At 69.0% G+C, this 55,320-nt stretch carries 55 protein-coding genes (1 of these 55 only partly in view); 28 read left to right on the top strand and 27 right to left on the bottom strand.

The features are described 5' to 3' along the window. The 5 genes from B0W80_RS17035 to B0W80_RS34985 form a co-directional block, all read right to left on the bottom strand. A protein-coding gene (locus tag B0W80_RS17035; RefSeq protein ID WP_077000347.1) for an OsmC family protein crosses the window boundary here: on the bottom strand, window positions 1–7 show its beginning. Its footprint begins 467 nt before the window's first position; 7 of the gene's 474 nt are visible here — the first part of the coding sequence; the start codon lies at window positions 5–7; its stop codon lies beyond the left edge, outside the window. Next, window positions 4–1,392 carry an LLM class flavin-dependent oxidoreductase gene (locus B0W80_RS17030; protein ID WP_083745454.1) on the bottom strand — a complete coding sequence of 463 codons (1,389 nt, stop codon included), beginning with the start codon at window positions 1,390–1,392 and terminating at the stop codon, window positions 4–6. Before B0W80_RS17030 ends, B0W80_RS17035 begins: the two co-directional genes overlap by 4 nt. 3 nt (window positions 1,393–1,395) lie before the next feature. Beyond that, complete coding sequence (locus B0W80_RS17025; protein ID WP_077000346.1) at window positions 1,396–2,523, bottom strand: ABC transporter substrate-binding protein; 1,128 nt, start codon at window positions 2,521–2,523, stop codon at window positions 1,396–1,398. A 61-nt stretch (window positions 2,524–2,584) separates the two neighbouring features. After that, a complete protein-coding gene (locus B0W80_RS17020) occupies window positions 2,585–3,346 on the bottom strand; it encodes an ABC transporter ATP-binding protein (protein WP_077000345.1) in 762 nt (253 codons plus the stop codon). Next, the gene (locus B0W80_RS34985; protein WP_143684662.1) at window positions 3,343–4,251 is read right to left on the bottom strand and encodes an ABC transporter permease subunit; all 909 of its coding nucleotides are present in this window, start codon (window positions 4,249–4,251) and stop codon (window positions 3,343–3,345) included. The genes B0W80_RS17020 and B0W80_RS34985 overlap by 4 nt, the downstream gene beginning before the upstream one ends. 285 nt (window positions 4,252–4,536) lie before the next feature. Between B0W80_RS34985 and B0W80_RS17010 the strand changes: the two genes are divergently transcribed. Next, the gene (locus B0W80_RS17010) at window positions 4,537–5,511 is read left to right on the top strand and encodes a tripartite tricarboxylate transporter substrate binding protein (protein WP_077000344.1); all 975 of its coding nucleotides are present in this window, start codon (window positions 4,537–4,539) and stop codon (window positions 5,509–5,511) included. Between the two features lie 24 nt (window positions 5,512–5,535). Here the strand turns inward: B0W80_RS17010 and B0W80_RS17005 are convergent, their stop codons facing one another. Further along, window positions 5,536–7,248: a tannase/feruloyl esterase family alpha/beta hydrolase gene (locus B0W80_RS17005; RefSeq protein WP_083745453.1), complete on the bottom strand. Its 1,713-nt coding sequence runs from the start codon at window positions 7,246–7,248 to the stop codon at window positions 5,536–5,538. Between the two features lie 166 nt (window positions 7,249–7,414). On the opposite strand from B0W80_RS17005, the gene B0W80_RS17000 reads away from it, so the two are divergent. Beyond that, window positions 7,415–7,621, top strand: a complete 207-nt coding sequence (locus B0W80_RS17000; protein WP_143684661.1) for a hypothetical protein — start codon at window positions 7,415–7,417, stop codon at window positions 7,619–7,621. Window positions 7,622–7,666: 45 nt separating this feature from the next. Here the strand turns inward: B0W80_RS17000 and B0W80_RS16995 are convergent, their stop codons facing one another. Continuing rightward, window positions 7,667–8,629 (bottom strand): ketopantoate reductase family protein, encoded by a 963-nt coding sequence (locus B0W80_RS16995; RefSeq protein ID WP_077000342.1) that lies wholly within the window; start codon window positions 8,627–8,629, stop codon window positions 7,667–7,669. A gap of 252 nt (window positions 8,630–8,881) precedes the next feature. Here B0W80_RS16995 and msuE point away from each other — a divergent pair, with 252 nt between their 5' ends. Continuing rightward, the gene (msuE, locus tag B0W80_RS16990; protein ID WP_077000341.1) at window positions 8,882–9,466 is read left to right on the top strand and encodes an FMN reductase; all 585 of its coding nucleotides are present in this window, start codon (window positions 8,882–8,884) and stop codon (window positions 9,464–9,466) included. A 116-nt stretch (window positions 9,467–9,582) separates the two neighbouring features. Here the strand turns inward: msuE and B0W80_RS16985 are convergent, their stop codons facing one another. From B0W80_RS16985 to B0W80_RS16960, 6 genes are read right to left on the bottom strand one after another with little or no spacing between them, the layout of a single operon-like run. Continuing rightward, the gene (locus B0W80_RS16985) at window positions 9,583–10,947 is read right to left on the bottom strand and encodes an LLM class flavin-dependent oxidoreductase (protein WP_077000340.1); all 1,365 of its coding nucleotides are present in this window, start codon (window positions 10,945–10,947) and stop codon (window positions 9,583–9,585) included. Window positions 10,948–10,978: 31 nt separating this feature from the next. Further along, window positions 10,979–11,836: an ABC transporter ATP-binding protein gene (locus B0W80_RS16980; protein ID WP_077000339.1), complete on the bottom strand. Its 858-nt coding sequence runs from the start codon at window positions 11,834–11,836 to the stop codon at window positions 10,979–10,981. 30 nt (window positions 11,837–11,866) lie between these two features. After that, window positions 11,867–12,682, bottom strand: coding sequence for an ABC transporter permease (locus B0W80_RS16975; protein WP_077000338.1), 816 nt, complete (start codon window positions 12,680–12,682; stop codon window positions 11,867–11,869). Beyond that, on the bottom strand, window positions 12,679–13,509 hold the full coding sequence (locus tag B0W80_RS16970; RefSeq protein WP_077000363.1) for an ABC transporter permease: 831 nt from the start codon (window positions 13,507–13,509) through the stop codon (window positions 12,679–12,681). The genes B0W80_RS16975 and B0W80_RS16970 overlap by 4 nt, the downstream gene beginning before the upstream one ends. A gap of 16 nt (window positions 13,510–13,525) precedes the next feature. Next, the gene (locus tag B0W80_RS16965) at window positions 13,526–14,638 is read right to left on the bottom strand and encodes an ABC transporter substrate-binding protein (RefSeq protein WP_077000337.1); all 1,113 of its coding nucleotides are present in this window, start codon (window positions 14,636–14,638) and stop codon (window positions 13,526–13,528) included. Between the two features lie 45 nt (window positions 14,639–14,683). After that, a complete protein-coding gene (locus B0W80_RS16960; protein WP_077000336.1) occupies window positions 14,684–16,198 on the bottom strand; it encodes an amidohydrolase family protein in 1,515 nt (504 codons plus the stop codon). Window positions 16,199–16,389: 191 nt separating this feature from the next. Between B0W80_RS16960 and B0W80_RS16955 the strand changes: the two genes are divergently transcribed. Further along, a complete protein-coding gene (locus B0W80_RS16955; RefSeq protein WP_077000335.1) occupies window positions 16,390–16,809 on the top strand; it encodes a surface-adhesin E family protein in 420 nt (139 codons plus the stop codon). 48 nt (window positions 16,810–16,857) lie between these two features. Here B0W80_RS16955 and B0W80_RS16950 read toward each other — a convergent pair whose 3' ends face one another. Together B0W80_RS16950 and B0W80_RS16945 are read right to left on the bottom strand one after the other, a co-directional pair. Then, window positions 16,858–17,244 carry a type II toxin-antitoxin system VapC family toxin gene (locus tag B0W80_RS16950; RefSeq protein ID WP_077000334.1) on the bottom strand — a complete coding sequence of 129 codons (387 nt, stop codon included), beginning with the start codon at window positions 17,242–17,244 and terminating at the stop codon, window positions 16,858–16,860. Then, the gene (locus tag B0W80_RS16945; protein ID WP_077000333.1) at window positions 17,241–17,486 is read right to left on the bottom strand and encodes a type II toxin-antitoxin system Phd/YefM family antitoxin; all 246 of its coding nucleotides are present in this window, start codon (window positions 17,484–17,486) and stop codon (window positions 17,241–17,243) included. The genes B0W80_RS16950 and B0W80_RS16945 overlap by 4 nt, the downstream gene beginning before the upstream one ends. Window positions 17,487–17,602: 116 nt before the next feature. Between B0W80_RS16945 and B0W80_RS16940 the strand changes: the two genes are divergently transcribed. From B0W80_RS16940 to B0W80_RS16930, 3 genes are all read left to right on the top strand, one after another. Continuing rightward, on the top strand, window positions 17,603–18,505 hold the full coding sequence (locus B0W80_RS16940; protein WP_077000332.1) for a LysR substrate-binding domain-containing protein: 903 nt from the start codon (window positions 17,603–17,605) through the stop codon (window positions 18,503–18,505). A 131-nt stretch (window positions 18,506–18,636) separates the two neighbouring features. Next, window positions 18,637–20,052 carry a nucleobase:cation symporter-2 family protein gene (locus B0W80_RS16935; protein WP_077000331.1) on the top strand — a complete coding sequence of 472 codons (1,416 nt, stop codon included), beginning with the start codon at window positions 18,637–18,639 and terminating at the stop codon, window positions 20,050–20,052. Between the two features lies 1 nt (window position 20,053). After that, window positions 20,054–21,472 carry an 8-oxoguanine deaminase gene (locus B0W80_RS16930; protein ID WP_077000330.1) on the top strand — a complete coding sequence of 473 codons (1,419 nt, stop codon included), beginning with the start codon at window positions 20,054–20,056 and terminating at the stop codon, window positions 21,470–21,472. Window positions 21,473–21,479: 7 nt separating this feature from the next. On the opposite strand, the gene B0W80_RS16925 is transcribed toward B0W80_RS16930, so the two are convergent. From B0W80_RS16925 to B0W80_RS34980, 4 genes are read right to left on the bottom strand one after another with little or no spacing between them, the layout of a single operon-like run. Next, the gene (locus B0W80_RS16925) at window positions 21,480–22,364 is read right to left on the bottom strand and encodes a CoA transferase subunit A (protein WP_077000329.1); all 885 of its coding nucleotides are present in this window, start codon (window positions 22,362–22,364) and stop codon (window positions 21,480–21,482) included. Between the two features lie 14 nt (window positions 22,365–22,378). Continuing rightward, window positions 22,379–23,209: a CoA-transferase gene (locus tag B0W80_RS16920; RefSeq protein WP_077000328.1), complete on the bottom strand. Its 831-nt coding sequence runs from the start codon at window positions 23,207–23,209 to the stop codon at window positions 22,379–22,381. After that, window positions 23,206–24,864, bottom strand: a complete 1,659-nt coding sequence (locus tag B0W80_RS16915) for a class I adenylate-forming enzyme family protein (RefSeq protein ID WP_077000327.1) — start codon at window positions 24,862–24,864, stop codon at window positions 23,206–23,208. Before B0W80_RS16915 ends, B0W80_RS16920 begins: the two co-directional genes overlap by 4 nt. Before the next feature lie 4 nt (window positions 24,865–24,868). Beyond that, entirely contained in the window at window positions 24,869–25,579 is a 711-nt protein-coding gene (locus B0W80_RS34980) for a FadR/GntR family transcriptional regulator (protein ID WP_218668913.1), read from the bottom strand. A 73-nt stretch (window positions 25,580–25,652) separates the two neighbouring features. On the opposite strand from B0W80_RS34980, the gene B0W80_RS16905 reads away from it, so the two are divergent. The 7 genes from B0W80_RS16905 to B0W80_RS16875 all read left to right on the top strand — a co-directional run bounded on the left by B0W80_RS16905 (window position 25,653) and on the right by B0W80_RS16875 (window position 32,304). Beyond that, window positions 25,653–26,882, top strand: a complete 1,230-nt coding sequence (locus B0W80_RS16905) for a CaiB/BaiF CoA-transferase family protein (RefSeq protein ID WP_143684659.1) — start codon at window positions 25,653–25,655, stop codon at window positions 26,880–26,882. Further along, window positions 26,879–27,763 (top strand): enoyl-CoA hydratase/isomerase family protein, encoded by an 885-nt coding sequence (locus tag B0W80_RS16900; RefSeq protein WP_077000324.1) that lies wholly within the window; start codon window positions 26,879–26,881, stop codon window positions 27,761–27,763. The genes B0W80_RS16905 and B0W80_RS16900 overlap by 4 nt, the downstream gene beginning before the upstream one ends. After that, the gene (locus B0W80_RS16895) at window positions 27,760–28,569 is read left to right on the top strand and encodes an SDR family NAD(P)-dependent oxidoreductase (RefSeq protein WP_077000323.1); all 810 of its coding nucleotides are present in this window, start codon (window positions 27,760–27,762) and stop codon (window positions 28,567–28,569) included. Before B0W80_RS16900 ends, B0W80_RS16895 begins: the two co-directional genes overlap by 4 nt. Before the next feature lie 2 nt (window positions 28,570–28,571). Continuing rightward, the gene (locus tag B0W80_RS16890; RefSeq protein WP_077000322.1) at window positions 28,572–29,786 is read left to right on the top strand and encodes a CaiB/BaiF CoA-transferase family protein; all 1,215 of its coding nucleotides are present in this window, start codon (window positions 28,572–28,574) and stop codon (window positions 29,784–29,786) included. Beyond that, window positions 29,783–30,745, top strand: coding sequence for a tripartite tricarboxylate transporter substrate binding protein (locus B0W80_RS16885; protein WP_077000321.1), 963 nt, complete (start codon window positions 29,783–29,785; stop codon window positions 30,743–30,745). Before B0W80_RS16890 ends, B0W80_RS16885 begins: the two co-directional genes overlap by 4 nt. Before the next feature lie 42 nt (window positions 30,746–30,787). Beyond that, window positions 30,788–31,930, top strand: a complete 1,143-nt coding sequence (locus tag B0W80_RS16880) for an acyl-CoA dehydrogenase family protein (protein ID WP_077000320.1) — start codon at window positions 30,788–30,790, stop codon at window positions 31,928–31,930. Window positions 31,931–32,019: 89 nt separating this feature from the next. Next, complete coding sequence (locus tag B0W80_RS16875; RefSeq protein WP_077000319.1) at window positions 32,020–32,304, top strand: hypothetical protein; 285 nt, start codon at window positions 32,020–32,022, stop codon at window positions 32,302–32,304. A gap of 13 nt (window positions 32,305–32,317) precedes the next feature. Here B0W80_RS16875 and B0W80_RS16870 read toward each other — a convergent pair whose 3' ends face one another. After that, window positions 32,318–33,244, bottom strand: a complete 927-nt coding sequence (locus B0W80_RS16870; RefSeq protein ID WP_077000318.1) for a LysR substrate-binding domain-containing protein — start codon at window positions 33,242–33,244, stop codon at window positions 32,318–32,320. A 129-nt stretch (window positions 33,245–33,373) separates the two neighbouring features. Here B0W80_RS16870 and B0W80_RS16865 point away from each other — a divergent pair, with 129 nt between their 5' ends. The 7 genes from B0W80_RS16865 (at window position 33,374) to B0W80_RS16835 (ending at window position 41,412) form a co-directional block, all read left to right on the top strand. Beyond that, window positions 33,374–34,462, top strand: coding sequence for a tartrate dehydrogenase (locus B0W80_RS16865; RefSeq protein ID WP_077000317.1), 1,089 nt, complete (start codon window positions 33,374–33,376; stop codon window positions 34,460–34,462). Window positions 34,463–34,606: 144 nt separating this feature from the next. Further along, a complete protein-coding gene (locus B0W80_RS16860; RefSeq protein ID WP_077000316.1) occupies window positions 34,607–35,959 on the top strand; it encodes a dicarboxylate/amino acid:cation symporter in 1,353 nt (450 codons plus the stop codon). Between the two features lie 17 nt (window positions 35,960–35,976). Next, the gene (locus B0W80_RS16855; protein WP_077000362.1) at window positions 35,977–37,263 is read left to right on the top strand and encodes a glycerate kinase; all 1,287 of its coding nucleotides are present in this window, start codon (window positions 35,977–35,979) and stop codon (window positions 37,261–37,263) included. A gap of 1 nt (window position 37,264) precedes the next feature. Next, window positions 37,265–38,680 carry a pyruvate kinase gene (gene pyk, locus B0W80_RS16850; protein WP_077000315.1) on the top strand — a complete coding sequence of 472 codons (1,416 nt, stop codon included), beginning with the start codon at window positions 37,265–37,267 and terminating at the stop codon, window positions 38,678–38,680. A gap of 15 nt (window positions 38,681–38,695) precedes the next feature. Continuing rightward, on the top strand, window positions 38,696–39,979 hold the full coding sequence (eno, locus tag B0W80_RS16845) for a phosphopyruvate hydratase (protein ID WP_077000314.1): 1,284 nt from the start codon (window positions 38,696–38,698) through the stop codon (window positions 39,977–39,979). Window positions 39,980–40,086: 107 nt separating this feature from the next. Beyond that, complete coding sequence (locus tag B0W80_RS16840; RefSeq protein WP_077000313.1) at window positions 40,087–41,088, top strand: tripartite tricarboxylate transporter substrate binding protein; 1,002 nt, start codon at window positions 40,087–40,089, stop codon at window positions 41,086–41,088. Between the two features lie 54 nt (window positions 41,089–41,142). After that, window positions 41,143–41,412: a DUF2164 domain-containing protein gene (locus B0W80_RS16835; RefSeq protein WP_077000312.1), complete on the top strand. Its 270-nt coding sequence runs from the start codon at window positions 41,143–41,145 to the stop codon at window positions 41,410–41,412. Between the two features lie 3 nt (window positions 41,413–41,415). Here the strand turns inward: B0W80_RS16835 and B0W80_RS16830 are convergent, their stop codons facing one another. Continuing rightward, window positions 41,416–42,306, bottom strand: a complete 891-nt coding sequence (locus tag B0W80_RS16830; protein WP_077000311.1) for a LysR family transcriptional regulator — start codon at window positions 42,304–42,306, stop codon at window positions 41,416–41,418. Window positions 42,307–42,420: 114 nt separating this feature from the next. On the opposite strand from B0W80_RS16830, the gene wrbA reads away from it, so the two are divergent. Then, on the top strand, window positions 42,421–43,020 hold the full coding sequence (gene wrbA, locus B0W80_RS16825) for an NAD(P)H:quinone oxidoreductase (RefSeq protein WP_077000310.1): 600 nt from the start codon (window positions 42,421–42,423) through the stop codon (window positions 43,018–43,020). A 13-nt stretch (window positions 43,021–43,033) separates the two neighbouring features. Here wrbA and B0W80_RS16820 read toward each other — a convergent pair whose 3' ends face one another. The 6 genes from B0W80_RS16820 to B0W80_RS16795 all read right to left on the bottom strand — a co-directional run bounded on the left by B0W80_RS16820 (window position 43,034) and on the right by B0W80_RS16795 (window position 50,303). After that, complete coding sequence (locus B0W80_RS16820) at window positions 43,034–43,447, bottom strand: thioesterase family protein (protein WP_077000309.1); 414 nt, start codon at window positions 43,445–43,447, stop codon at window positions 43,034–43,036. Window positions 43,448–43,557: 110 nt separating this feature from the next. Beyond that, complete coding sequence (locus B0W80_RS16815) at window positions 43,558–44,571, bottom strand: tripartite tricarboxylate transporter substrate binding protein (RefSeq protein ID WP_077000308.1); 1,014 nt, start codon at window positions 44,569–44,571, stop codon at window positions 43,558–43,560. 23 nt (window positions 44,572–44,594) lie between these two features. After that, window positions 44,595–46,193, bottom strand: coding sequence for an indolepyruvate oxidoreductase subunit beta family protein (locus tag B0W80_RS16810; protein WP_077000361.1), 1,599 nt, complete (start codon window positions 46,191–46,193; stop codon window positions 44,595–44,597). Between the two features lie 25 nt (window positions 46,194–46,218). Further along, window positions 46,219–48,372 carry an indolepyruvate ferredoxin oxidoreductase subunit alpha gene (locus tag B0W80_RS16805; protein ID WP_077000307.1) on the bottom strand — a complete coding sequence of 718 codons (2,154 nt, stop codon included), beginning with the start codon at window positions 48,370–48,372 and terminating at the stop codon, window positions 46,219–46,221. A 27-nt stretch (window positions 48,373–48,399) separates the two neighbouring features. Continuing rightward, the gene (locus B0W80_RS16800; protein ID WP_179106949.1) at window positions 48,400–49,062 is read right to left on the bottom strand and encodes a c-type cytochrome; all 663 of its coding nucleotides are present in this window, start codon (window positions 49,060–49,062) and stop codon (window positions 48,400–48,402) included. Between the two features lie 47 nt (window positions 49,063–49,109). Beyond that, complete coding sequence (locus B0W80_RS16795) at window positions 49,110–50,303, bottom strand: sorbosone dehydrogenase family protein (RefSeq protein WP_179106948.1); 1,194 nt, start codon at window positions 50,301–50,303, stop codon at window positions 49,110–49,112. 142 nt (window positions 50,304–50,445) lie between these two features. On the opposite strand from B0W80_RS16795, the gene B0W80_RS16790 reads away from it, so the two are divergent. The 6 genes from B0W80_RS16790 to B0W80_RS16765 all read left to right on the top strand — a co-directional run. Beyond that, window positions 50,446–51,348: a LysR family transcriptional regulator gene (locus tag B0W80_RS16790; protein WP_077000306.1), complete on the top strand. Its 903-nt coding sequence runs from the start codon at window positions 50,446–50,448 to the stop codon at window positions 51,346–51,348. Between the two features lie 170 nt (window positions 51,349–51,518). Continuing rightward, window positions 51,519–52,193 (top strand): PepSY-associated TM helix domain-containing protein, encoded by a 675-nt coding sequence (locus tag B0W80_RS16785; RefSeq protein ID WP_373038730.1) that lies wholly within the window; start codon window positions 51,519–51,521, stop codon window positions 52,191–52,193. A 43-nt stretch (window positions 52,194–52,236) separates the two neighbouring features. Further along, on the top strand, window positions 52,237–52,764 hold the full coding sequence (locus B0W80_RS16780) for a DUF2271 domain-containing protein (protein ID WP_373038740.1): 528 nt from the start codon (window positions 52,237–52,239) through the stop codon (window positions 52,762–52,764). 26 nt (window positions 52,765–52,790) lie between these two features. Next, on the top strand, window positions 52,791–53,597 hold the full coding sequence (locus B0W80_RS16775; protein WP_077000358.1) for a DUF4198 domain-containing protein: 807 nt from the start codon (window positions 52,791–52,793) through the stop codon (window positions 53,595–53,597). Next, window positions 53,594–54,610: an FAD:protein FMN transferase gene (locus B0W80_RS16770; RefSeq protein ID WP_256856601.1), complete on the top strand. Its 1,017-nt coding sequence runs from the start codon at window positions 53,594–53,596 to the stop codon at window positions 54,608–54,610. The genes B0W80_RS16775 and B0W80_RS16770 overlap by 4 nt, the downstream gene beginning before the upstream one ends. 22 nt (window positions 54,611–54,632) lie before the next feature. Next, window positions 54,633–55,320, top strand: a 688-nt coding sequence (locus B0W80_RS16765; protein WP_179106947.1) for a flavodoxin domain-containing protein, incomplete at its 3' end; no start/stop codon positions are given.

The following is a 55,320-nucleotide window of genomic DNA, read 5'->3' as shown; positions in this document are numbered from 1 at the left end:
TGCTCATCGCGCCGTCTCCTTGCCTGCGGGTCCCGATGCGGCGCGCTCTTGCCACGCACCCACGCCGGGCCGCGCCAGCCCCAGGTTCTCGCGCAGGTTGCTGCCCTCGTAGGCCGTGCGGTACAGCCCGCGCCGTTGCAGCTCGGGCACCACCAGCCGCACGAAATCCTCGAAGCCGCCGGGCTGGTAGGGCGCGCTGATCATGAAGCCGTCGCAGGCACCGCCGCGGAACCAGCGCTCCAGGCCGTCGGCCACCTTGTCGGGGGTGCCGATCAGGTCGCCCTCGTAGCGGCTGCCGTAGCGCTTGCCCAGGTCGCGCAGCGTGAGCTTGTCGCGCTCGGTCGCCTCGCGCACCTCTTGGTAGTGCCCCTGCACGCCGGGCACGTCGATGTCGGGCAGTGCGGCGTCCAGCGGATAGGCCGACAGGTCGACGTCGAGGTGGTACGACAGCGTGGACAGCCCCGCATGCGGGTCGACCAATGCGCGCAGCGCGCGGTCTTTTTCTTCGGCGATGGCCTGCGTCTCGCCCACCAGCGGCGTCGCGGCCGGCAGCACCTTGAGCGAATCGGGGTCGCGGCCGTGCGACTTCGCGCGTTCCTTGATCTCGCTGTAGAAGGCCTTCGCGCTCTCGAAGGAATCGTGGCTCACGAAGATCGCATCGGCCCAGCGCGCCGCGAAGTCGCGCCCGCGGTCGGACGCGCCGGCCTGCAGGATCACCGGGTAGCCCTGCGGCGGCCGCGCCACGTTCAAGGGCCCCTTCACGCTGAACCATTCGCCTTCGTGGTCGATGTAGTTGACCTTGGCCGGGTCGGCGAAGAGCGGCGTTTCGCGGTCGAAGACCAGCGCGTCGTCGCCCCAGCTGTCCCACAGCTTGAACACCACCTCCAGGAACTCGTCGGCGCGGTCGTAGCGCTTGTTGCGCGGCACCTGCTGCTTCTTCGAGAAGTTGCGCGCCTCGGCATCCTGGAACGAGGTCACCACGTTCCAGGCCGCGCGGCCGGCGCTCAGGTGGTCGAGCGTGGCGAAGGAGCGCGCGACTTCGAAGGGCTCGTAGTGGCTGGTCGAACGCGTCGACGCCAGGCCCAGGTGCTTGGTGGCGGCCGCCATGATCGACAGCACCACCACCGGGTCGAGCCGCAGCGAGCCGAGCGCACCGTAGCGCAGCTGCGTGTCGTTGCTGCCCTGGTAGCGGTCGGGCACCGCCAGGATGTCGGCGAAGAAGGCCAGGTCGAACAGCCCGCGCTCCAGCGTGCGCGCGATGCCCTGGTAGTAGTCGGCATCGAGCCAGCCCGATTCCGAGGCCGGATAGCGCCAGCCGCCCGGCCGGCCCGGGCCCGCCGTGACGAAGGCCGCGAGGTGGATCTTCTTGTCCTGTGCCTGGTCCTTTGCCATGGCTCAGGCTCCCAGCTCGGCGGCGACGAGCTTCTTGATGGCGTCGAACTTCGGGTCGAGCAGGAAGCTGCGCACGTCGACCTTGTTCGGCAGCACGCCCAGCGCGTGGAAGTTGTCCGCCAGGTCTTGCGTGGACGCGGCGGCCGCCTCGTTGATGGGCTTGAGCACGGTCGCGCCGGAGTCGGACAGGCGCACGTCGACGATCAGTTCGCGGTACACCTTCTGCTCGGTGCTGCCGGGCTCGAAGCCGCCTTGCTGCGCCCAGGCGGCCACCGTTTCGTCCGGGTGCGCCACCACGTACTGCTGCGTCTCGCGGATCAGCCGCACAAGCTTGGCGGCCACCTGCGGATGCTGCTCCGCGAAGCCGGTTCGCGCCACGTAGAAGGCCCAGTCGTAGGTCTTGACCGAAGGCAGCGTGCGCGCCTTGCCGCCGAGCTTGGCCAGGGCCAGCGCGCTCGCGGGCTGCCAGTGGATCCAGGCGTCGATGCTGCCTTGCGCGAACGCGGTGTACGCATCGGCGCCGCTCAGGCTCACCGCCTGCACGTCCGACAGGCGCAGGCCTGCGCTTTCGAGGTACTTGATGAGGCTGTAGGTGCCGGTGGTGCCGTTCTGGTGGGCGATCTTCTTGCCCTTGAGACCGGCCGCGGTCTTGATCGGCGAATCGGCGGCCACCAGCACGTCGACCTCGTCGGCCGGCAGCGGGTAGGCCGCCAGCGGCACGATCGGCACACCGGCCGCGACGGCGTTCACCACCGCGGTGGCGGTGGCGAAGCTGAAGTCCACGCCACCGGCCTTGATGCCTTCCATCACCGGCAGCGAGGCCGTGAAGCCGGGCTGCCACACGACCTGGGCGCCGATCTCGTCTTCGAGCTTGCGTCCGCCGGCACCGGCGCGCAGCGATGCGAAGACGCCGGTGCGGCCGTCGCCGATGATCGCGACGGTGATCTTCGGCTGCGCTGCTGCTGCGGCGGGTGCTGCGCCGCCGGCTGGCGCCGACCCGGCTGCGGGCGCTGCGGCTTCTTTGCCGCAGCCGGCCAGCATCAGTGCACCGCCGGTGCCGAGCAGGGCCGCGCCGGCCTGTGCGAGAAAGCGGCGTCGTGCGCGCGGGTGGGAGGGGTCGAAGGTGTTCATGGCGTGATGTCGTTGAGAGAAAAACAAATGGGCAAACGAGCGATGGCCGCGTCGAAGCGCCTCAGCGCCCCGCCTCGGCCGCGAGCAGCCCGTCGAGCAGCTCTTCCTTGAGCGCCGCGAGCGCCGGGTCGCCGCGGTGGCGTGGGCGCGCGCGGTCGATCGGCAGGTCGCGCGCCACGCGGCCGTCGCGCATCAGGAGCACGCGGTCGGAAAGCATCAGGGCCTCTTCGACGTCGTGCGTCACCAGCAGCACCGTGCGCGGCCGGCGCGCGAGCAGCTGTTCGAGCAACAGCTGCATCGACGCGCGGGTGATCGCATCGAGCGCGCCGAAGGGCTCGTCGAGGAGCAGCAGTTCGGGTTCGTGGATGAGGGCGCGCGCCAGCGCCACGCGCTGGCGCTGGCCGCCCGAGAGCACCACCGGAAACTCGCGCTCGCGCCCGGCCAGCCCGACGGCGCCGAGCATCGCGCGTGCGTCCGCGTCGCGGCCACGCAGGCCCAGCGTCACGTTGCGCAGCACCGAGCGCCAGGGCATGAGCCGGTCTTCCTGGAACATCATGCGGATGTCCGGCTCGGGCGTGCGCGACGCGATCTCGATGCGGCCCGCGCTTGGCGGCTCCAGCCCGGCCACCAGCCGCAGCAGCGTGGACTTGCCGACGCCGCTCGGCCCGATCAGCGACACGAACTGGCCGGCCGGAATCTCCAGGTCGATGTCGCGCAACACGTGGCGCTCGCCGAAGCGTTTGCCCACGCCGCGCAGCAGCAGGCGTTCGCCGTGGTCGCCGTGGTCGACGACTTCGTTGCGTTCGTCGTCGTTGCGGCTCACGATCCGGCTCCCTTCGCGTAATTCGGGTGCCAGCGCAGCAGCCAGCGTTCGATCGCGCGCGTCAGCGCATCGGCCAGCCAGCCCGCGATGGCATACAGCGCGATCGCCAGCAGGATGATGTCGGTGCGCAGCAGCTCGCGCGCGTTCTGCACCATGTAGCCGATGCCGTCGCGCGAGGCGATGGTCTCGCCCACCACCAGCGTCAGCCAGGCCACGCCCAGCGCATAGCGGATGCCGGTGAGGATCGCCGGCAGCGCGCCGGGCAGCACCACCGCGACGATCAGGCCGAAGGGGCCGAGTCCGTAGGAGCGGCCCAGCTCCATCAGCTTCGGGTCGACGTTGCGGATGCCGCTCATCGTGTTGATGTAGACCGGGAACAGCGAGCCCATCGCGACCAGCAGCACCCGCGGCTCCTCGCCGATGCCGAACCACAGGATCATCAGCGGCACCAATGCCAGGTGCGGAATCGTGCGCACCATCTGCAGCGAGCGGTCGAGCAGGCCGTGCGCCAGCGCCGACAGCCCCACGACGAAGCCCAGCAACAGGCCCGCCGTCGCGCCCGAGAAGAAGCCGATCGCCACGCGGCGCAGGCTCACGAGCACGTCACGCTGCAGCTCGCCGCGCTCGGCCAGCGTCCAGGCGGCGCGCAGCACCTCGCTGGGCGCCGGCAACACGCCGACGGAGAGCCGGCCGGTGGTGCTGAGCAGCTGCCACACCGCGATCAGCGCGACCGGCAGCAGCCATGGCAGCAGCGCGTTGCGATACCAGCGGCGGCGCGCGCGGCCGTGGCGCGCCACGTCGGCCAGCGCGGCGTCGGCAATGAGTTTGGTCTGCACGCGGCGCGGCGGCGTCGAAGTGGGGGAAGGCGGGTCGAGGGCGGCAGGCGAAGGGAGAACGGCGCTCATGGCGGGCAGGGCCGGGAGGCCCGTGAGGTGGGATCGTCGCTCGGCGCGATGCCGATGAGATCCGATGGATCGCGAAGGGGATGCCGTCGAATCTAGGCCCGCGGCCTGTCCGCGTGAACGAAGATTCGCGAGCAAGCTTCCTCGCTTTGCGTCGTTGCGGCCCGCGCGGCGGCCATGGCATATGCCCGATCGCGACTATGCAAGTGACGAAGCGGTCGTTGGCGAAGGACGGCTCGGGCGACACAATGCCGCGGCCCTTTCTGGCCGCATCACGTCCTGCCCTTCATGCCTCTTCGCTCCGTGCTTCGCGTTCTTTCCGCCGCGCTCGCGCTCGTCCTGGCCACCGGCGTGTCGCACGCGCAGGATTTCCCGGCCAAGCCCGTCCACATCACTGTCGCCAACACGCCCGGGAGCTCACCCGACGTGCTGGCGCGCCTGCTCGCGCAGCGCCTCACGGAGCAATGGAAGCAGCCCGTCGTCGTCGACAACCGCGACGGCGCGGCCGGCATCGTGGCCACCGAAGCCCTGGCCCGCGCGCCGGCCGATGGCTACAGCCTCATGGTCGGCGCCGACGGGCCGATCACCATCCTGCCCAACCTGCAGGCCAGCCTGCCCTACGACGCGCGGCGCGACCTCGTGCCGGTGGTCGCGCTGGGCCGCATCGACTTTGTGCTGGTCGCCAACCCCAAGACCGGCTGGCGCTCGGTCGACGACTTCGTGCGCGCCGCGAGGCAGCAGCCGGGCCGCTTCAACTACGCATCGGCCGGCAACGGTAGCCCGCAGCAGATCGGCATGGAGTTGTTCAAGCAGCGCGCCGGCGTTTACGTCACGCACATTCCCTACCGCGGCGGCCCGCTGGGCATGCAGGACGTCATCGCCGGCCAGGTCGATGCGATGTTCATCGCCGTCGGCCCGGCGCTGCCGCATATCAAGGCCGGCAAGCTGGTGGCGCTGGCGACCGGTGGCGAGCAGCGTCATGCGCTGCTGCCCGAGGTGCCGACCGTGGCCGAGCGCTACGAGGGCTTTCGCTCCGGCACCTGGTTCGGCCTGTTCGCGCCGGCGCGCACGCCGCAGCGCGCGCTCGACACCATCGCCGACGACGCGGCCCGCATCGTCCGCCTGCCGGCCGTGCGCACCGAGCTGGCGGCGCAGGGCATCGAGGCCACGGGGCAGGTGCAGCGCGAGTTCCAGAAGCAGGTCGACGCCGAGTACGCGCGCTACGAGCGGATCGTGAAGGTGGCGGGCATCAAGGCGGACTGATCGGCCGCCGTGCCGCGCGTGCCCTCAGGGCTGCACGGTGCGGCACGCATAGCTTGCGGCCACCGTCCGATCGCCGCCGGTGTAGTGCGGATACGCCGGATAGCGGCACATCGGCCGCGTCCCCTGCACCGCGAACGGCGGCAGCGCGGCCTTCGTGGTCTGCACGATCGAATCGGGCGGCACGCCCTGGCCCGTCACCCAGCGGTCGAGCGGATCGAGCAGGTCGGCCATCGTCGGAATCGGCGTCTTGTCGGTCACGCTGCGCGCGTTGCCGGTGTGGGTGGAGGAGGGCGAGACGTACAGGCGCACCGAGCCGTCGACCGCCGCTTGCCCGAAGCGTGCCACCAGTGCGCGGTGGTACTCGAAGCCCATGTGTGCGCTCTGCGCCCGGTCGGCCGCGTTCTCGCGAACGATCAACTTGCCGCCGCGCGCGAAGAAGGCCGACAGGTCGGGATCGGTCGAATCCATCAAGGCCGATGTCTGCTGCACCCGCGCCGTGAACGCTTCGGGGCGGTAGGTGCGAACGTCGTAGGCGGCGTCGCGCGCGATGGCGTAGCGCACCCAGTTGCTGCCGTACAGCCACTGCGTGCCGGCCGTCGCGGCATTGGGCGGCACGGTGGGTGGCGCGGTGCCGCTGACCCAGCGCACCAGGTTCAGCGCGCTCGGGCCGTCCAGGCTGTCTTCGTGACCGTAGAGCCAGGGCGGGTAGGCGGTGATGCCGTTGGCCAGCGGAAACGAGAAGCGGTAGGGCGAGTGGATCGAACGCATCAGCGCAAGCTCGGCATCCGACAGGCACTGCGGTCCGGCGTCGGTGCCACCCGGGCAGCGCAGCGGCTGCAGGTCCACGCGCGCCTGGCAGGCCAGGTAGTTGTTGACCACGCCGTCGACCAGCCCGTCGAGGCCGTCGCAGGCATCGGCCGTCGCCTTCGCGATCAGCGGTGTCTTCGATGCGTCGAGCCAGTCGCCGAACTGCGGCACCTCGTTGCGCACAAAGGCGTGGAACAGGCCGGTCCAGTTGATCACCGGCACGATGCTCACGATGCCGTCGTAGTCGGCCGGAAAGCGCTGCGCCATGGTCAGGCCTTCGCGGCCGCCCTCGGAGCCGCCGAAGTAGTAGACCTGCCGCGGCCTCTGGCCGTAGAACTGCTGCGTGAGCGCCACCGCCACGTCGCGCACCTTCTTGTACGAGGCGAAGGCGAAGTTCTCGAGCATCTCGTCGTTGAGCGCGAAGGCGCCCGGCTCGCCGGGCGGCGAGGCCGAGGCCTGGTGGCCCGAGTCGGTGCCGAAGGTCGCGTAGCCGCGCGCGATGGGCAGCGGATCGCCCGGCGCCGCGTCGCGCAGCGGCGTGAGGCCGGTGACCAGCACGCCGTTGAATCCGCCGCCGCCGTACTGCAGCGCCTTGCCGTTCCACTGCGCCGGCAGGTTGAGCTGGAATTGGATGGCCTGCGCCGCCGGGTCGCGCGGCGCGACGCTGCCGAGCACCTTGCAATGCTCGGGCACGGCGGGCACGAAAGCGTTGTTGTTGACCGTGCCAGCCGCGGCGGCGACCAGCACTGCCGATTGCACCGATGCCGCCCCGCTGGGCAGGCCGATGGCCGATGCCGGAATGGCGCGGCCCGCAAGCGCCGCACAGGCCGAGCGGGGCTGGGCCACCGGTGGCGGTGGTGCGTGGCTGCAGGCGGTGAGCGCCAGGGTGAGGGCAGTGGCCGTCGAAACGGCGGGGAGTCGCAGGGGCATCGTTGTCTCCAGGAGCCGGCCCGCTCGATGTGGCGGTGCCGTGCCGCTGCATCGTAGCCGTCTGCGGCAGCGTGTTGCGCCGCGCACCGCATTCGCTCGCAAAGCGCATCAGCTCATTCGCATTCCTTCGTTGGCAGGTGCGATGCCGCTTCGCAGAATCCACCGTGTGAAACAGTTGTTCTACATATCGCCGATCGTGCAATTGCAAAGCGTGCTGGCCGTGACCACCGCGTCTTGGCAGGTCAAGCCCGCACCCGCCCGCGCACGCTCGCAGAGCCGGCAGCCCATCTTGCCCAGGCCACCGCGGCGGCCGCAGATCGACGCTGACCGGCTGGATGAAGCCTTGGCCCATGGCTGGCGCTGGGCGGTCTGATTCGACGACGGACGCAAGGCCGCCGTCGTGGCGGCGTCTGGGGAATCAGGCGGCGAGTCGTTGCGGGCTGGCGTCGCAAGCCTCGAGCGCGCCGCGCAAACGCCGCGCTTCATAGCTGCGCAGCTGCGCATAGGCGACCGGCAGCAGCACCGTGTCGGCGGTGGACCAGCGCCCTCGCCGCAGGAAGTCCCCCACGATGTGATCGGCCTCCGACGGTGCGCCGCGCTCGACGTCTTTCAGCATCGAGGCGCTGAGCTGCGAGCCGGTGGCCGTCAGGGCGTCGCGGGCACGGGCCAGTGAGTCAGGCGAGGGCGGATGCGCGTTGTGCGCGGCGATGCGGCTGCATTCCTCCAGCAGGATCAGGCCGAGCTCTTGCGCGCCGGCCTGGACGATGTCGCCGATCGGTGCACGCATCAGGGCGGTGACCGAAGCCAGCGCCGTGATGAACACCCACTTCTCCCACATCGCCTGCAGGATGGTGTCGCTCGCGCGGCCATCGAAGCCGGCTTGTGCGAAGGCCCGGGCGATCGCCTCGACTCTTGGCGTGCGCTCGCCGTCGAGTTCGCCGAACACCAGTTCGTGATCAGGGCCCAGGTGCGCGATGCTGCCGTCGCCGTCGAGCGTGGCCGAGATCATGGCCAGGCCGCCGAGCACGCGCGCATGGCCGAAGCGCCGGCCCAGCAAGTCGAGGTGCCGCAGTCCGTTCTGCAGCGGAAGGATGGCCGTGTGCGGGCCCACCGCGGGTGCGAAGGCGGCCAGCGTCTGCTCCAGGTCGTAGGCCTTCGATGCCACGATGACCACGTCGTACTCGCGCCGGATCTGGCCCGCGAGCACGGTCGGCGCCGCGAGCTTCAGGTGGCCGTGCGGCGACCGGATCACCAGCCCGCGCGTGGCCAGCTGCGCGGCGCGCGGGGGGCGCACCAGAAAGTCCACGCTCTGCCCGGCCTGCAGCAGCCGCCCGCCGAAATAGCCGCCCAGGGCGCCTGCACCCACCACGAGGAATCTCATAGCCTGTTCGATCCTGTTCGATCACAACGCAGAAGCAAGCGACTGTGCAGGCGGCGCCGATGCGGGGGAAGGAACGAAATCGCAGATCGATATGCGGCATTGCGCGGGTGATCGCGCTGCCGCCGCTCCGCTTATCTGAAAACCGGCTAAGCCTGTGCCGTTTTCTTCGTTTCCAAGCGAAGCCTTCCCTCCAAGAATCGGCGCTTCGGCGTCTTCGTCAGCGGACGCGGCTTCTCATTTCCTTCTTCTGCCATGGCTCAACAACCCCTCAAGATCGTCGCCGTCTCCGGTGGCCTGCAACGCCCGTCGCGCACGCTCGCGCTGGTCGAAGAGCTGCTCGACGGCCTCACCGATGCCCGGCCCGCCGAGACCCGGCTGATCGAGCTGGGCCAGCTGGTGCCCAAGTTCGGCAACGTGGTGCAGCGCGACCTGCTCTCCGCCGACATGGAGCGCGCCCTGCGCGACGTGGAAACGGCCGACCTGCTGGTGGTGGCGAGCCCCATCTACCGCGGCACCTATGCCGGCCTCTTCAAGCATTTCTTCGACCTGGTGCACCACGAGTCGCTGATCGACGTGCCGGTGCTGCTCGCGGCCACCGGCGGCAGCGACCGCCACGCGCTGGCCATCGACCATCAGCTCCGTCCTCTCTTCAGCTTCTTCCAGGCGCACACGCTGCCGATCGGCGTGTATGCGACCGACAAGGAATTCGAGAACTACCGCGTGAGCAACGCGGCCTTGCGCGCGCGCATCGCGCTGGCCGTGGCGCGCGCGGTGCCTCTGCTGCGTCGGCGTGCGGGCCTGCCGGCCGAAGCCGCAGCGCTGGCCGTGGCGGCCTGAGGGCGCATCCTGGCAGCCGCGATCCTTCGTTGCATCGCCGCGGCGCGCGGCGTGCGGCCCGTCAAGCGGCGTCGCGACGGTGGACGCCGCCACGCCTGCGCCGGATCGCCGGCGCCTCAGACGAACGCGTCTTCGGGGAACTCGCGTTCGACCTGTGCGGGGTGCTGCGGGCGACGCAGCCCCAGGTGCTCGCGCAGCGTCCGGCCTTCGTACTCGGTGCGGAACAGCCCGCGCTTGCGCAACTCGGGCAGCACCCCCGCGATGAAGTCGTCGAGCCCGCCCGGGAACCAGGGCGCCATGATGTTGAAGCCGTCCGCGCCGCCTTCCTCGAACCACTGCTGCAACTGGTCGGCGATGCTGGCCGGCGTGCCGACCACCTGCTGGTGGCCGCGCGCGCCGGCGATGCGCAGGTACAGCTCGCGGATGCTCAGGCCGTCGCGGCGCGCCAGGTCAAGCAGCAGGCGCTGCCGGCTCTTGGGGCCGTTGGTCTCGGGCAGCTCGGGCACGGGGCCGTCCACCGGCAGGCCGGAGAAGTCGAAGCCGCCGATCACGTTCGACAGCAGCGCGAGGCCGACCGTGGGATGCACCAGGTCCTGCAGCTGCGCGAACTTGTCTTCGGCCTCGGCATGCGTGCGGCCCACCACCGGGAAGATGCCGGGCATGATCTTCACGTCCTCCGGGTCGCGGCCGTAGGCGGGCAGGCGGTTCTTGATGTCGGCGTAGAAGACCTTGGCTTCCTCGAAGGTCTGGTGCGCGACGAAGATCACCTCGGCCGTGCGCGCCGCCAGGGCGCGTCCGGCGTCCGATGCGCCGGCCTGCACCACCACCGGGCGGCCCTGCGGCGAGCGCGACACGTTGAGCGGGCCGCGCACCGAGAAGTGCGTGCCCTTGTGGCCCAGCACGTGCAGCTTGTCGGGGTCGAAGTACTGGCCGCTCGCCTTGTCGCGCACGAAGCTGTCGTCTTCCCAGCTGTCCCACAGGCCCAGCACCACGTCGTGGAACTCGGCCGCGCGCTCGTAGCGCAGCGCATGCTCGAAGTGCGCGTCGCGGTTGAAGTTCTGCGCCTCGCCGGTTCCGCTCGACGTCACCAGGTTCCAGCCCGATCGGCCGCTACTGATTTGGTCGAGCGACGCGAACTTGCGCGCGACGTCGTACGGCTCGTTGAAGCTGGTCGACACGGTGGCGATCAGGCCGATGCGATCGGTCAGCGCTGCGATGGCCGACAGCAGCGTGAGCGGCTCGAAGTGGTCGCTGCGCGCGGTGCGCGACAGCGACGGCAGCTCGCTGCTGCGCACGCCGACCGAGTCGGCGAGGAAGACGGCGTCGAACTTCGCGGCCTCGGCTTTGCGGGCCAGTTCGACGTAGTGGCGGAAGTTGCTGCCGGCGTCGGCCTGCGCGCCCGGGTGGCGCCAGGCGGCGATGTGGTGGCCGGTCTGCATCAGGAATGCGCCCAGCTTGATCTGGCGCTTGGATGTGGTCATGGGACAGTTTCAGGTGAAGAAGAAGGAGGGCTTACCAGGCCAGCTGAAGGCGACCCGGCAGGCCGGCGGCAGCCGGCCGGTGCTGCGGCGCCGCGGCAGGCGGCGTGTCGACGTCGGCATCGAGAAAATCCCCGAGCACGTCGTCGCGCAGCGCGATGAAGGCCGGGTCGCTGCGATTGCGCGGGTGCGGCAGGTCCACGTCGACGATGCGGCGGATGCGGCCGGGCGACGGCTCCATCACCACCACGCGGTCGCCGAGGAACACCGCTTCTTCCACGTCGTGCGTGACCAGCAGCATCGTGATGCGCTCCTTCTGCCAGATGCGCTGCAGCTCGTTCTGCAGCCGCGAGCGCGTGAGCGCGTCCAGCGCGCCGAAGGGCTCGTCGAGCAGCAGCACGCGCGGCCGGTTGACCAGCCCGCGCGCGATGGCCACGCGCTGCGCCATGCCGCCCGAGATTTGATGCGGAAAGGACTTCTCGAAGCCTTCGAGCCCGACCAGCGCGACGTGCTCGGCGATCAGATCGCGCTTTTCCTTGGCGGACAGCGGCGCGTTGCGCAGGCCCACGGCGATGTTTTGCTCGACGTTGAGCCAAGGGAACAGGCGGTGGTCCTGGAACACGATGCCGCGTTCGCGGCCGGTGCCCGAGATGGCCTGGCCGTCGAGCAGGATCTGGCCTTCGTACTGCGCGTCGAGCCCCAGCACCAGCCGCAGCAGCGTCGACTTGCCGCAGCCGCTGGTGCCCACGATGCTGACGAAGCGGCCGGCCGGGATGTGCAGGTCGATGTCTTGCAGCACCTGCAGTTCGCCGCCGCTCGCCTGCGTGCTGGCGTAGCGCTTGCCGACGCCGCGGATGTCGAGTTCGTTGGAGGAATGGATGGAGGTGGTCATAGAGGGGAAGAGATCGTTGATGCGCGGGCGTTACGCGCGGCCGGTCCAGCGGGCGAGGCGCCGCTCCAGCGCACGGGCCGATGCGTTCATGGCCCAGCCGACGGTGCCGATCACGGTCATGCCGAAGAGCACCAGGTCCATGCGGAAGTGCTCGCTGCCTTCGATCAGCGTATTGCCGATGCCGCGGCCGGACACCAGCAGGTACTCGGCGCCGATGGTCGCGAGCCACGAATAGATGAGCGCCAGGTACACGCCCGTGAAGATCGACGGCAGCGCTGCCGGCAGCACCACCTGCGTGACGGTCTGCCAGCGCGTGAAGCCGTAGACGCGTGCGACTTCCAGCAACGCGGGTGGCGTTGTTCGGATGCCGTCACAGGTGTTGACCACCACCGGCACCAGCGCGGCCAGCGACAGAAAGACGACCTTGGCCACGTCGCCCAGCCCGAACCACACCGAGATCAGCGGAATCCAAGCGAACAGCGAGATCTGCTTGAAGGTGTTGAAGCTGGGGCCGACGAGGCGGTTGGCCAGGCCCGACAGGCCCAGCAGCGCACCCAGTACCAGGCCGAGCGAGGTGCCGATGAGGAAGCCGGTGGCCTCGCGCGCCAGGCTGGCGCTCAGCGCGCGCCACAGGCGGCCGGTAGTGACCTGTTCGAAGGCGGTGGCGAGCACCTTGGCGGGCGACACCAGCAGCGCGGAGTTCACCACGTCCAGCGATGACAGTGCCCACCACAGCGCAACGGCGGCGACGGGTAGCACGAGTCCGCGCCAGCGGCTCTGCTCGGTGGGGCGCAGCGGCTGCAGGGCGGCGCGCTCGGCCGCGTCGTGGGTCTGATGCGTGCTCATCTGGCGCCTCCGGGCTGACGTCGCTTCACCGCGGTCTCGAGCGCATCGAGCAGGCGGTCGATGAGGTAGCCGATCCCGCCGACGACGACCACGGCGGCCATCACCAGGTCGAGCTGGAACAGCTGCCGGCCGTAGACGATGAGGTAGCCGAGGCCTTCGCTCGACGCCACCAGCTCGACCACCACCAGCGACAGCCAGGCCTTGGTGAAGCCCAGCCGAAGGCCGGTGAAGAGCGTCGGCATGGCATGCGGCAGCACGATCTCGAGCACCTGCTGGCGCCGGCTGAAACCGTAGACCTCGCCGACCTCGCGCAGCCCGACGGGCGTCTGCCGGAAGCCCTGCAGGGTGTTGAGCGCCACGGGCACCATCGCGGCCTTGGCGATCAGGATGTACTTGAGTGGCTCGCCGATGCCCACGAGCAGCAGCACGAAGGGCAGCCAAGCGAGCACCGGGATCTGCACGAGCGCGTTGAAGGTGGGCAAGACGTAGGCCTCGACTTGCCGCGACAGGCCCATCGCCGCGCCCAGCAGCAGCCCGAGCGCGGCGCCGGCCAGGAAGCCCAGGCCCACGCGCGCCAGGCTGGCGCTGGTGTGCAGCCAGAGGTCGCCGCTGGTGGCGAGGTCGCGCAGGGTGTCCCATACGAACTGCGGCGAGGGCAGCACCTGCGGCGAGATCCAGCCCTGCGCCGCGCCCGTGGTCCACAGCGCCAGCAGCGACAGGGGCAGCAGCCAGGGCAGGGCGGTGTCGCCGATGCGGCGCCAGGGCAGCCGGGAGACGGACGACGACGCTTCGAGTGCGGCTGCGTCGACGGCCGCGATCGCAGCCATGGGTTCGGCGGCGCGCTCAGCCGCCATTCAATGCCACCGACTGCTTGCCCTTGGGCTGGCCCTTGGCGTCGTAGGCGGTCCAGTAGCCTTCGAGGCCCTGCTTCTTGATCGCGTTCTGCAGGTAGCGCGTGTCGAACCAGCCATCGACGCTGACCTCGCGTCGGATCAGCTTGAGCTTGAGCGCGTCGGACGCCACGGCCTTGTAGCGACCGACGATGAAGTCGTCCGCCAGCGGCGAATTGCGCTGCGCCAGAGACTGTTTGTCGAACTCGGCCGTCCACGACGCGACCGGCGTGCCGCTCCTGGCCCAGATGCGGAACAGCTCGTCGCGGTTCTTCTCTTCCGAGGCCCAGTGCGCGGCGCGCACGAAGACGTCGACGACGCGCTGCACCTCGGCCGTGTTGGCCTCTTCGAACTCGCTGCGCACGAGCAAGGCCGCTTGACGCGTGTACGCCGGGTCTTGCCCCTGCGTGGAGTAGACGATCTTGGCCAGGCCATGGTCGCGCACCTTGAACCATTCGTAGCCGCCGAAGGCCGCATCGACGCCGTTGGACACCAGCGCCGCCTGCGCGCTGCCGGTGTCGAGGTTCACTCCCTTGATGTCGCGCTCGGCCAGGCCGTTGGCCAGCAGCACGTTGTTGGCCACCAGGTGGCCGTTGGTGCCGCGGAAGATCGAGACCTTGCGGTCCTTCAGGTCCTTGATGGCGCGGATGTCCGACGACGCCGGCACCGCTACATAGAGGTCGTTGCGCGCGCCGCTGACCACGAGCACTTTGGTCTTGAGCCCGTTGGAACGGCCCACGATGGCAGGCAGGTCGCCCTGGTAGGCGAAGTCGATCTGCTTGTTCGACAGGGCCTCGTTCACGGCCGGGCCTGCGCCCTTGAAGAACAGCCATTCGACCTTGATGCCCGAGGCCTTGAACTCCTCTTCGAGCCAGTTGTTGGCGCGCGCCACGCCGCCGGGCGAGCCGCCCCAGGTGACGGGGTCGCCGCCGCCGGCGGTGGCCACGCCGATGCGGATGACTTCGGGTGCGGCCAGTGCGGGTGCGGCGGCCAGCGAGGCGAGCGCCAGGCCGAAGAGCTTGAGTGCGGCTCGTCGCAGCGGGGACGGGGCCATTGGTCGTTTCATGTCGTGTTCTCCTCGATGTGTGTGGGTGTGCGTGTGCGGTGTGGTTCAGGCCTTCGCCGCGGCCAGCTTGCGGCCCACTTCCGTGCCCTCGAAGAAGCGCGGGTTGGCCTCGGTGTAGAAGCGGTGCGGGTTGTCGAACACGAGCGCCTTGAAGTCGGCCGCGCTGAGCACGCCTTGCTCGATCAGGTCCCAGCTCTCGGCCAGCGGCTCGGTGAACTCGGGCACGTCCCAGTGGCCCACGTCGGACGACCAGATCGCGTTGATCTTCACGCCCAGCGGGTTCACGCGATCGTTGAAGGCGGCGGCCACGGTGCGGTCGTCGGCCTCGGAGCCGAAGTAGAAGTTCGACACCCAGCGGTCGCGGATGTCTTCCACCTTCTCGATGCCGGCCAGCGCGAAGTCGTCGATCTCCGATTCGTTCGGCTCGCGGCTGTGAGGCAGGGCGGAGATGCCCAGGCTTTCGCGCAGCAGGTTGGCCTTGAAGTCCGGGCGGCCCTGGATGTAGTCGGCACCGTAGCGCTCGAACAGCGAGGCCAGCAGGTCGACGTCGGCTTCGGCGGGGTCGTAGTTGCGCACCGCCACGCGGTTGCGCTTCTCCCAGCGGTCGACCAGGTGCGTGTAGACGTGCGCGCCCCAGTCGGCGCCGCCTTCGAGCAGGCCCACGCGCAGGCCGGGGAAGCGGCGCGTCACGCCGCCGAAGAACAGCGCCTTGGCGAAGGCCTGCGACCCATCGGCGAAATGCCCGATGTGGTTGTTCATGTAGTTGCTGATCGACTGCCGGCCGGTCCAGCCCTGGCTGCCGTAGTGCGTGGTGACCGGCACGCCCAGCTCGACCACCTTGGCCCAGAAGGGGTCGTAGTCGTGCTCGCTGTCGATGCCGTAGAAGTCGATGTAGCCGGCGTGCTTGGCCAGCTCGGGGTGGTCCTTGGGCGGGTATTTGTCGGCGATGGCCCGGATCGGCCGGCGCACGCCGCCGGCGATGTTGATCACCTTCAGCCCCAGTGTCTTGACCGCGAACTCCAACTCCTCGATGCCTTCCTGCGGCGTGTGCAGCGGAATGCCGGCCACGGGCGTCAGGCGGTCGGCGTAGGCGCGGTACTGGTCGGCATGGAAGTGGTTGATCGCGCGGTGCAGCGGCTGGCGGAATTCGCTGCCGGCCGCGGCGGGCGAGAGCACGTCGTTGGGGAACAGCACGGAGTAGTCCGACCCCTGCTCGGCCAGGCGTTCATACAGCAGCGCCGGCAGCGTGTAGGTGGCCAGGTCGTAGGTGTTTCGCGTGACGCGCGCCCACCACGGCGCGCGCAGGGTGCGGTGGTACTGGCGTTCTTCAGGCGTCTGCTGGTACCAGTCCTTGCCGCCGCCCGTGCGGGTGACGAAGCGCCCGCCCAGCGCCTTGCGCAGGGCATCGACCAGCTTGTTGCCGCCATAGTGCTGGATGTAGTCCTCCAGCACCGGGGCGTAGTCGTTGACGTGCACGTCGGTGTCGATCACCGGGTGCTGGAGGCTGGCCTTGACGGCAGCGGAACGCGATGCCTGTACGCGGCTCAAGCGATCGTTCATCTGGAAAACTCCTCGTGGGACAGGGAACTGCGCAGGCTACGGGCCGGTGCGACGCTTCCCAACGAAGGGTTTTGCGTTTGCTTAGCAGGTGTGCGCATTTGCACGTCGCCAAGGCCGCGGCCGGCGCACGGGTGTCGCAGCCGGCAGGGGCGTCTTTACAATCTCGCACTTCGAAAGAAAGGACGGTCGGCGTGAGATGGTGCTTCGTGTGGCTGGGCCTCTTCTGCATGGCCGCCAATGCCCAGACGGGCTGGTTCACCGTCACCGGCAACCCGGCCGACGCGTCGGTCGACACGGTTCAGGTCAACCCCGTGGCCATCGCCACCGACTGGCCCCTGAAGACCATGCTGGTCCGCGTGAGCCGCGCCGAAGAACGCCGCAACTGGGAAGGCGTGCCCTACCGTTCCTACGAGTCGCGCGTGCGCTTCAACTGCCGCGCCCGCAAGGCCCATTACCTCTACGCCACCTTCTACATGGCACCGCTCTGGCAGGGCGAGCCGCACCAGCGCACCGACTACGACGCCAACCCGCGGCCGATGCTGTTCCTGGATGCTCAGCCCAACCCCACCGAGCGGATCGTGCGGGCGGCTTGTCGGGCGGGGGCGGGCTGAGGGCGCGTGACGACCGCCTGATCGGATTGGAGGCCGCCGCTCCCTGACTCAAACCTTGCGGATGGGTCCGGGGTACAGAGCGACGTTTGCGTCGGCTGTCAGGAGTGTCATGCCCTCGGCGGTGGCTTGGGCGACCAGCATTCGGTCGAACGGGTCCTTGTGGATGGGGGGCAGGCTCTCTACCGTCAACGCGTGCTCACCCGTGATAGGCAGTTCAGCGTAGCCGTTGTCCAGCAGGCCGCGTCGCAGCAGATGCGCATCGACCTGGAAGTCGGATCGGTCGAGGCCGCGCTTGATGACGATCTCCCAGATGCTTGCGACACTGAAGAACAGACTGTTGTCCGGCGATTCGATGGCCTTTCGCGTTGCGGCGGAGAGTCGCTTTGGCGTTCCTGCCGCCCACAGCAGCAGATGAGTATCGAGCAGCAGCCTCATGGATCGACGCCGAAGAGATGTTCGATTTCGGCCGAACCCATCGTGTCGAAATCGTCCGGCACCTGCACCTGTCCGGCGAGAAAGCCCAGTCGCTTGGGAGGCGACGGCTCGGGTGCGTCGAGCGGCACGACCTTGACCATCGGCTTGCCCGCTTTGGCGATGACGAACGACTCGCCGCGTGAAGCGCGCTCGACGATGCGAGACAGGTGCGTCTTGGCTTCGTGAATGTTGATTGTTTGCATGGCGATGTCTGTGTATTGGACTAAGTCTGATTAGTCTAGTCGAAACTCGGGTTCAGTTCGAGGATCGTTCGTACCGCCACCGACGCTACCGCCGTCGCCGCAGGCAGAATCCGGCCATGCACGCCAAGGTGCTTCGCTATTTCGTGGAAGTGGTGCGCGCCGGATCGATCCGCAAGGCGGCCGAGCAGCTGCACGTGGTGCCCACGGCCGTCAATCGCCAGATCCTCAACCTCGAAGAAGAGTTGGGTGCGCCGCTGTTCGAGCGCATTCGCAACACGCTCAAGCTCACGCCGGTCGGCGAGATCGTGCTGGCGCATGCGCGGCAGACGCTGCGGGAGTTCGACGGCGTTCGCGAGCGCATCGAGGCGGTGCGCGGGCTGAGGCAGGGCGAGGTGTCGCTGGCCACCACCACCGGGCTGGCCGGTGCCTTCCTGCCCTCGGTGACGCAGCGCTTCCGCGCGGCGCATCCGGGCATCCGTCTCACGCTGCTGGACCTGCCGATCGCCGCCGTGCTCAAGAGCGTGCACGATGGCGATTGCGACTTGGCGCTGGCCTACGACGTGCCCGACACCGCGGGCTTTCGCACGCTCTTCGCAAGCGAGTGGCCGATCGGCGCCGTCGTGCCGCCGGGGCATCCGCTCACGGCCCAGGCGACGACCACGCTCGCGGATTGCGTGGGCTACCCGCTGATCCTGCCGGCGCCGGTGATGTCGATCCGGCCGATCCTCGACGGCGCGTTCGGCCGCTCGGCCATCCAGGTGTCGCCCGTCGTGGAAACCACGTCCACCGCACTGATGCGGCAACTGGTCGCGCAAGGCGTTGGCATCACGTTGCTCAACCGGCTCGACGTGGACGAGGAACGCCGCGGCGGCAAGTTGGTGTACGTGCCGCTGCGCGATGCCGGCCTGCGGCCGCAGACGCTCACGCTGGTGGTGCGCGCGGGTGCCGAATCCAGCCCGGCGGCCGAACTGCTGGCGCGCGAGCTGATGGTCTGCCTCGACGAACTGCTCGCGCCCTGAAGCGCGGCGCGGGTTCGCCGGGCGTCCACTTTTTGTGGACGTCGCAGGCCATTTATTGACTTTGCGTGCACCCGCACCTCGCTCCTAGACTGCGCCGGCCGATCCTCTTCGGCCCACGCAGAAAGGTCCACATGCTTGCCAATACCCCAACGACCGGCGCAGGAGACAGCGAACCGGTCGACCAGAAGCTTCCCCTGCCGCGCTGCGCCGCCCTGAGCCTGCAGCACGTGCTCGTCATGTATGCCGGCACGGTGGCGGTGCCGCTCATCGTGGGCGGCGCGCTCGGGCTGTCGAAAGCCGACATCGCCTTCCTGATCAACGCCGACCTCTTCGCCGCCGGCATCGCCACGCTGGTGCAGGCGCTGGGCTTCTGGCGCTTCGGCATCCGCATGCCGGTGATGATGGGCGTTACCTTCGCGGCCGTCGGGCCGATGATCGCGATCGGCGTCGACCCGACGCTGGGGCTGCCGGCAATCTACGGCGCCACCATCGTGGCCGGCGTGTTCGGCATGCTGGTCGCGCCGCTCATGGGGCGTCTGCTGGGCGTGTTCCCGCCGCTGGTAACGGGCACGGTGATCACGCTGATCGGCGTGTCGTTGATGGGCGTGGCGATCAACTGGGCCGCGGGCGGCCAGCCGACGCAGACGCGCATGATCGACGGCGTGGCGCATTCGGTGGCCAACCCGGGCTACGGCGATCCGGCCGGGCTGGCCATCGCCGCCTTGGTGCTGGTGGTCATCATCGGCATCACGCGCTACGGCCGCGGCTTCGTCGCCAACATCTCGGTGCTGCTGGGCATCCTGGCGGGCGTGGCGGTGTCGCTGGCGCTCGGGCGCATGCACTTCGACGGCATCGACGAAGCCGGCTGGATCGCGATCACCACGCCTTTCCACTTCGGCCTGCCGCGCTTCGAGCCGACGGCCATCGCTTCGATGTGCATCGTCATGCTGATCACGCTGGTGGAGTCGACCGGCATGTTCCTCGCGCTCGGCGCCATCACCGGCCGCGCGATGACCACCGACACGCTGACCCGCGGCCTGCGCGCCGACGGGCTGGGCACGGTGATCGGCGGGGTGTTCAACACCTTTCCCTACACGAGCTTCTCGCAGAACGTCGGCCTGGTCACGGTGACCGGCGTGCGCTCGCGCTACGTGGCGGCGCTTGGCGGCGTGTTCCTGGTCGCACTGGCGCTGTTCCCGAAGGTGGCGCACGTGGTGGCCAGCGTGCCGGGCTTCGTGCTGGGCGGTGCAGGCATCGTGATGTTCGGCATGGTGGCCGCGACCGGCGTGCGCATCCTGGGCGCGATCGACTACGCGCAGAATCGCCATGCGCTGCACGTGATCGCGATCTCCATCGGGCTGGGGCTGATCCCGACGCTGTCGCCGGGCTTCTTCCAGCACTTTCCGGCCTGGACCCATCCGCTCACGCACAGCGGCATCGTGCTTGGCACCTGCGCGGCCGTGCTGCTGAATCTTTTCTACAACGGCGTGCTGTCGCGAGAGCGGTCTTTCGCGTTGGCGGCACGAACCTCGCATGGAACGGAATGATATGAACGCCCCGACACCGACGACCCGCCCGCTGATCATGCGCCACGCCGACGTGGTGCTCACCATGGACGCGCAGCGGCGCGAGATCCCCGACGGCACGGTGGTGGCCGAGGGACCGGCCATCGCCTGGGTCGGACCGAGCGCCGAGCTGCCTGCGGCCTACGTCGACGCGCTGCAATCCGGCCGCGCCGAGGCCATCGACCTGCAAGGCCACGTGCTGATGCCGGGCCTGGTCAACACGCACCACCACATGTACCAGAGCCTCACCCGCGTCGTGCCCGAGGCGCAGGATGCGGAGCTGTTCGGCTGGCTCACCAGCCTTTACCAGCTGTGGGCGCGCCTCACGCCCGAGATGATCCGCGTGTCGACGCGGACGGCGATGGCCGAGCTGATGCTCTCGGGCTGCACCACCAGCAGCGACCACCTCTACCTGTTCCCCAACGGCGCGCGGCTCGACGATTCGATCGAGGCGGCCGACGCCATGGGCATGCGCTTCCATGCGGCGCGCGGCAGCATGAGCGTGGGCCGCAGCCAGGGCGGGCTGCCGCCGGACGAGGTGGTCGAGCAGGAGGACGCGATCCTGGCCGACAGCGAACGGCTCATCGGCCGCTGGCACGACCCTTCGCGCCACTCGATGCGCCGCATCGTGCTCGCGCCGTGCTCGCCTTTCTCGGTGTCGCGCGAGTTGATGCGCGAGTCGGCCCTGCTCGCGCGCGAGCGCGGCGTGTCGTTGCACACGCACCTGGCCGAGAACGACAACGACGTGGCCTACTCGCGCGAGAAGTTCGGCATGACGCCGGCCGAGTACGCCGAAGACCTGGGCTGGGTGGGGCACGACGTGTGGCATGCGCACTGCGTGAAGCTCGACGCCGCCGGCATCGCGCTTTTCGGGCGCACCGGCACCGGCGTGGCGCATTGCCCTTGTTCCAACATGCGGCTGGCGTCCGGCATCGCACCGATCGGCGCGATGCGCCGCGCCGGTGTGTCGGTGGGGCTGGGCGTGGACGGCAGCGCGTCGAACGACGGCGCCCACATGCTCGGCGAGGCGCGCCAGGCATTGCTGCTGCAGCGCGTGCGCCATGGCCCGGCCGCCATGACCGCGCGCGAGGCGTTGGAGATCGCGACGCTCGGCGGCGCCCGTGTGTTGGGACGCGACGACATCGGTTCGCTGGCACCGGGCATGTCGGCCGACCTGGTGGCCTTCGACCTGCGCGGCGTGGGCCATGCGGGCGCGGGGCACGACCCGGTCGCGGCGCTGGTGTTCTGCCAGCCGGGTGCGGCGGCCTTGAGCGTCATCGACGGACGCGTGCGCATCCGGCACGGGGCCTTCGTCGACCTGGAGCTGGCGCCGCTGCTGGCGCAGCACCGCGCGCTGGCGCGCAGCCTGTACGAAGGGGCGCGGCACCCGCACATGGGATGACCGGCCGTCAGCGAAGGTTGGTTTCGGACACCGCGATGCCGGCGATCCGGCTGCCGCCCAGCGCATCGAGGTATGCAGCGTGGCTCGGCGCGTGCACATATTGCTGAAGATAGGCCACGAAGCCATCGTGGGTCCGCGAGGCACGGACGTAGTCCTTCAGGTGCGCGTCGTCGGCGCGGTAGAGGGAGGGCGATGCGGTCGGGTGCGCGCCGTAAGGTACTTCGACCACGGCCTCCACCATGGCCGACGGGATTTTCGTCAGGTGGTTGTTGCGGCGGATGGTCTCGGCCGACACGATGCGGTCCACCGACACGATGACGCGCTTCGATGCCTGCGCCAGCAGCGTGTCGAGGAAGGGCGGGCCGACGTGCTGCACGTTGCCGTGCTCGTCGGCCTGCTGCGCATGCAAAAGGCACACGTCTGGGCGGATCGCGACCGATGCCAGCAGCTTCCGTTCGCCAGGCTCGGTGGGCAGCGGCCGGTATTGCTGCGGCGCATGCCGCGGCAGGTCGGTGCCCAGGTCGGGGATGGGCATGTACGGCAGATCGCACATGGCGGCTCGCAGGCCGGCCATGACGCCCGGGCCGTCCAGGTCGACGACCTCCAGCGAGCCGTCTTCCGCGCGTCGGCGAAAGTGCGGCGCGAGGCCGTGATGCTCGAAACTGATGAAGACGCAGGCGGTGCTGCGCGCGCAGCCGGCGCCGATGAGCATGTCGGGCGCGATCGACCCCGGCGCCGGAATCAGGTGCAGGTCGCGTGCGCCCTTGCGGATGAGGGCGCGCACCAGGGCCACCGGCTGCGCGTTGAAGATCCAGCCGCCGAGCGCGACTTTCGAGCCGTCCGCGATGCCGGCCACGGCGTCGTCGAGAGAGACGAGTTTGTTGTGTGTCATGTAGAGCGCTCCGTTCAGGCTGCAGTGGTGCGCAGGCTGCCGTGCCGGTCGACGCGCGTGCGCAGCAGCTGCAGTTCGAGCGGCGTCGGCATCTTCGTCACGGGGGGCGTGCCGTCGGCGAGCAGGTCGAAGCCGGTGGCGTCGCGCACCTGCTCCAGGGTCACACCCGGGTGCAGCGACGCGATGCGCATCTGCTTGCTTGCCGGATGAAAGTCGAACACGCCAAGCGGCGACATCACGAGCTTCGGCCCGCCGGGCGGCAGGCCCATGGCCTCGCGCGAATCACCGCCGTCCATGTGGCCGGGCCCGCAAAGAAAATCCACCCGCGGCACGAAGACGCCGCGGTCGTGCCGGCCGGCGAAGGTGTAGAAGCGCTTCGCCAGGCCGCACAGTGCGCTGATGCCCACCGTGCCGGGCCCGCGCAGCCGCGGCTTGCGGACGTCGCCCACCGCGACGGTGTTGATGTTGCCGAAGCGGTCGATCTGCAGCGCCGACAGGATCGCGAAATCGAAGAAGTGGATCTTCCAGTCGATGAAGTCGATCATGAAGGGCAGGTCCATCCAGGCCTGCGCCGATTCGATGTTCTCGTAGTCGGCGGTCGAGATGAGATGGTCGCGCGTCGGGTTGACCATGCCGCCCGGCCCCGAGACCCACCAGAGCGCCGGCGCCTGCATGAGGCGTGCCAAGTTGCAGGCCGCGAGCTGCACGTCGGAGTTGGTGCCGATGATGGCCTTCTCGCCGTCGGCAAGGTCGCGCGCCAGCAGCACGGCGGTCAGTTCGGCCGCGCTGGGCGACGCGGCGTCGGATGCGCCGGCGGCTTCGGATGTCTCGGTGGCAGGTGTCATGGTTGTGCGGCCCGCTCGGTCACGGGCTTGTCGAAGGGTTCGGGGACGAGGCGGCCCTGCGCGATCCAGTCGCGCAGCACGTACTTCTGGATCTTTCCGCCGCTGGTGGTGGGATGGCGATCGACGAAGAACCAGAGCGCCGGTGTCTTGTAGGGCGCCAGATGGCGGCGGCAGTGGCCGTGCAGTTCGAGGGTCGATGGCCGTGCGTCGGGCTCGCATTCGATGACCGCCGCCACGACTTCGCCCCAGCGCGCATCGGGCGCGCCGACCACGCTGGCCTGCCGCACCCCCGGGTGGGCCAGCAGCACGCTCTCGATCTCGCGCGGATAGATGTTCTCGCCGCCGCGGATGATGCAGTCCTTGAGCCGGCCTTCGATGCGCAGGTAGCCCGAGGCGTCCATGCTTGCGAGGTCGCCGGTGCGCAGCCAGCCGCCGGGCACCAGCGTCTCGGCCGTGCCTTCGGGCGAATCGAAGTAGCCCCGCATCGTCTGATAGCCACGCACCCAGATCTCGCCGGCCTGGCCCAGCGGGCGCACGGCGCCAGTGGCGGGATCAGCGATCTTGAGCTCGGCCTGCGGGGCGGGCCGGCCGATGGTCGTGGCCTGGCGCTCAGGTGTGTCGTCGGGTGAGGTCTGGCTGACCACGCCGTTGAGCTCGGTCTGGCCGAAGGTGATGCTGAAGCGGCAGCCGAGTTCGCGGCGGGCACGCTCCACCAGCGCCGCAGGCACCGGCGAACCGCCGCTCATCAGTGTGCGCAGCGAATCGAGCCGGCGCGCCGTGCGGTCAGGATGATCGAGCAGAGCCAGCACCATGGTGGGCACCGCATGAAGGTGCTGGACTCCTTCGCTTTCGATCAATTCGAGCATGGCCCCGGCGTCGAAGGCTGGCTGCAGTACGAAGCTGCCGCGCGAGGACAGGGCGCCGATCTGGCTGCCCGCACAACCGCCCACGTGGAACAGAGGCATGGCGGTGGCCCAGACGCCACCGTCCGGAAAGCCGGCACGCTGCGCAGCAAAGCGGGAGGCGTTGACGATTCCGCGGTGGTGCAGGCAGGCGCCTTTGGGACGCCCCGTGGTGCCGGAGGTGAACTGGATCTGCACCAGGTCTCCGGGCTGCACGCGGGGCAGGGTGACGGGATGCTGCGCGCCTTCCGCCACGAAGCGCGTCCATTGCGAGAAAGGGACGGTCTGACGCAGGGCCGGCAGCGTGTGCCGCAGCGACGACACCACGGCGGCCATGTCGGTGTGGCGGTAGCGGTCCGCATGGAAGATGGCAGATGCGCCAGACGCCTCGAGCACGTGGTGCACTTCGTCGGCGACGTATGCGGGGTTGACCGTCACGAGCACCATGCCTGCCAGTGCCGCGCCGTGCTGCAGCAGCACCCATTCCGCGCAGTTGGGCGCCCACACCGCCATCCGGTCGCCCGGTCGATGCTGCTGCAGCAGGGCGGCGGCGACCTGCGTCGCCTCGTCCAGCAACTGGCGGTAGGTCCAGCGCCGGCGCGCGGCCGCATCGGGCACGGCCTCCACGAACGCCACGCGCTCGGGCACGTCCTGCGCCAGCCCGCGCAGCAGGTCGCCGAGCGTGATGTCGAGCAGCGGCTGCGAAACGTCGGCAGGCCAGTGGGATTCGTCGAGGGCCGGGCGTGATGGCATGGGTTCAGAGAGGGGTGTTCCCCTCGAGGTTGGCGACAGCCTTGAGATACAGCTTCTGCTGCTGCAGCAGGTGGCGGCGCATCTCGGCGGCAGCGCCGTCGACGTCGCGTGCGCGCAGCAGCTTCAGCAGGCGGCGGCGAAAGGGCATGACGTAGCTCGTCGGGGTGCGGCCGATGCGTTCGACGAACTGCTGGGTGACGGTGACCACGCCATCGGTGATGGCGATGAGCAGCGCGTTGCCAGTCATGCGCGCGAGCATCCGGTGGAACTCGAGATTGAGCTCGGTGCGCAGTGCCAGGTTGTCGGCCTCGGTGGCCTGTTCCGCGGCGCGAACGTTGTCTTCGAGCTGATCGATCTCGTCGTCGGAGCAGCGCTCGCAGGCCAGGCGCACGACCTCGACGCCGACCATCACGCGCGTTTCGGTCAGGTCCTGCGGGCGGATGGCGCCCAGCGAGAAGAGGTCGGACATCAGCGTAGGCACGGCACCGGCGCCGCCGCCCTGAACGAACGCGCCGCCGGTCGCACCCTTGCGGATCACCAGCAGGCCCTGTTCCTCCAGCGAGCGCAGGGCCTGGCGGACCGAGTTGCGGCTGACGGCGAGCTGTTCGGCCAGGTCGCGCTCCGGTGGCAGGCGGTCGTCGGCGCGCAGGCGCCGGGCATGGATGAGGTCGCGAATCTGCTGAATGATTTCCGTGGCGGGGCGCGAACCGGTCACGGGGTGGAACAGGGCTTCGTGAAGCGTCGGGCTCGATGCGGAAGGAGGTGTCGGCATGAAAGGAGCTTGACGCATGGCAATTGGGTCACCCATAATAACTCGAATGGATGACCCAATCAACTCAATTCCGGGCGACACATCGCGGAAGGGCCCTCTCGCGGGCATTCGCGTTGTCGATTCCTCCAGCTACATGACCGGCCCGCTGGCCGCGACGATGCTGGCCGACCTGGGCGCCACCGTGGTCAAGGTGGAGCCGCCGGGCGGCGACGGCTTTCGCGGCTTCGGGCACAAGGTGGGCGGTTTCAGCGCCTTGTGGTCGAACATCAACCGCGGCAAGCGCAGCATCGTGCTCGACCTCAAGGCGGCCGCAGATCTGGCGACGATGAAGGAACTGCTCGCGACGGCCGACGTGCTGGTGGAGAACTGGCGGCCGCACGTGGCGGGCTCGCTCGGCCTCGGCCAGGAGGTCCTCGAAGCCCTCAACTCGCGGCTGGTGCGGCTGTCGGTCACGGGCTTCGGCGACAGCGGGCCGCTGTCGCGCGCACCTGCCTACGATTCGTTGATCCAGGCCTACACCGGCATGGTTCACCTGACCAGCGCCGATGGTGCGCCGAACGTCGCGCCCTACTGGGTGGTGGACAAGGTGGTGGCCACGTTCGGCACGCAGTCGGTCCTGGCCGCGCTGTACGAGCGCGAGCGCACCGGCAAAGGCAGCCACGTGTCGCTGCCGATGCTGGACGTGATGTCGTACTTCAACTTCCCGGACATGTTCCAGCACCGTACCTTCGTCGAGGACCTGACGCCGTGGCGGCCGGCCTTCAATCCGGTGGTGCGCACGGCCGATGGCCACGTGGTGGTCGCGCCGGTCAACGGCGGCCAGATCTCACGCACGCTCAAGGCGCTCGACCGGCCCGACATCAAGGCCGAAATGCTCGCCATCCGTGACCACGCCGAGATGGTCGATCGCCTCTACGCGCACCTCAACGAGATCATGGCCACCAAGCCGACCGCGCATTGGCTCGCGTTGCTCGAGCCCTTCGACGTGCCGATCGCGCCGGTGTGCACGCTCGACGAGCATCTCGACGACGCACAGGTGCGGCACAACCGCATCTACCGCGAGGTCCCGACGCCTGCCGGTCCGATGCGCGTGCCGCGCTTTCCGGCCAGCTTCGATCGCCGCCACTTCGAGCCGGCCGGCGCGCCACCGGAGGTCGACGCCGATGCCGCACCGGTCCGTGAGGAACTCGCTGTCGGCCATGCCGCCCATCACGCAATCCGAAACGCCACCGGTACCCAACCATGACCCAAGACGACAACCCGGCCGACACCACGGTCCTGTACGAGAAGCGCGATGGCAAGGCGTACATCACCTTCAACCGCCCCGACAAGCGCAACGCCTTGACCTACGCCGCCTTCGACCGGCTGATGGAATGCATCGCCGATGCCGAGCAGGACGACGGTGTGCGCGTCGTGCTCATCTCCGGCGCCGGCGGGCATTTCAGTGCCGGCCACGACCTGGCGGAGATCGGCAGCGAGTACGGCTTCGATCCCTCGGGCAAGGGCCGCCGGCCCAGCCAGCGCGCGCGCCTCGACTTCGACCGCCGCCACCTCAACCAGTTTCGCGACCTCTTCTATTGCAGCAAGCCGACCATCGCCCTGGTGCGCGGCTACTGCGTCGGCGCGGGGCTGCACATCGTCGAGGCCTGCGACTTGGCCATCGCGAGCGATGCGGCACGCATCGGCCACCCCGAACAGAAGGCCGGGCTGGCCGGTGCGGCCTACATGACGGCCTGGAACATTCTCGCCGCCGGGCCGAAGAAGGCACGCGAACTGCTGCTGATCGCCGACATGCTCGAGCCTCAGGAAGCGGTGCAGATGGGCCTGGTCAACAAGGTCGTGCCCGATGCCGAGCTCGAGGCCGCGGGCGAGGACTGGGCCGGACGCATCGCCAAGCTGCCGCGCGATGCCATCGCCTTCGGCAAGGCGGCGACGAACCTGGCACTCGATTCGCTGGGCATGACCAGCCAGTTCGCCCATGGCTACGTGATGCATGCGCTCAGCACCAACATCCGCTACGAGGAGGACGAATACAACTTCATGAAGAAGCGCCGCGACGAAGGCGTGCGCAGCGCATCGCACGGGCGCGAGGCGCGCTACGGCGAAGACGGGCGGCGCGAATCATGAGTGGCGCATTGCACGCAGACCTGGCCGGCCTGTCGGTGGCCGTGACGGGCGGGACCAAAGGCATAGGCCGGGCGGCCGTGACGACACTGGCCGCCAATGGCGCGCGCGTGGTCTTCCAGGGCAGCGACGAAGCCGCGGGGCGGGAGATCGAGGACCAGTGCCGGAAGTGGGACGGCGAGGCGGTCTTCGTGCGCGGTGACCTGATGCGCTTCGAGGACGCACAGGCACTGGTGGCCGTGGCCCGCGAGCGGCACGGCCGGCTCGACGTGTACGTGAGCAGCGGCGGGCCGCGCGAGCCGCGGCCGGTGCTCTTCCACGAGATGGAGACCCCCGCGCACAGCTTCGCGATGCTGCAGAGCCGCCTGATTCCTCGGCTCAACGGCCTGCATGCCGCAGTTCCACTGATGCGCGAACAGGGCAGCGGCAAGATCGTGCTGCTCACCACCGATGCCGCGCGCACGCCGACGCCCAGCGAGTCGATGGTGGGGGCGGCCGGCGCGGCCATCATCGCGCTGACCCGTTCGCTGGCGAAGGAATTGGCCCGCGACGGCATCCGCATCAACGCGGTCGCCACCACCATCACCGCCGGCACGCCGCCCTACGACGCCTATGTCGCGGCGAAGGCCGCGAACCGCGACGACACGTTGGTCAAGGCCTTTTCCAAGGCGCATGCGCAGGTGGGCTTGCGCATCAACACCGCGCAGGACCTGGCCGACTACATCCTCTTCCTCGCCAGCCCGGCGTCCGACCAGATCACCGGGTCGACGATGAGCATCAACGGCGGGCTGTCCTTTCCTTCGTACTGACGATGTCCAGCGCCACCAGCATACCGAGCACGCCGCCGCTGAAGGGCCTGCGCGTGGTCGACTTCTCCGCGATGATCGCCGGCCCTTACTGCACCCGCTGGTTGGCCGACCTGGGTGCCGAGGTGATCAAGATCGAGCCGCCCGAGGGCGACCACATGCGCCATCGTGCGCCGCTGCGCGACGGGCACAGCGCCTACTTCGGCCACCTGAACAGCGGCAAGCGCTGCATCGTGCTCGACCTCAAGCAGGCAGCGGCCGTGGAGCTCGCGCGCAGCCTGGCCGCGGAGGCGGACATCGTGGTCGAAGCATTCCGCCCGGGCGTGATGGCGCGGCTGGGCCTGGGTGCGGCGCAGTTGCGAGCGCGCAACCCGCGGCTCGTCCACTGCGCGATCTCGGGCTTCGGGCAGGACTCCGATCTGGCGCACCGGCCCGCGTACGCGCCCATCGTCCACGCTGCCAGCGGGCTGGACTTCGCCCTCGGCGAGGACGCGGAAGGCCGGCCGCAAGGCGCCAACGTGCCGCTGGCAGACATCCTCACCGCCATGTTCGCCTGCATGTCGATCCAGACGGCCTTGCTGCAGCGCGAGCGCACCGGCCAGGGCACCTGCATCGACGTGAACCTGATGGACAGCGTGATGAACGTGCTGCCCTACGAGCTGCAGGCGGCCCAGGCGGGCGCGGCCCAACCGCGGCCCAGCTACAAGCCGCTGCGGGCCAGCGATGGCTGGGTGCTGGTGACGCCGATCAACGCGCGAAATTTCGTGCGGCTGTGCGAAGCGCTCGGCCATCCCGAGTGGGTCGACGACCCGCTGCTGGCCACCGATGCGGCACGCTTTCGCAACTGGGTCGAGTACATGCGCCGCATCGAGTCATGGACGATGCAGCGGACCGCGGCGGAGTGCGAGGCCGTCCTGTCGGACCAAGGCGTGCCCTGCTCGCGCTACCTGCGCGTCGAGGAAGCCATGCAGGAGCCGCAGTTCGAGCAGCGCAAGAGCTTCGCCACCATCACGGACGGAACGCACGACTACCTGACCGCGCGCCTGCCCTTCGGCTTCGACGGCATCCGCCCGCAGCCGGGCGCTCGCGTGGCAGCGCTCGGTGCCGACACCGACGCGGTGCTGCGCGAGCGGCTGTCGCTGACGGACGCCGACATCGACGCCCTCGCGCAGGCGCGGGCCATCGTCTGTACGCCACAACCATCCAGGAGACAACCATGAGATCGACCACGTTCGCCGCTGCGGCGGCCCTCTGCACCGCGCTGCTGTCGCCTGCAGGGCATGCACAGAATTTTCCCGAGGGGCCGGTGCGGCTGGTGATACCGACCACGCCGGGCTCGACGCCCGACCTGCTCGCGCGCACCATCGCGCCCAAGCTGTCGGAGCGCATCGGCCGCCCCGTGGTGGTGGACAACCGGGTCGGGGCCTCGGGCAACATCGGCACCGAAGCGGTGGTGCGTGCCTCGCCGAACGGCAGCACGCTGCTGATCGCCGCCAGCAGCCTGGCCACCGGCGCCCCGCTGCAGAAAGGCCTGCCCTTCGATGCGGGCAAGGATTTGGCGCCGGTCACGCTGATGGGCTGGAGCCGGCTGGTGTTCGTGACGCATCCGGGAGCGGGCGTGAAAACCATCAACGACTTCCTGGCGGCCGTGCGCAAGTCGCCAGGGCGGCTGAGCTACGGCTCGCCCGGCAACGGCACGCCCAATCACCTGGCCGCCGAGCTCTTCAAGGCGAAGACACAGACCTTCATCATGCACATCCCCTACCGCGGCTCCGCGCAGCAGCTGACCGACGTGCTGGGCGGCCAGATCGACATGGCGCCTCTCACCGCGATCGCGGCGGCGCCGCACGTGCGCTCGGGCAAGCTGGTGCCGCTTGCGATCACGGGCGACAAGCGCTCGCCCGTGCTGCCCGGCGTGCCGTCGATGGCCGAAAGCGGACTGCCTGGCGTCGACGGGAACATCTGGTACGGCATGTTCGCACCCAAGGGCACGCCACCGGAGCTGGTCGCGCGGCTCAACCGCGAGGTGCACGAGATCCTGCGCGAGGAAGAGAAGGCGCTGACCGCGCAAGGCTTCGAGGTGGAGGTGTCGACCCCCGCCGAGTTCGGCGACCGCCTGGCGCGCGACACCGCGCGCTGGACCGAGCTGGTGCGCCAGCAGAACATCAAGCCCGATTGACGCGGTCGAGCATCGAAGCAATCAAGGGGCCAAGGAACCAACATGGAATTTACCGAGGAACAGATCGCCTTCCGCGACAGCGTGCGCAGGGTGGTCGAGAAGCACGTGGCGCCGATCGCGGCCGAGATCGACGAGACCGATCGCTTTCCGCGCGAGATCGTCGAGCTGTTCGGCGAGCTGGGGCTGATGCAGCTGTGGGTGCCCGAGCGCTACGGCGGGCCGGAAGGCAACCTCACGATGATGTGCATCGCGCGCGAAGAGGTGTCGCGCGTGTCGCCGGCCTGCGCCACCATCGCGGGCCTGAACACGATGTTCATCATGCCGCTGCTGCACTTCGGCACCGAGGCCCAGCGCGAGCGATTTCTGCCCGCGGTCGCCAAGGGTGGCGTGGTGACTGCCATCGCCATCTCCGAGCCGCAGGCCGGGTCGGACGTGAGCGCCATCGCCACGCGCGCCGTGCGCGACGGCGACAGCTGGGTGATCAACGGCCGCAAGCAGTGGTGCAGCTACGGCGTGGAGGCCGACTTCATCGTGCTGATGGCGCGCACCAGCGACGCGCCGGGCTCGGCCGGCATCAGCGCCTTCGTGCTGGAGCCGAAGACGATGAAAGGCATCAGCTTCGGCCGGCACGAACGCAAGATGGGCTGGCGTGGTGCGCCGAACACGCCGATTTTTCTCGACGAGGTACGCGTGCCGGCCGACAACCTGATCGGAGAGGAGGGCAAGGGCTTCCGCGCCTCCATGCGCGCGCTCGACCTCAACCGGCCCACGATCGGTGCGCAGTGCGTGGGCATGGCGCAAGGGGCGCTCGATGCGTCGGTGGCCTATGCGAAGGAGCGCCGGCAGTTCAAGCGCAGCATCTCCGAGTTCCAGGGCGTCCAGTTCATGCTGGCCGACATGGCCATGCAGATCGAGGCGGCGCGCGCGCTGGTCTACGAATGCGCTCGGGCCGGCGACGCGGGCGACTGGAAGCGGCTCACTTACCTGGCGAGCATGGCCAAGTGCTTTGCGAGCGACATGGCGATGAAGGTGACCACCGATGCGGTGCAGGTCTTCGGCGGCTATGGCTACACGAAGGACTATCCTGTGGAGCGCTGGATGCGCGACGCCAAGCTGGCGCAGATTTTCGAGGGCACGAACCAGATCCAGCGGGTGGTGATCGCCAGGGATCTGCTGAACGCCTGAGCTTCCCGGCGTCGCAGCGGCCACCAACCCCGCGCGCGTGCACAATCCGGACTGTCCCTTCCAAAAAGAAACCGTCCGGGGAACGTCGTGTGCTGAGATTTGGCTTCTTCTTCGCCTTCGTGCTGGCGGCCTGCATTCTGGTCGCCCTTGAAAAATACCGCAGCGACGAGCTGCAGGCCCGACGCACGGCCGAGCAGGTCGAGCTGCTGCGGCGCCTCGAGGCGCTGGATCGCCCCTCGGTGTCGCGGCTGGTGAACCAGTGGCGCATGACCTACCCCGAGCCCAGCCCCGACCGGCTCGACGAGCTGCGTGACCTGGTCAAGCAGCTGCAGGCCAATCCCACCGCGATCGACGCGCCGCCGTACTCGCCCTGACTGCAGCGCGTCGCTACCCCTTTGCCGCCGCCTGCTGCGTGAACGACAGCGCCAGGAAGTCCACGAACGCCCGCACCCGCGCGGCCATCTGGTGCCGCTGCGGGTACACCGCGTAGATGTCGGCGTCAGGGGTGGCGTACTGCGGCAGCACCTGCACCAGCCGGCCGTTGCGCAGGTAGCGTTCGATGTCCCATTCGGCCCGCATCAGAATGCCGTGGCCGTCGAGCGCCCAGTTCACCGCGATCTCGCCGTCGTTGGTGGCCAGGTTGCCGCGCGTCTTCACGGCCTCGCTGCGGGCGCCACTGCCGCGGCCGCTGGTCAGGCGCCAGACGCCGTAGGCCTCTTCGCCCTGGCGGATGCCGATGCAGTTGTGCTTGCCGAGGTCACTCGGCACCTTCGGGGTGCCGCGCCGGGCCAGGTAGGCCGGGGACGCGCACAGCAGGCGGCGGTTGGGCGCGATGTGGCGGGCGATCAGCCGGCTGTCGGGCGGGGCGCCGAAGCGCACGCAGACGTCGAACAGGTCGTCGGTCGGCGCCGGCGGGTTGACCGACAGCTGCAGTTGCACTTCCACCTCGGGGTGCTTGCGCACGAAGCGGGAGATGAGCGGCGCCACGTGGCTGCGGCCGAAGCCCAGCGTGGCATTGACGCGCAGCAGGCCCTTGGGCGTGGCCTTGGAAACGCCGAGCACCTGCGCCATGCCATCGATTTCGCCGAGGATGCGGCGCGCATGCTCCAGGTACACCTCGCCCTCGGGCGTGAGGCTCATGCGTCGCGTGGTGCGGTTGACCAGCGGCACGCCGATGCGCGTTTCCATCAACGCCAGGTGCTTGCTGACCGCGGGCGTGGTGATGCCGAGTTCGCGCGCCGCCGCGCTCAGGCTGCCGGCACTGGCAAGCGAAGAAAAGAAGCCGAGGTCCGAGGGCAGGATGGCGTTGGCCATGATGGGCTGACTGTTGAATTCAGGTTAACGATGGCTTCACTCTAACGCTGTGTCGAAGGGGTGTCGACTGCCTACAGTACCTCTACCCCTTCACCACACCACCACCACATCACCACACGGAGACACACCATGAAGACGTACAAGATCGCAACCATCCCCGGCGACGGCATCGGCAAGGAAGTCGTGCCCGCCGGCCAGCAGGTGCTGGAAGCACTGGCCTCCGCCAGCAGCACCTTCAAGTTCGAGTTCGAGGATTTCGACTGGGGCGGCGACTACTTCCGCGAGCACGGCGTGATGATGCCCGACGACGGCCTCGACGCCCTGCGCGACAAGGACGCGATCCTGTTCGGCTCGGCCGGCGACCCGCACATCCCCGACCACATCACGCTGTGGGGTCTGCGCCTGAAGATCTGCCAGGGCTTCGACCAGTACGCCAACGTGCGGCCCACGCGCATCCTGCCCGGCATCGACGGCCCGCTGAAGCGCTGCGGCCCGGACGACCTGAACTGGGTCATCGTGCGTGAAAACTCCGAAGGCGAATATTCCGGCGTCGGCGGCCGCGTGCACCAGGGCCACCCGATCGAAGCCGCGACGGACGTCAGCATGATGACCCGCGCCGGCGTCGAGCGCATCATGCGCTTCGCCTTCAAGCTGGCCCAGTCCCGCCCCCGCAAGCTGCTGACCGTCATCACCAAGAGCAACGCCCAGCGCCATGCGATGGTGATGTGGGACGAGATCGCGCTGCAGATCTCCAAGGAGTTCCCCGACGTGACCTGGGACAAGGAACTGGTCGACGCATCGACGGCCCGCATGATCAACCGCCCGGCCTCGCTCGACACCATCGTCGCGACCAACCTGCACGCCGACATCCTGAGCGACCTGGCCGCCGCGCTGGCCGGCAGCCTGGGCATCGCGCCCACCGGCAACATCGACCCCGAGCACCGCTACCCGTCGATGTTCGAGCCCATCCACGGCTCGGCCTTCGACATCATGGGCAAGGGCCTGGCGAATCCGGTCGGCACCTTCTGGTCGGTCGTGATGCTGCTGGAGCACCTGGGCGAGAACGACGCCGCCCGGCGCGTGATGCAGGCCATCGAGAAGGTCACGGCCGACACCTCGCTGCACACCCGCGACCTGGGCGGCACGGCGACCACCGCCGACGTGACCAAGGCCGTGTGCGACCAGGTCACCGGCGGCGCGCAACGCAAGGCCGCCTGACGGGCCCCGCCCCGCTGCGCACCAGCAGCCGGGGCTTCTTTTCTGAACCGGGGTCGCGCGGCATGCGCCGCCCCCCGACCCGAAGCGGCCGCCAAGCGCCGCAGGGGCGAACTCGTGCCTACACATCCACCAGGAGACAAGACCATGCGCCGCTTCTTCGGCAAGCTGTACGTCCAGGTGCTCATCGGCGTGTTCGCCGGTGCGGCCCTGGGACTTTTCGCCCCCCATCTCGGCAGCGACCTCAAGCCGATGGGCGACGTCTTCATCAAGCTGATCAAGATGGTGTTCGCACCGATCATCTTCGCCACCGTGGTGCTGGGCATCGCCCGGATGGAGAACATGAAGGAGCTCGGCCGCGTCGGCGTGCGGGCCCTGATCTATTTCGAGATTCTCTCCACCTTCGCGCTGGCGCTGGGGCTGGTGGTCGTCAACGTGGTCGGCCCCGGCAACGGCATGAACATCGACCCGGCGCAGCTCGACACCAAGGCCATCGCGGGCTACACGGCGGCCAGCGCCCGGCCCGAAGGCTTCGTCGACTTCCTCATGCACCTGGTGCCCACCAGCGTGGTCGACGCGCTGGCGCGCAACGACATCCTGCAGATCCTGGTGTTCGCCACGATGTTCGGCATCGCGCTGTCGCACATCGGGCCGCGCGCCAAGCCGGTGGTGGACTTCCTCGACTCGTTCACGCACGGCGTGTTCTCGGTGGTCGGGATGATCATGCGGCTCGCGCCGCTGGCAGCTTTCGGCGCCATGGCCTTCACCGTCGGCAAGTACGGGCTGGGCTCGGTGGTGTCGCTGGGCAAGCTGATGGGCACGATGTACATCACCTGCTTCCTGTTCGTTGCGATCGTGCTCGGGCTCATCGCGCGGATGTCGGGGTTCAGCTTGTGGAAGTTCCTCAAGTACATCAAGGACGAGCTGTTCACGGTGCTGGGCACCAGCTCGTCGGAATCGGTGGTGCCGCAGCTGATGCGCAAGCTCGAGCATGCCGGCGTCTCGAAGCCGGTGGTGGGGCTGGTCGTGCCGTCGGGCCTGACGTTCAACCCCGACGGCCAGTGCATCTATTACACGATGGCAGCGATCTTCATCGCCCAGGCCACCAACACGCCGCTCACGCTGACCGATCAGCTCGTGGTGCTGGGCGTGCTGCTGCTGACCTCGAAAGGCTCGGCGGGCGTCACGGGCTCGGGCTTCATCACGCTGGCGGCCACGCTCGCGTCGATGGGCAAGATCCCGGTGGCCGGCATGGTGCTGCTGCTTGGCGTCGACCGCTTCATGTCGGAGGCGCGCGCCATCACCAACACCATCGGCAACGCGGTGGGCACCATCGCCATCGCCCGCTGGGTCGGCGCGGTGGACCGCGACCGGCTGTCGCAGGTGCTCGACGGCAAGAGCGATCCCGAGAACCTGGAAGAGCTGTACGAGGGCGAGGACGAAGGCAGCAATGTCAAGCCGATCCGCGTGGCGCTCGACGGCGAGCGCATCGCGGCCTGATGCAGATGGCCGCCCTCATGAATTCCACCGGGCCCCGCGAACTGCTGCGCGCCATGTTCGACGCAGCCATCGCCGCCGCGCAGCCAGCGCTGTGCGTGCCGCGCCACCTGCCGCAGCCGCCCAAGGGCCGGCTGGTGGTGGTCGGCGCCGGCAAGGCCTCGGCCGCGATGGCGCGTGCGGTCGAAGCGCACTGGCGCGGTCCGCTCGGCGGGCTGGTCGTGACGCGCTACGGCTATGCGGTGCCCTGCGAGCGCATCCAGATCGTCGAAGCGGCCCACCCGGTGCCCGATGCGGCCGGCGAAGCTGCTGCCAAGCGCATGCTGGAAGCGGTGCGCGGCCTGACGAGCGACGACCTCGTGCTGTGCCTGATTTCCGGTGGCGGCTCCTCACTGCTGCCGTTGCCGCTGCCCGGCTTGACGCTGCAGGACCTGCAGGCGCTCAACGCCGCGTTGCTCGCCAGTGGCGCCAGCATCACCGAGATGAACTGCGTGCGCCGCCACCTCTCGGGCATCCAGGGCGGTCGACTGGCTGAGGCCTGCCACCCGGCGCGCGTGCTGAACCTGCTGCTCTCGGACGTGCCGGGCGACGATCCCATCGACATCGCCTCGGGGCCGACGGTGCCCGATCCCACGACCTGCGCCGATGCATTGGAAATCCTGCGGCGCTACGAGATCGACGTTACGCCGCGTGCGCTCGACCTGCTCGAAAGCGGAGAGGGCGAGACGCTGAAGGCCGGCGACCCGCGCCTGCCGTCCATCGAGACCCGCTTCATCGCGACACCGCAGATGGCTTTGGAAGCGGCGGCCGCAGTGGCGCGTGATGCGGGGCTTGACCCTTGCATCCTCGGCGACGCGATCGAAGGCGAGTCGCGCGAGGTCGCGAAGACGCTGGCGGGCATCGCGCTTCAGGTGGCACGCCGCGGGCAGCCCGTGAAGGCGCCGTGCGTGCTGCTGTCGGGCGGCGAAACCACCGTCACCCTGCGCAAGCACGGCGAACGAGGCCAGGGCGGGCGCAACGTCGAGTTCTTGCTCGCCCTGGGCATTGCACTGGATGGCGAGCCCGGCATCCACGCACTGGCCGGCGACACCGACGGCGTCGACGGCCAGGAAGAGATCGCCGGCGCGCTGCTGGCGCCCGACACGCTGACGCGTGCCCGCGCGCAAGGCCTGAAGCCGCGCGACCACCTCGACCGCAACGACGGGCACGGCTTCTTCGGCGCGCTCGGCGATGCCGTGGTGACCGGCCCGACCCTCACCAACGTGAACGACTTTCGCGCGATTGTGATCGCGCCCCGGAAGGATTGAAATGAAACGAAGCAAGCACGCGAAGATCGTCGCGACCCTGGGCCCCGCCAGCGACGAGCGGCAGACCATCCAGGCCCTGTTCGATGCCGGGGCCGACGTGTTCCGCCTCAATTTCAGCCACGGCACGCACGAGGACCACAAGCGGCGTCTCGACCTGATCCGCGAAGTGGAGCGCGACAGCGGCCGTCCGATCGGCGTGCTGCTCGACCTGCAGGGCCCCAAGCTGCGCATCGGCACCTTTCCCAATGGACCGATCGAGCTGGTCGAGGGCAAGGCCTTCCGGCTCGACCTGGACACGAAGACGCCCGGCAGCGCGGAACGCGTGGCGCTGCCGCATCCCGAGATCTTCGCGGCGCTGGAAGCCGGCACCGACCTGCTGCTCGACGATGGCCGGCTGCGGCTGCGCGTCGAAAAGTTCGGCAAGGACTTCGCCGAGACCCGCGTGGTCAACGGCGGCAAGCTGTCGGACCGCAAGGGCGTGAACGTGCCGGGTGTGGTGCTGCCGCTCAGCGCCATGACCTCGAAGGACCGCGCCGACCTGGCCTACGGGCTCACGCTCGGCATCGACTGGGTCGCGTTGTCCTTCGTGCAGCGGGCCGAGGACATCGTCGAGGGGCGCGAGGTGATCGGCGGGCGCGCCGGCATCGTGGCCAAGCTCGAGAAGCCGGCGGCCATCGCATCGCTCGACGCCATCCTCGCCGAGACCGACGCCGTGATGGTGGCCCGCGGCGACCTGGGCGTCGAGATGCCGGCGGAGCAGGTGCCCTCGATCCAGAAGCGGATCATCCGCGCATGCCGCCGGGCGGGCAAGCCGGTGATCGTCGCCACGCAGATGCTCGAATCGATGGTGACCGCGCCGGTGCCCACGCGGGCCGAGGCTTCGGACGTGGCGACCGCCATCTACGAAGGCGCCGACGCGGTGATGCTGTCGGCCGAATCGGCCAGCGGCCGCTACCCGGTCGAGGCGGTGAAGATGATGAGCAGCATCATCACGCACACCGAGGGCGATCCGAACTACCGTGCGGCCATCGACGCGTCGCGCGCAGAGCCGCTGGCACGCACGGCAGATGCCATCGGCGCCGCGATGCGCGATATCACCGGCTTGCTCAATGCAGCCGCCACAGTGGCCTACACCAGCTCGGGCTACTCGGCCCTGCGCATGGCCCGCGAACGGCCGCGCGCGCCCATCCTCGGCATGACACCCCGCCTCGCCACCGCGCGGCGCCTGGCGCTCGCCTGGGGCGTCCACGCGGTGCTCTGCCATGAAGTGGTGGACGTGCCGGAGATGAGCGAACTCGCCTGCCGCACCGCGCAGAAAGAAGGCTTCGGCACGGCGGGGCAGACCGTCGTCATCTCGGCCGGCATGCCCTTCGGCACCTCCGGCACCACCAACCTGCTGCGCATCGCGCAGATCTGAAAGGGAGCCACATTCATGGCAACGATTCAACACGTCCGCGGCTTCGAGATCCTCGACTCGCGCGGCAACCCGACGGTGGCCGCCGAGGTCGTGCTGTCGGACGGCGCGAAGGGCTTCGCCGCCTCGCCCTCCGGTGCCTCGACCGGCGCGCGTGAGGCGATCGAGCTGCGCGACGGCGATGCGAAGCGCTACGGCGGCAAGGGCGTCACGCGCGCGGTCGGGCATGTGAACGGCGCGCTGCGCGAGGCGCTGGTCGGCTGCGCTGGCGACGACCAGCCTGCGATCGATCGCCGCATGATCGAACTCGACGGAACGCCGACCAAGTCGCGGCTCGGCGCGAACGCGATCCTCGCGGTGTCGCTCGCTGCGGCCAAGGCCGCGGCGGCTTCTGCCGGCACCGCGCTGTATCGCCACATCGGCGGCGAGCGCAAGCCGGTGCTGCCGCTGCCGATGATGAACATCGTCAACGGCGGTGCGCATGCCGACAACAACGTCGACATGCAGGAATTCATGATCGTCCCGTGGGGCGCGCCGAGCTTTTCGGAGGCGATGCGCTGGGGCGTCGAGGTGTTCCATTCGCTGAAGGGCTTGCTCAAGCATCGGGGCTTGTCGACCGCGGTGGGTGACGAGGGCGGCTTCGCGCCCGACCTGCCGTCGAACGAGGCGGCGATCGAAGTCATCCTCGCCGCGATCGGGCAGGCGGGGTTCGCGGCCGGTGAGGACATCGCGCTGGGCCTGGACGTGGCGAGCTCCGAGTTCCACAAGGGTGGGCAGTACACGCTGGCATCGGAAGCCCGTCAGTTCGATTCGTCGCAGTTCGCCGACTACCTGGCCGGATGGGTCGATGCCTACCCCATCGTCACCATCGAAGACGGCATGGCCGAAGACGACTGGGAAGGCTGGGCGCAGTTGACGGCGAAGCTGGGCCACCGCGTGCAGCTGGTCGGCGACGACCTGTTCGTCACCAACACCGAGATCCTGCAGCGGGGCATCGCGAGCGGTGCGGCCAACTCGATCCTGATCAAGCCCAACCAGATCGGCACGCTGACCGAAACGCTCGCGGCCATCGCGATGGCCGACCGCGCCGGCTACACCGCCGTGGTGTCGCACCGATCGGGCGAGACCGAGGACACCACCATCGCCGACCTGAGTGTGTGCACGGCCGCGACGCAGATCAAGACCGGGTCGCTTTGCCGCTCGGACCGCATGGCCAAGTACAACCGCCTGCTCCTGATCGAGGCCGAGCTGGGACGCGATGCCGCGTTCGCCGGCCGTGCCGCCATCCGTGCCGGCCGCTGACGACGCGCTCGCGTCGTTGACTTCAGGTTAATGCCGGCTTCACTTTCGGCGCGATTCGAACGCGCCTCGGCTCCCTACATTCATCCCACAACCTCATGGAGACAAGCATGACGACATCGACATTCCCCCACATCACTCGCACCATTCGCACCGCCCGTACCACACTGACGGCCATCGCCTTCGGCTTCGCCGCATCGCTCGCCGCCGCGCAGGCCTGGCCCGCGAAGCCGATCACGCTGGTGGTGCCCTTTCCGCCGGGCGGCAGCTCGGACGCGCTGGCGCGCGCCATCACCACGCCGCTGTCGCAAAGCCTCGGCCAGCCGGTGATCGTCGAGAGCAAGCCGGGTGCGGGCGCGACGGTCGGCGCCGACTATGTCGCCAAGGCCAAGCCCGATGGCTACACGCTGCTGATGGGCGCGGTGCATCACACCATCGCGACCAACGTCTACAAGAAGCTGCCCTACGACTTCGAGAAGAGCTTCGCGCCCGTCACCACGGTGGCGCTGGTCCCCAACGTGCTCGTGGTCAACGCGAAGTCGTCCGCCACCGACGTGAAGAGCCTGGTCGCGCTGGCGAAGGCGTCGCCCGGCAAGCTGTCGTACGGGTCGAACGGCAACGGCACCGTGCAGCACCTGATCGGCACGCAGTTCTCCGGCATCGCCGGCGTCGACCTGCTGCACGTGCCCTACAAGGGCAGTGCGCCGCTCACCACCGACCTGCTGGGCGGCCAGGTCGACATGTCCTTCGACACGCTGACGCCGCTGGTGCAGCACATCAAGGCCGGCAAGCTGCGCGCGTTGGCGGTGACCACCGCCAAACGTTCGAGCACCTTGCCCGACGTTCCAACGCTGGCCGAGGCCGGCCTGAAGGACTTCAACCAGGGCACCTGGTTCGGCATCCTCGCGCCGGCCGCCACGCCGCCCGAGGTGGTCGCGAAGCTCAACGCCGAGATGGTGAAGATCATCCAGTCGCCCGAGTTCAAGAAGCGCATGGAAGAGATCGGCGCCGAGCCCGTGGGCGACACGCCGGCGCGGATGGCCGCGACGATCAAGGAAGACACGGCCAAGTACGGGAAGCTGATCAAGGACGCCAAGGTCTCGATCGACTGAACGTGCATCGGGCTCCGGCTGCTACGCTCGCGCGCTGGCAAGCAAGGAGCCCCGATGACGATCGAACTGAAGAAGGAAACGCGGCAGGAGGCCATCTCCTCCATCGAGCGCTATTTCAAGGAGAACATGGACGAGCCCATCGGCAACATCGCCGCCGGTGCGCTGCTCGGCTTCTTCCTCGAAGAGATCGCACCGGCCGTCTACAACCAGGCGGTGGCCGAAGTTCAGGAGCGGCTGCAGGCGCGCATCTCGGAGGTGGACATCGAGGTGCACGAGGACGAGTTTCAGTATTGGCGGCGGCGGGAGAAGGGTGCAAAGCGGTAGGGCTCACTCCCCCTTGAGCTGATCGAGAAACCACCGCCCCGCCGGCCCAGGAGGCGCCTCGCGCTTGTAGATCGCCGACATCGCCAGCGGCGGCACGTGCGGGTCGAAGGCCTCTATCTGCAGTTGCACCAAATGCCCCGAGGCCAGGTCGTCGCGCACCATGGCGAGCGGCATGTTTCCCCAGCCGAAGCCGGCGCGCAGGAAGGCGTGCTTGGCGCCCAGGTCGGCCAAGCGCCAGGTGAAGGGTGACAGCACGCCGAAGTTGCGGCCTTCGCTGAGCGTGCTGCGGTCGGCCAGCACCAGCTGGACATGCTGCTCGACTTCGCGCTGCGGAATGACGCGGCGGCCGGCCGCGAGCTGGTGGATGGGCGCAGCGACGGTGACCATCGGCACGTCGAGCAGCTTCTCGGCTGCGAAGCCCTCGGGCACCAGCGGAAGGGTGCCAATGATGCCGATGCGGCAGCTGTCGTTCTGCACCAGCTGCACCACGGCGCCCAAAGCCTCCACGTACAGGCGCAGCGGCGTGTGCGGGAAGGCTGCGCGGAAGAGGCCCACGCCGACGGTCAGCGAGGCCATCGGGTACATCACGTCGACCACCACCGAGAGTTCGGGCTCCAGGCCTTCGGCGATGGTGCGTGCCTTGGCCTTGAAGCTGTCCATGCTGCCGGCGACGACGCGGGCCTCGGCCAGCAGCACGCGGCCGGGTTCGGTGAGCACGGGGTAGCGGCCGCTGCGGTCGAAGAGCTGCACGTCGATTTGCGCTTCAAGGTTGGCCAGGGTCTGGCTTACCACCGATTGGGCGCGCCGCAGCCGGCGACCGGCGGCCGAGAAGCTGCCTTCCTCGGCCGCGGCGATGAAGGTGCGCAGCTGGTCGACGGAGACGGCTTCGAGCATGTATCGGTCCTGACGATGGTTTCCATCGAAAGATAGTGGCTTTACGGATAGGTGTCCAGCGCCGAGACTGGGCTGCCTGTTCCTGCTCTTTGATCAAGCCTCCGAAAGAATTCCATGCCCAAGGTTCTCGTTCTCTACTACTCCTCCTACGGCCACATCGAGACGATGGCCCAGGCCGTTGCCGAAGGCGCACGCGGCGCCGGTGCGCAGGTCGACATCAAGCGCGTGCCCGAGACGGTGCCGCTCGAAGTGGCCAAGGCCTCGCACTTCAAGCTCGACCAGGCAGCGCCGGTCGCGGCCATCGACGATCTGGCGAACTACGACGCGATCGTGGTCGGCACCGGCACCCGCTTCGGCCGCATGTCGTCGCAGATGGCGGCCTTCCTCGACCAGGCCGGCGGCCTGTGGATGCGCGGCGCGCTCAACGGCAAGGTGGGTGCGGCCTTCGCGTCCACGGCAACGCAGCACGGTGGCCAGGAGACCACGCTGTTCTCGATCATCATCAACCTGATGCACTTCGGCATGACCATCGTCGGCCTCCCGTACAGCCACCAGGGCCAGATGAATGTCGAAGAGATCGTTGGCGGTGCGCCCTACGGCGCGACCACCGTGGCGGGCGGCGACGGTTCGCGCCGGCCGACCGAGATAGACCTGGCCGGCGCGCGCCACCAGGGCGAGCTGGTCGCGAAGACGGCGGCCAAGCTGTTCGGCTGATCGGCCCGGCGCGCTATTCGCACAGGCGCCGGATTTCGGGCGGTATGGCCACCGCGCGGATGCCGCCGCCTTCGCGCCTGGCCGCGAAGATGCGCACCTCCTCGCATTCGAGGATGAGGTCGTCGCCGCGCTTGACGCGGTAGGTCTGCACGAAGCTCTTGTCGCGCCATTCGGGGATCGTTACCTCGACCTGCAGCGTGTCGCCATAACTGGCGCTCTTGACGAAGCGGGTGTGGGTGTCGACCAGCGGCGTGCCGATCACGCCCAGCGTCTTCGCCGTCTCTTCCCACCGCGGCACGCCGCGCTCTGCGAAAAAGTGGCGCGAGGCCGCATCGATCCAGCGGAAGAAGTTGGGAAACCAGACGATGCCGGCGGGATCGCAGTCGCCGAATTCGACGTGGACGGTATAGACGACTTGTTGGGTCATGGAGTCTTTGCGGGGAACACCGTGGAACCGGCTTTGCCGGGCCGCTGGTGTTGCCCCCGGAACGCGGTGCGAGAGCTACACGAAGTGAGCGAGCTTGGGGGAGAGCTTATTCAGTCCGCAAGGATTTTTCGTTCTTTGATGATGGCGCCGAAGCGTGTCGAGTCTGCCACCGCACGGTCATGAAACGACGCCGGTGTGCCCGGCACCGCTTCGCCGCCCAGGTTGCCGATGCGCTCCTTCATCGCCGGCGTCGCGAGGATCTTGTTGATCTCGGTGTTGAGGCGCGCCACGATGGGCGCGGGCGTGCCGGCCGGTGCGTAGAAGCCGAACACCGTGTCGGCATCGAAGCCCTTCAAGCCCACTTCGTCGAGCGTCGGCACGTCCGGGAACTGCGGCGAACGCTTCGGGCTGCCCACCGCCAGCAGCCGCAGCTTGCCGGCCTTCACCTGGTTGAGCCCGATGCCGGGGTCGAAGTAGAAGTCGAGCTGGCCCGCCAGCAGGTCTTGCAGCGCCGGCGCCGCGCCGCGGTAGGGCACGTGCACCGCGAACAGGCCGGCCTGGCTCTTGAACATCTCGCCGGCCAGGTGCGGCGAGCTGCCGGTGCCGGGCGAGCCGTACGACAGCTTGCCCGGACGCTCCTTCACGTAGGCGATGAACTCCTTGATGTTCTGCGGCGGCAGCGAGGGCTTGATGACCAGGTACACCAGCACGCGCGCGGCGGCGGCCACCGGCACCAGGTCCTTGGCCGGGTCGAAACTCATCTTCGGGTACAGGTGCGGGTTGACGGACACCATGCCGCCCGAACTCATGAGCAGCGTGTAGCCGTCGGGTGCGGCGCGTGCGACGTTCTCGCCGCCGATGTTGCCGTTGGCGCCGCCGCGGTTCTCGATCAGCACGGGCTGGCCCAAGGCGTCCTGCAGCGGCTGCCCGATGGCGCGCGCGATGGTGTCGGCGGCGCCGCCGGGCGGGAAGTTGACCACCACCTTGATGGGCTTGTTGGGCCATGCGGCCTGCGTGGCCTGCGCCTGTGCCTGCGTGGCCGGCAGTGCGACCGCGCCCAGTGCGAGCGCCAGCAGCGCGCGGCGCCAGGGGGCGGGGCGGTGGCGCCCGGGTCTTGTCGTCATCGTGTCGTCTCCTGTCGTTTGATTCAGGGCGTGGCTGCAGGCCGGCGCTTCATCCAGCGGATGGGCTGCGCCTGCACCGGCCGCGCGGGCGCGCCGTGGCGCACCAGGGCGGCATCGAGCGCCTTGCCCGCGTCGTCGGCCAGGGCGGCTTCGCGTGCGGCGGCGATGGCCTCGGCACGCGCGGCGGCGCTGGTGCCGGGCTGCGCGGCCAGGTGATCGGCGACGTGCAGCAGGTTGTTCTTGCCGCGCTCGTTGGTGCTGCCGTAGCCCTTGATGAGGCGGCCGCACAGGGCGATCTGGTGGCCCAGGTGCCAGTCCTCGCGCGTGCCCTGCAGCACGGCGGCGAGCCAGCGTTCGATCAGCACCTGCTCTTCGGTGAAGCGGCTCCCGCGCCTGCGCAGCCAGCGCAGCGAGGCCAGCAGGCGCAGCGAGGCCATGCCGACGACCGAGTGGCTGCCGACCTTGAGCGGCATGGCCCAGGGCGTGGCGCGGCGGCGGTCCCAGGCGGTGATGCGATGTGCCAGCGGTGCGGGCAGCAGCGCGGCGAACTCGGGCGCGCCGGGCTTGAAGTGGTCGTAGACCTTGACGATGTCGCCATCGGCGGCGCGCACTTCGCGGTGCACGCGTTGGGCACGGCTGCCACGGCTCTTGAGTTCGGCCACGCGCACGATGTCGTCGAAGGCCATCCACAGCGCGAGCCAGCGCGCCATCTCGGTGGTGAGGGCGAAGCCGCGGGTGGCAGCCGGGTCGGCCGCGCGCTCGGCTGCCAGCACGTGCTGCAGCCGGTCGACGTAGCGCTGCGCATAGGCGGCGTCCTGGTAGTCGAGCACGCGCGCGTAGCCCAACGACAGCATCGCGTGGACCGGCGGTGGAAAGAGCTGCGCGATTGCCGGTGGCAGCGGCTGGTCCGCCATCGGCGCGTCCTGCTCGGTGGTCGCCAGCAGCCGGCTCACCATGGCCGCCTGCTCGCGCGGTGAATGCACGATGTCGAAGGCCTGTGCGAAGCCGCGGAGGCTGGCCGCGGCCATGCGGCCGAGCTTTTCGGGCGCCTTGCCGCCGCCCACCACGTGCTCGTAGGCCTCGCGTGGAAAGGGCAGCAGGCCGCTGCCCGCGATGGCGCCCAGCATCACGGCGCTGACCACGGTGCCGGCGTCGCGCGCCACGGCGCCCATGTCGAACACGTGGTGTTCGCGGCTGAAGTGCTTGACGAGGTCCAGCAGTCGGCCGCTGTCGGTGCGGCCGTCGCCGAGCTGCATGCGTTCGGCCGTGGTCAACGTGCGGCTCGACGAGCTGATGAGCAGCGTGCGCTCGGGCGTGCTCATGCCGTTGCCGATCTGGCGCGCCGTTTCGAGCAGCTCGGACGAGACGATGGCGTCGAGCGCGCCGGGCACGGGGCTCAGGCTGAAGACGGGCCGGCGTCCGCCGAGTTCGGCCAGTGGAACGGGAAAGACTTCGAGGTAGTAGGTGGTGGCGCCGGTGCGCTGCGCCACGCCGGGGATGGACGTGCTCTGCGCGGCAAAGCCGGCGTGGCGCGCCACGTCGACCAGCCATTCGGTGAGCACCCCTCCGCCTTCGCCGCCCAGGGCGCAGACGAGCAGGGTGATGGGTTGCGTGCGATTCATCGTGGGAAACAACAGGAGAAAGAGATCAGGCGGGCTGCAGCGCGCGTACCAGGGCGCCGCGCAATGAATGCAGCAGCCGCTCGTGCCATTTGGGGTTCTGCACCACCTCGGCCCGATAGAAGCTCGGACACAGCGTCGCCGCATGCGCGTTGGCGCCGCACAGCCCGCAGCCCACGCAGCCGTCGATGACCACGGCGACCGGGTCGACCTTGAGCGGGTCGGGGTTGTCCTTGATGGTGAGCGTGGGGCAGCCCGACAGGCGGATGCACGCATGGTCGCCGTTGCACACGTCTTCGTCGACGCCGTACTTCACGCGCACCACGCGCTCGCCCTTCTTGAGCAGGCTGGCGATCCATGGCTTGATGCGGCGTTGGCGCTCGAGTTGGCATTCGCCCTCGGCGATGATGACCTTGAGGCCGTTGAAGCTGGTGGTGAAGGCTTCGTTGAGCGTGGCGCGCATGGTGTCGACGTGGTAGGTGTGCACGGTGCGCATCCACTGCACGCCCAGGCCCTTGAGCGTCGATTCGATGGTGTTGTTCTTGTCGACGAGGCTCTGCTGCTTGTCGACCGCGCGCTCCTTCACCTCGTCGTCGGGCGTAGAGATGATGTCCTGCGTGCCGGTGGCCGAGGTGTAGCCGTTCTTGAAGATCAGCAGCACCGCATCGTCACCGTTGAAGAGCGCGCTCTGCACGCCGGTGAGCAGGCCGTTGTGCCAGAAGCCACCGTCGCCCATGATCGACAACGCACGCCTTTGCATCATCGGCGACACGCCGGCGCGGCTGGCCAGGCTCATGCCGTAGCCCAGGATCGAATGGCCCATCGAGAAGGGCTCGAAGGTGCCGAAGGCATGGCAGCCGATATCGGCCGCGATGTGGACCGGGCCGCTGTCTTGCTGCGCGAGCTTGAGCGCCGAGAACACCGGGCGCTCGGGACAGCCGATGCAGAAGCTGGGTGGTCGAGCGGGCAGCGGTGCGTCGAGTGTCGCGGCGACTTCCGCGCGGCGCTTCTGGTTGCCGTCGAGCCAGTCCCCTGCCGAGTCCTGCGCGTGCTGCTGCAGGTAACGCGCGGCGAATGTCGAGAGCCCGCCGGCCATCACTTCCACGCCCAGCTCGCCGGCCGGCGGCAGCATGTCGCAGCCGTGCAGCGGCGTCTGGATGTCGCGCCGGCGCAGCAGAGTCGCGATCTCCTGCTCGATGTATTCGGGTTGGCCTTCCTCCACCACCAGCACCGCGCGCTTGCCCACGCAGAAGTCGGCCACCTGTTCGGGCACCAACGGATAGGTGACGTTGAGTACCAGCAGCGGGATGTCGGTTTCGCCGAAGGCATCGGCCAGGCCGAGCTGCTGCAGGCTGCGCACGAGCGCGTTGTAGAGGCCGCCCTGCACGACGATGCCCAGGTCCGCGTGCGTGCCGGGCATCAGCTCGTTGAGGCCCTGTTCGGCGATGTAGCGGCGCGCGGCGGGCAGGCGCTCTTCGCCCTTGAGCTTCTCGTGGCGGAAGGTGACCGGCGGATGCGCGAGGCGCATGTAGTCGAAGCCGGCCGGTTCTGCGATCGGCGCGCGCGTGGACACCGCCGGCGCCAGGTTGTCGCGGCATTCGAAGCTGCCGCGCACGTGGCAGGTGCGGATGCGCAGCTCCATGATGCAGGGCATGTTCGACGTCTCCGACAGGCGGAAGCCGTGCTCCACCATGTCGACCATGCGGCCCAGGTCGGGGCGCGGGTCGAGCAGGCACATGCTCGACTTCAGCGCATAGGCGTGGGTGCGCTCCTGGATCACACTGGCGCCCTCGCCGTAGTCCTCTCCCACGACGATGAGCACACCGCCCGTGACGCCGGGCGACGACAGGTTGGACAGCGCATCGGCCGCCACGTTGGTGCCGACGATCGACTTCCACGTCACGGCGCCGCGCAGCGGGTAGTGGATGGACGCGCCGAGCATGGCCGCAGCCGATGCCTCGTTGGAGCAGGCTTCGACGTGCACGCCGAGCTCGTCCATGTAGGGCTTGGCCTGCACCATCACGTCCAGCAGGTGCGACACCGGCGCGCCCTGATAGCCGCCTACGTAGGCCACGCCCGACTGCAGCAGGCCCTTGGTGATGGCGAGGATGCCCTCGCCGTGAAAAGTGTCGCCCGCGCCGAGGCGCAAGGCCTCGATCTCCTTGCTGAATGAAACTTCCAAAACGCTTTCTCTCTCGTTGCTCTCTGATTACTTCGTGGGGGCGGGGCTGGCCGGGCTGGCAGGTCCGGCAGGACTTGGAGTGCCCGGAAAACGGGCCAGGTAGTAGGCGAGGGTGTCCAGGTCTTCACCCGGAATGCGGCCGACCGCCTCGGCCATGGCCATCGTGTAGCCGACGCGCTTGGCCGACTTGAACTCCTGCAGCGTCATCTTGAGGTAGTCCTCGCGCTGCCCGCCGATGCGCGGCACCTGCTGGCCACCGCTGAAGTCGGCGCCATGGCAGAACACGCACTTGTGCTCCAGCGCGAGCGCCTTGCCGCGCGTCATGCGTGCCGCATCGGGCGGCGTGGCCGGCGGCGGCGGCACGGCCGGCAGCGTGGCGATGAAGTCGGAGAAGCCGCGCAGGTCCTCGTCCTTCATGCCCTTGGCGATCGCGCTCATCGCTTCGTTGGATCGCCGTCCCTCGCGGAACAGAAAGAGCTGCGTGATCGCATAGAACGAATGCTGCCCCGACAGCGCCGGCGTGTTGGGCATCTCGCTGCGCCCGTTGGCGCCGTGGCAGGCCGCGCACAGCTGGGCAAAGCGCTGGGCGTAGGCCGCCCCCGGGGCTGCCGCGGGGGCTTCCGCCCCCTTCGTGCCCTTGCTCGCCTTGCCGGCCTGCTGCGCGCCGGCCGGCGCGCAGAGCCAGAACAAGAAAGCTGCAGCTGCTGCCGTGGTCGCGAGTGTTCGGCGTCCTCGCATCACTTGCCGTAGCTGATGCGGTAGATCGCACCCGCGTGGTCGTCGCTCACCAGCAGCGAGCCGTCCTTGAGGACCAGGAAGTCCACCGGCCGGCCGAGGTAGGTGTTGTTCTCGACGAAGCCGGTCATGAAGGGCTCGACACGCGCGCCGCCCTTGCCGTCGGGCCAGGCCACCGACACGTCGGCGTACTTCACGGTGCGGTTCCATGGGCCATGGCGGGCGATGAACATCGCGCCCTGGTACTTGGCCGGGAACATCTTGCCGTTGTAGAACTTCAGGCCCAGCGAGCCGGCATGCGGGCCGAGGAATGCGGCGGGCTTGACGAACTCACTGCAACTCTTGCCCCAGCCGAATTCCGGGTCGGGGATGTTGCCCTGGTGGCAATACGGATAGCCGAAGTGCTGGTTGTTCGCGGTGACGACGTTGAGTTCGTCGTTCGGGATTTCCTCGCTGAGCCAGTCGCGGCCGTTGTCGGTGAACCAGAGCCGGCCGGTCTTGGGGTCGAAGTCGAAGCCGACCGTGTTGCGCACGCCGCTGGCCACGGTTTCCATGCCGCTGCCGTCGAGGTTCATGCGGTAGATCTTGGCGTACTCGCCCGGGTCGCAGATGTTGCAGGGCGCGCCGATCGGGAAGTACAGCTTGTCGTTGTGCACGCGCAGGAACTTCCAGCTGTGGTCCTCGCCGCCGGGCAGCTTGTCGTAGATCACCGTGGGTGTGCCGATGTTGTCGAGCTTGGTGTCGACGTTGTCGTACCGCATGATCTGCTTGTGCGTGGCCAGGTACAGCGAGCCCTTGTAGTACTCGATGCCCGCGGCCTTCTCCATCTTGTCGATGATGGTCTTGGTTTCGCGCGCGTTGCCCTTCGGCACGATCGCGTAGACCTTGTTGCCGACGAAGAGCGTGCTGACGAACACGACGTCGTTGGCGCCCTGGCGGAGTCCGCGCGCGTCGAGCACGCCCGAAGCCCATGTCTCGACCTTGAAGCCCGGCGGCAGCTTGAACTTGGGCGTGGGCAGCTTGTCGGCCGCCGTCGGAATCGGGAAGGCCGGCACCGGCGCCATGCGCTGGGCGGCTTCGGTCTTGGGCCGACCCTTGGCCCAGCCGGGCTCCTCCGTGGGGGGCTGTTGGGCAGAAGCTGCCGTGGCGCCGAACAGCGCGGCGGCAAAGATGGCATGCAGTCGGGTCAATCGCATCGCTTGTCTCCAATTCTTGGCTTTCTGGGGCGGCGCGTGCGCGTGCCTGGGGCGGCGTCCGGCCGACTCGCAGTGTGCGAGTCGCGGCGCAGGTCATCAATACAATAATCCGGCTATCCGACATGAATGCCATGCATATTCAATGCACATCGATGCCATCGACTTGAACCTGCTGCGCCTGTTCGACGCCGTGTACCGCGCCCGCAGCGTGAGCCGGGCCGCCGAAGCACTGGGGCTCACCCAGCCGGCCGCGAGCCATGGTCTCGGGCGGCTGCGGCTGCTGCTGAAAGATGCGCTGTTCACCCGCGCACCGGGCGGCGTGGCGCCCACGCCGCGGGCCGAGCGGCTGGCCGCCGCGGTGCAGTCGGCGCTGGGCCAGCTCGAAGAGGCACTCAGCGAGCCGGATCGTTTCGAGCCATCGGCCTCGCGCAAGACCTTTCGCATCCACATGAGCGACATCGGCGAGGGGCGCTTCCTGCCGCTGCTGATGGCGCGCCTGGGTGAGCTCGCGCCGGGCGTGCGGCTGGAGACGCTGCCGCTCGGCCCCGACGAAATCGCGCCCGCGCTCGACAGCGGCCGGGTCGACTTCGCATTCGGCTTTTTGCCGAAGGTGAGCGACACGCAGCGTGTGCAATTGTTGAAGGACCGCTACATCGTGCTGCTGCGCAAGGGCCATCCCTTCACGCGCGGGCGCCGCAACGGCCAGGCGCTGCTCGAATCGCTGCAGCGCCTGGAGTACGTCGCGGTGCGCACGCATGCCGAAACGCTGCGCATCCTGCAGCTGCTCAACCTGGAAGACCGGGTGCGGCTGACGACCGAGCACTTCATGGTGCTGCCCGCGATCGTGCGCGCCACCGACCTGGCGGTGGTGATGCCGCGCAACATCGCGCGCGGCTTCGCGGAGGAGGGGCACTACACCATCGTCGAGCCGGCCTTTCCGCTGCGCGACTTCGCGGTGTCGCTGCACTGGAGCAAGCGCTTCGAGGCCGACCCGGCGAACAGCTGGCTGCGCGGGGTGATCCTCGAATCGTTCAGCGAAGGGTGAGGGGACGAGTGGTTCGTCCATGAGGCCGGCGTCTGGGAACGGCTTTGCAGAACTTCATCTGCTATCTGCTCCGTGGCGGTGGAGTTCGGCTGACAAACGGGGCTGCGGCGCGTTATGCGGCCAAGGTTTGCCGGGTCCAAATGACATTCATTCTCATTTGTACGTCTACAATGCGCGCTCCCATGAGTGCTCCCGCCGCCACCGCCCCTGCTCCTGCCTCCCGCCGTCGTGCCTATTGGCTCAAGACCCTGCACGAATGGCACTGGGTCAGTTCGGCGCTGTGCCTGGTGGGCATGCTGCTCTTCAGCATCACCGGCATCACGCTGAACCATGCCTCGCAGATCGAGGCGCGGCCGACGGTGACACGCAAGAACGCCGAGGTCGACGCGGGCTTGCGCGGCCGGTTGGCCGAGCAGCAGCCGGGCATCGTCAAGGCCAGCAAGGGCAAGGCCGAGCTGCCGGCCGAACTGCAGCGCTGGGTCAAGGCGCAATGGGGTGTGGACACGGTGGGCCGCGACGCAGAGTGGTCGCAGGACGAGATCTACCTCTCGCTGCCGCGCCCCGGCGGCGACGCCTGGCTGCGCATCGGCCTCGAAGACGGCGAGGCCGAGTTCGAGCTCACCGACCGCGGCTGGATTTCCTACCTGAACGATCTGCACAAGGGCCGCCACACGGGCGCGGCGTGGAGCTGGTTCATCGACATCTTCGCGGTGGCGGCGCTGCTGTTCTCCATCACCGGCCTGCTCATCCTCAAGATGCACGCGGGCAACCGGCCCTTCACCTGGCCGATGGTGGCGATGGGGCTGCTGGCGCCTTTTCTGCTCGCGCTGCTTTTTGTCCATTGATCTGTCTTGATCGACGTCTGAAGAAGAAAGGTTTTTCGTGCATATCCGCTACACACTCGCGCCCGCCGCCATCACGGCATTGATCGGGGCGCCTGCGCTGGCTGCGAGCCTGGGGGTCAACATCGAGGTGCCGCGCCTCAACGTGTCGGAATACCACCGGCCCTACGTGGCCGCCTGGATCGAGCGAGCCGACAACTCGATGGCCGCCACGCTGGCCGTGTGGTACGACGTGCGCACCAAGACCAACAACCCCGAGGGCGAAGGCACGAAGTGGCTCAAGGACATGCGCCAGTGGTGGCGCCGCGGCGGCCGCGAGCTGTCGGTGCCGGTCGACGGCGTGACCAGCGCGACCAAGCCCGCGGGCAAGCATCAGCTGAGCTTCACCGAGGGCAGCGGCGCGCTTCCCAAGCTCACCCCGGGGGCGTACAAGCTCGTGGTCGAGGCGGCGCGCGAAGTCGGCGGCCGCGAGGTCATCAGCATTCCGTTTCAATGGCCGCCTGCGAGTGCGCAGCAGCCGGTCGTCTCCGGCAAGGAAGAGCTCGGCGAAGTCAAGCTCGAACTCAAGCCCTGAACATGCTTATCAACGAGGAGTCCGCCATGAACAAGCCCGCCTTTCGCCTTGCCGCCATCGCCTTCGCCCTGACGAGCGCCGTCACTGCCGTGCAGGCCCACAACGCCTGGCTTCTGCCGTCGACCACCGTGCTGTCGAAGGGCGACACGATCACGGTCGACGCCGCGGTGTCGAACGACCTGTTCGTGGCCAACCACGCGCCGCTGCGCATCGAGGGCCTGCAGATCGTGGCGCCCGACGGCAGCCTGGTCAAGCACGAGAACGAGGCCAAGCTCAAGCACCGCACGGTGTTCGACGTGCCCGTGGCGCAGCCCGGCACCTACCGCATCGCGGTGCTGAACAACGGCCTGTTCGCGAGCTGGAAGGACAAGGCCGGCCAGACCAAGCGGGCCCGCGGCACGCCCGAGAGCATCGCCAAGGACATCCCGGCCGATGCGACCGATGTGACCATCACCCAGTCGGCCGGCCGGATCGAGACCTTCGTCACCGTCGGCAAGCCCAGCGCGCTCAAGCCGATCGGGCAGGGTCTGGAACTGGTCAGCACCGGCAACCCGACCGACCTGGTCAAGGGTGAGAAGTCGACCTTCACACTGCGCATCGACGGTCAGCCCGCCAAGGACCTCGAAGTGACCGTGACCGCCGGCAACACGCAGTACCGCGACAAGCTCAGCGAAGTGAAGCTCAAGACCGACGACAAGGGCCAGTTCAGCGTGACTTGGCCGACCGCCGGCATGTACTGGCTCGACGCCTCCACGCGCGACAACAAGACCAGCGTGCCGCAGGCCAAGGAGCGCCGGTTGAGTTACGCCGCCACGCTCGAAGTGGCGCCTTGAGCCTCGCTGCCGCGCCACCGCCGCCCCTCGACTTCGCACGCCGGCTGGATGGTTACGCCGGCCCGGCGATGCCGCGCCGCGCCGACCCGGTCAGCCTGCAGGTGATGGTCGGCGTGACGATGGGCACCACCTGGTCGCTGCGCTTCGACAACCCGCGCATGCTGCCGCGCGACGACGTGCGCGCGGCGGTGGAGGGCGCGCTGGGCCGCGTCGTGGCGCAGATGAGCCACTGGGAACCGGACTCCGACATCAGCCGCTTCAACCGCGCGCCGGCCGGTTCGCGCCACCGCCTGCCCGCCGAGTTCGCCGCCGTGGTGGCCTGCGCGCTGCATTGGGCCCAGGCGAGCGGGGGCGCGCTCGATCCGACCGTGGCACCGCTCGTGGCCTGCTGGGGCTTCGGCCCGCAGGCGGCAGCCGCGGCGCCCGATGAAGCAGCGCTGGCCGATGCCGCCGCGCGCGTGGGCTGGCAAGGGCTGGCCTTCGATGCGTCCGACGCCAGCATCCTGCAGCCGGGCGACCTGTGCCTGGACCTGTCCGGCATCGCCAAGGGCTTCGCGGTCGATCACGGTGTCGAGGCCTTGTGTGCGCTGGGCCTGCGCGACCTGCTGTTCGAGATCGGCGGCGAGCTGCGCGGCGTGGGCCGGCGCCCGAGTGGCACGCCGTGGCAGGTGCAAGTCGATGCGGGTGCGCCGTTGGCGCTCTCCGTGCCGCTGGCCGACATGGCGGTCGCCACCTCCGGCGACCGCTGGCAGGTGCGGGAGGCCGAGGGCCGGCGCTGGTCGCACAGCATCGATCCGCGCAGCGGCCGACCGGTGGGCCCGTCGCTGGGCAGCGTGACCGTGGTGCATCCGCACTGCATGGAGGCCGACGCGCTGGCCACGGTGCTGATGGTGCTGGGCCCTGACGAAGGCCCGCGCTTCGCCGAGCAACATCGCATCGCCGCGCTCTTCAGCCGGCGCGCAGGCGAGGGCCGCGAGTGGCACGCCAGCCCGGCCTGGGAGGCGCACACGTGACACGCAGGCAGGCGCAGGCCTGATGGACGAAGCCCTGCGTCACCTCGCCGCGGCGGCATCCGTGCTTCTCTACGGCGCCCTGTGTGCCGCCACCTGGCGGCGCGAGCGCCGCCGCGCACGGGCGCTGGCGGAGGATGCCGCCTCGCTGGCCGGCACCGGCGCGCCGGTGCTGGTGCTGCATGCCTCGCAGACCGGCCAGGCCGAGACCATCGCCTGGCAGACGGCGCGTTGGCTCCATGCCCGGGGCGCGGCCGTGCAGGTGAAATCGCTCAACGAGATCGACCTGGCCACGCTGCAGGCCGCCGTGCACGCGCTCTTCGTGACCAGCACCTACGGCGAGGGCGACCCGCCCGATGGCGCCAGTGCCTTCGTCGAACGGGTCATGGGCGCGCGGGCGCAGCTGGCCCATTTGCGCTATGCCTTGCTGGCGCTGGGCGATCGCCAGTACGCGCACTTCTGCGGCTTCGGCCGGCGCCTCGACGGCTGGCTGCGCGACAGCGGCGCGGTGCCGTCGCACGAGCGAATCGACGTCGACAACGGCGACGATGCGGCACTGGCGCGCTGGCGCGGGCAGTGGCAGGCCGAGGGCGCGCATGTCGAGGTCGACGGCGACGGCGCGGCGGGCGAAGCCTTCCAGCCGTGGCGGCTGCGCGCGCGCAAGCTGCTGAACCCGGGCAGCGCAGGCGCGCCGATCTTCCAGCTGGCACTGG

It is taken from the genome of Variovorax sp. KK3 (genome assembly GCF_001984055.1).
In the GTDB taxonomy this organism is placed as follows: Bacteria; Pseudomonadota; Gammaproteobacteria; order Burkholderiales; family Burkholderiaceae_C; genus Variovorax.
Note: the sequence above shows the minus strand (reverse complement) of the source record. Positions and strands in the feature narration are given on the sequence as shown.

Bases quoted from the DNA above. Each gene is read 5' to 3' on its own strand.
- B0W80_RS16860 (WP_077000316.1), top strand. From the start codon at position 34,607: ATGCGCCGCTTCTTCGGCAAGCTGTACGTCCAGGTGCTCATCGGCGTG.
- B0W80_RS16965 (WP_077000337.1), bottom strand. From the start codon at position 14,638: ATGAAACGACCAATGGCCCCGTCCCCGCTGCGACGAGCCGCACTCAAG.
- B0W80_RS16840 (WP_077000313.1), top strand. From the start codon at position 40,087: ATGACGACATCGACATTCCCCCACATCACTCGCACCATTCGCACCGCC.
- B0W80_RS16900 (WP_077000324.1), top strand. From the start codon at position 26,879: ATGACCCAAGACGACAACCCGGCCGACACCACGGTCCTGTACGAGAAG.
- B0W80_RS16905 (WP_143684659.1), top strand. From the start codon at position 25,653: ATGGCAATTGGGTCACCCATAATAACTCGAATGGATGACCCAATCAAC.
- B0W80_RS16975 (WP_077000338.1), bottom strand. From the start codon at position 12,682: ATGAGCACGCATCAGACCCACGACGCGGCCGAGCGCGCCGCCCTGCAG.
- wrbA (WP_077000310.1), top strand. From the start codon at position 42,421: ATGCCCAAGGTTCTCGTTCTCTACTACTCCTCCTACGGCCACATCGAG.
- B0W80_RS17030 (WP_083745454.1), bottom strand. From the start codon at position 1,392: ATGGCAAAGGACCAGGCACAGGACAAGAAGATCCACCTCGCGGCCTTC.
- B0W80_RS16970 (WP_077000363.1), bottom strand. From the start codon at position 13,509: ATGGCTGCGATCGCGGCCGTCGACGCAGCCGCACTCGAAGCGTCGTCG.
- B0W80_RS17010 (WP_077000344.1), top strand. From the start codon at position 4,537: ATGCCTCTTCGCTCCGTGCTTCGCGTTCTTTCCGCCGCGCTCGCGCTC.
- B0W80_RS16870 (WP_077000318.1), bottom strand. From the start codon at position 33,244: ATGGCCAACGCCATCCTGCCCTCGGACCTCGGCTTCTTTTCTTCGCTT.
- B0W80_RS16930 (WP_077000330.1), top strand. From the start codon at position 20,054: ATGAACGCCCCGACACCGACGACCCGCCCGCTGATCATGCGCCACGCC.
- B0W80_RS16980 (WP_077000339.1), bottom strand. From the start codon at position 11,836: ATGACCACCTCCATCCATTCCTCCAACGAACTCGACATCCGCGGCGTC.
- B0W80_RS17005 (WP_083745453.1), bottom strand. From the start codon at position 7,248: ATGCCCCTGCGACTCCCCGCCGTTTCGACGGCCACTGCCCTCACCCTG.
- B0W80_RS16775 (WP_077000358.1), top strand. From the start codon at position 52,791: ATGAACAAGCCCGCCTTTCGCCTTGCCGCCATCGCCTTCGCCCTGACG.
- B0W80_RS16810 (WP_077000361.1), bottom strand. From the start codon at position 46,193: ATGAATCGCACGCAACCCATCACCCTGCTCGTCTGCGCCCTGGGCGGC.
- B0W80_RS16895 (WP_077000323.1), top strand. From the start codon at position 27,760: ATGAGTGGCGCATTGCACGCAGACCTGGCCGGCCTGTCGGTGGCCGTG.
- msuE (WP_077000341.1), top strand. From the start codon at position 8,882: ATGGCTCAACAACCCCTCAAGATCGTCGCCGTCTCCGGTGGCCTGCAA.
- B0W80_RS16945 (WP_077000333.1), bottom strand. From the start codon at position 17,486: ATGCAAACAATCAACATTCACGAAGCCAAGACGCACCTGTCTCGCATC.
- B0W80_RS16960 (WP_077000336.1), bottom strand. From the start codon at position 16,198: ATGAACGATCGCTTGAGCCGCGTACAGGCATCGCGTTCCGCTGCCGTC.
- B0W80_RS16950 (WP_077000334.1), bottom strand. From the start codon at position 17,244: ATGAGGCTGCTGCTCGATACTCATCTGCTGCTGTGGGCGGCAGGAACG.
- B0W80_RS16985 (WP_077000340.1), bottom strand. From the start codon at position 10,947: ATGACCACATCCAAGCGCCAGATCAAGCTGGGCGCATTCCTGATGCAG.
- B0W80_RS16890 (WP_077000322.1), top strand. From the start codon at position 28,572: ATGTCCAGCGCCACCAGCATACCGAGCACGCCGCCGCTGAAGGGCCTG.
- B0W80_RS34985 (WP_143684662.1), bottom strand. From the start codon at position 4,251: ATGAGCGCCGTTCTCCCTTCGCCTGCCGCCCTCGACCCGCCTTCCCCC.
- B0W80_RS16855 (WP_077000362.1), top strand. From the start codon at position 35,977: ATGAATTCCACCGGGCCCCGCGAACTGCTGCGCGCCATGTTCGACGCA.
- B0W80_RS17025 (WP_077000346.1), bottom strand. From the start codon at position 2,523: ATGAACACCTTCGACCCCTCCCACCCGCGCGCACGACGCCGCTTTCTC.
- eno (WP_077000314.1), top strand. From the start codon at position 38,696: ATGGCAACGATTCAACACGTCCGCGGCTTCGAGATCCTCGACTCGCGC.
- B0W80_RS16920 (WP_077000328.1), bottom strand. From the start codon at position 23,209: ATGACACCTGCCACCGAGACATCCGAAGCCGCCGGCGCATCCGACGCC.
- B0W80_RS16925 (WP_077000329.1), bottom strand. From the start codon at position 22,364: ATGACACACAACAAACTCGTCTCTCTCGACGACGCCGTGGCCGGCATC.
- pyk (WP_077000315.1), top strand. From the start codon at position 37,265: ATGAAACGAAGCAAGCACGCGAAGATCGTCGCGACCCTGGGCCCCGCC.
- B0W80_RS16885 (WP_077000321.1), top strand. From the start codon at position 29,783: ATGAGATCGACCACGTTCGCCGCTGCGGCGGCCCTCTGCACCGCGCTG.
- B0W80_RS16820 (WP_077000309.1), bottom strand. From the start codon at position 43,447: ATGACCCAACAAGTCGTCTATACCGTCCACGTCGAATTCGGCGACTGC.
- B0W80_RS16795 (WP_179106948.1), bottom strand. From the start codon at position 50,303: ATGCGATTGACCCGACTGCATGCCATCTTTGCCGCCGCGCTGTTCGGC.
- B0W80_RS16940 (WP_077000332.1), top strand. From the start codon at position 17,603: ATGCACGCCAAGGTGCTTCGCTATTTCGTGGAAGTGGTGCGCGCCGGA.
- B0W80_RS16880 (WP_077000320.1), top strand. From the start codon at position 30,788: ATGGAATTTACCGAGGAACAGATCGCCTTCCGCGACAGCGTGCGCAGG.
- B0W80_RS16915 (WP_077000327.1), bottom strand. From the start codon at position 24,864: ATGCCATCACGCCCGGCCCTCGACGAATCCCACTGGCCTGCCGACGTT.
- B0W80_RS16830 (WP_077000311.1), bottom strand. From the start codon at position 42,306: ATGCTCGAAGCCGTCTCCGTCGACCAGCTGCGCACCTTCATCGCCGCG.
- B0W80_RS16995 (WP_077000342.1), bottom strand. From the start codon at position 8,629: ATGAGATTCCTCGTGGTGGGTGCAGGCGCCCTGGGCGGCTATTTCGGC.
- B0W80_RS16785 (WP_373038730.1), top strand. From the start codon at position 51,519: ATGCGCGCTCCCATGAGTGCTCCCGCCGCCACCGCCCCTGCTCCTGCC.
- B0W80_RS16815 (WP_077000308.1), bottom strand. From the start codon at position 44,571: ATGACGACAAGACCCGGGCGCCACCGCCCCGCCCCCTGGCGCCGCGCG.
- B0W80_RS16835 (WP_077000312.1), top strand. From the start codon at position 41,143: ATGACGATCGAACTGAAGAAGGAAACGCGGCAGGAGGCCATCTCCTCC.
- B0W80_RS16935 (WP_077000331.1), top strand. From the start codon at position 18,637: ATGCTTGCCAATACCCCAACGACCGGCGCAGGAGACAGCGAACCGGTC.
- B0W80_RS16865 (WP_077000317.1), top strand. From the start codon at position 33,374: ATGAAGACGTACAAGATCGCAACCATCCCCGGCGACGGCATCGGCAAG.
- B0W80_RS16790 (WP_077000306.1), top strand. From the start codon at position 50,446: ATGCACATCGATGCCATCGACTTGAACCTGCTGCGCCTGTTCGACGCC.